The 55,727-nt window shown below is 70.3% G+C and carries 55 protein-coding genes (2 of these 55 cut by a window edge); 31 read left to right on the top strand and 24 right to left on the bottom strand.

Features of this window, described 5'->3' with window-relative positions:
* From ccoO to hemN, 8 genes are all read left to right on the top strand, one after another.
* Nucleotides 1-660 carry the 3' portion of a cytochrome-c oxidase, cbb3-type subunit II gene (ccoO, locus tag ABS78_RS00555; RefSeq protein WP_293373804.1) on the top strand. It extends 78 nt beyond the left edge of the window, so 660 of the gene's 738 nt are visible here — the last part of the coding sequence; its start codon lies beyond the left edge, outside the window; its stop codon occupies nt 658-660.
* The gene (locus tag ABS78_RS00550; RefSeq protein WP_293373802.1) at nt 657-824 is read left to right on the top strand and encodes a cbb3-type cytochrome c oxidase subunit 3; all 168 of its coding nucleotides are present in this window, start codon (nt 657-659) and stop codon (nt 822-824) included. The genes ccoO and ABS78_RS00550 overlap by 4 nt, the downstream gene beginning before the upstream one ends.
* Complete coding sequence (gene ccoP, locus ABS78_RS00545) at nt 817-1,761, top strand: cytochrome-c oxidase, cbb3-type subunit III (RefSeq protein ID WP_293373800.1); 945 nt, start codon at nt 817-819, stop codon at nt 1,759-1,761. Before ABS78_RS00550 ends, ccoP begins: the two co-directional genes overlap by 8 nt.
* Nucleotides 1,758-3,254 carry a cytochrome c oxidase accessory protein CcoG gene (ccoG, locus tag ABS78_RS00540; protein WP_293373798.1) on the top strand — a complete coding sequence of 499 codons (1,497 nt, stop codon included), beginning with the start codon at nt 1,758-1,760 and terminating at the stop codon, nt 3,252-3,254. The genes ccoP and ccoG overlap by 4 nt, the downstream gene beginning before the upstream one ends.
* Nucleotides 3,251-3,742 (top strand): FixH family protein, encoded by a 492-nt coding sequence (locus ABS78_RS00535; RefSeq protein WP_293373796.1) that lies wholly within the window; start codon nt 3,251-3,253, stop codon nt 3,740-3,742. The genes ccoG and ABS78_RS00535 overlap by 4 nt, the downstream gene beginning before the upstream one ends.
* Nucleotides 3,733-5,910: a heavy metal translocating P-type ATPase gene (locus ABS78_RS00530; protein ID WP_293373794.1), complete on the top strand. Its 2,178-nt coding sequence runs from the start codon at nt 3,733-3,735 to the stop codon at nt 5,908-5,910. Before ABS78_RS00535 ends, ABS78_RS00530 begins: the two co-directional genes overlap by 10 nt.
* A complete protein-coding gene (gene ccoS / locus ABS78_RS00525) occupies nt 5,898-6,056 on the top strand; it encodes a cbb3-type cytochrome oxidase assembly protein CcoS (RefSeq protein ID WP_293373792.1) in 159 nt (52 codons plus the stop codon). Before ABS78_RS00530 ends, ccoS begins: the two co-directional genes overlap by 13 nt.
* Nucleotides 6,057-6,124: 68 nt before the next feature.
* Nucleotides 6,125-7,510 carry an oxygen-independent coproporphyrinogen III oxidase gene (gene hemN / locus ABS78_RS00520; protein WP_293373790.1) on the top strand — a complete coding sequence of 462 codons (1,386 nt, stop codon included), beginning with the start codon at nt 6,125-6,127 and terminating at the stop codon, nt 7,508-7,510.
* A 266-nt stretch (nt 7,511-7,776) separates the two neighbouring features.
* Here hemN and ABS78_RS00515 read toward each other — a convergent pair whose 3' ends face one another.
* The 13 genes from ABS78_RS00515 to ABS78_RS00455 all read right to left on the bottom strand — a co-directional run bounded on the left by ABS78_RS00515 (nt 7,777) and on the right by ABS78_RS00455 (nt 19,662).
* Entirely contained in the window at nt 7,777-8,211 is a 435-nt protein-coding gene (locus ABS78_RS00515; protein ID WP_293373788.1) for a response regulator, read from the bottom strand.
* Between the two features lie 32 nt (nt 8,212-8,243).
* The gene (gene fixJ / locus ABS78_RS00510) at nt 8,244-8,852 is read right to left on the bottom strand and encodes a response regulator FixJ (RefSeq protein WP_293373786.1); all 609 of its coding nucleotides are present in this window, start codon (nt 8,850-8,852) and stop codon (nt 8,244-8,246) included.
* A complete protein-coding gene (locus ABS78_RS00505; protein WP_293373784.1) occupies nt 8,845-10,290 on the bottom strand; it encodes a PAS domain-containing sensor histidine kinase in 1,446 nt (481 codons plus the stop codon). Before ABS78_RS00505 ends, fixJ begins: the two co-directional genes overlap by 8 nt.
* Before the next feature lie 128 nt (nt 10,291-10,418).
* On the bottom strand, nt 10,419-11,267 hold the full coding sequence (locus ABS78_RS00500) for a universal stress protein (protein WP_293373782.1): 849 nt from the start codon (nt 11,265-11,267) through the stop codon (nt 10,419-10,421).
* A 21-nt stretch (nt 11,268-11,288) separates the two neighbouring features.
* Entirely contained in the window at nt 11,289-11,648 is a 360-nt protein-coding gene (locus ABS78_RS00495) for a c-type cytochrome (RefSeq protein WP_293373780.1), read from the bottom strand.
* A gap of 17 nt (nt 11,649-11,665) precedes the next feature.
* Complete coding sequence (locus ABS78_RS00490; RefSeq protein WP_293373778.1) at nt 11,666-12,535, bottom strand: universal stress protein; 870 nt, start codon at nt 12,533-12,535, stop codon at nt 11,666-11,668.
* A 70-nt stretch (nt 12,536-12,605) separates the two neighbouring features.
* Nucleotides 12,606-13,259, bottom strand: coding sequence for a helix-turn-helix domain-containing protein (locus ABS78_RS00485; protein WP_293373776.1), 654 nt, complete (start codon nt 13,257-13,259; stop codon nt 12,606-12,608).
* A 139-nt stretch (nt 13,260-13,398) separates the two neighbouring features.
* Complete coding sequence (locus tag ABS78_RS00480; protein WP_293373774.1) at nt 13,399-14,616, bottom strand: MFS transporter; 1,218 nt, start codon at nt 14,614-14,616, stop codon at nt 13,399-13,401.
* A gap of 109 nt (nt 14,617-14,725) precedes the next feature.
* Entirely contained in the window at nt 14,726-16,264 is a 1,539-nt protein-coding gene (locus tag ABS78_RS00475) for an ABC transporter substrate-binding protein (protein ID WP_293373772.1), read from the bottom strand.
* Nucleotides 16,264-17,139: an ATP-binding cassette domain-containing protein gene (locus ABS78_RS00470; RefSeq protein WP_293373770.1), complete on the bottom strand. Its 876-nt coding sequence runs from the start codon at nt 17,137-17,139 to the stop codon at nt 16,264-16,266. The genes ABS78_RS00475 and ABS78_RS00470 overlap by 1 nt, the downstream gene beginning before the upstream one ends.
* Nucleotides 17,136-17,939, bottom strand: a complete 804-nt coding sequence (locus tag ABS78_RS00465) for an ABC transporter ATP-binding protein (RefSeq protein WP_293373768.1) — start codon at nt 17,937-17,939, stop codon at nt 17,136-17,138. The genes ABS78_RS00470 and ABS78_RS00465 overlap by 4 nt, the downstream gene beginning before the upstream one ends.
* Entirely contained in the window at nt 17,936-18,745 is an 810-nt protein-coding gene (locus ABS78_RS00460; protein ID WP_293373766.1) for an ABC transporter permease, read from the bottom strand. Before ABS78_RS00460 ends, ABS78_RS00465 begins: the two co-directional genes overlap by 4 nt.
* The gene (locus ABS78_RS00455) at nt 18,742-19,662 is read right to left on the bottom strand and encodes an ABC transporter permease (RefSeq protein ID WP_293373764.1); all 921 of its coding nucleotides are present in this window, start codon (nt 19,660-19,662) and stop codon (nt 18,742-18,744) included. Before ABS78_RS00455 ends, ABS78_RS00460 begins: the two co-directional genes overlap by 4 nt.
* A 211-nt stretch (nt 19,663-19,873) precedes the next feature.
* Here ABS78_RS00455 and ABS78_RS00450 point away from each other — a divergent pair, with 211 nt between their 5' ends.
* Entirely contained in the window at nt 19,874-21,136 is a 1,263-nt protein-coding gene (locus tag ABS78_RS00450) for a Xaa-Pro peptidase family protein (RefSeq protein WP_293373762.1), read from the top strand.
* A gap of 12 nt (nt 21,137-21,148) precedes the next feature.
* Here ABS78_RS00450 and ABS78_RS00445 read toward each other — a convergent pair whose 3' ends face one another.
* Nucleotides 21,149-22,090 (bottom strand): hydroxymethylglutaryl-CoA lyase, encoded by a 942-nt coding sequence (locus ABS78_RS00445; RefSeq protein WP_293373760.1) that lies wholly within the window; start codon nt 22,088-22,090, stop codon nt 21,149-21,151.
* 87 nt (nt 22,091-22,177) lie between these two features.
* On the opposite strand from ABS78_RS00445, the gene ABS78_RS00440 reads away from it, so the two are divergent.
* From ABS78_RS00440 to ABS78_RS00405, 8 genes are all read left to right on the top strand, one after another.
* Nucleotides 22,178-23,320, top strand: a complete 1,143-nt coding sequence (locus tag ABS78_RS00440) for a CaiB/BaiF CoA-transferase family protein (RefSeq protein WP_293373758.1) — start codon at nt 22,178-22,180, stop codon at nt 23,318-23,320.
* Nucleotides 23,317-24,738: a 3-isopropylmalate dehydratase large subunit gene (locus ABS78_RS00435; protein WP_293373756.1), complete on the top strand. Its 1,422-nt coding sequence runs from the start codon at nt 23,317-23,319 to the stop codon at nt 24,736-24,738. The genes ABS78_RS00440 and ABS78_RS00435 overlap by 4 nt, the downstream gene beginning before the upstream one ends.
* A complete protein-coding gene (gene leuD, locus ABS78_RS00430; RefSeq protein ID WP_293373754.1) occupies nt 24,738-25,394 on the top strand; it encodes a 3-isopropylmalate dehydratase small subunit in 657 nt (218 codons plus the stop codon). Before ABS78_RS00435 ends, leuD begins: the two co-directional genes overlap by 1 nt.
* Nucleotide 25,395: 1 nt before the next feature.
* Nucleotides 25,396-26,346, top strand: a complete 951-nt coding sequence (locus ABS78_RS00425; RefSeq protein WP_293373752.1) for a polysaccharide deacetylase family protein — start codon at nt 25,396-25,398, stop codon at nt 26,344-26,346.
* Complete coding sequence (locus ABS78_RS00420; RefSeq protein ID WP_293373750.1) at nt 26,347-27,258, top strand: polysaccharide deacetylase family protein; 912 nt, start codon at nt 26,347-26,349, stop codon at nt 27,256-27,258.
* A 60-nt stretch (nt 27,259-27,318) separates the two neighbouring features.
* A complete protein-coding gene (locus ABS78_RS00415) occupies nt 27,319-28,113 on the top strand; it encodes a GntR family transcriptional regulator (protein ID WP_293373749.1) in 795 nt (264 codons plus the stop codon).
* 67 nt (nt 28,114-28,180) lie between these two features.
* Nucleotides 28,181-28,885, top strand: coding sequence for an isochorismatase family protein (locus tag ABS78_RS00410; RefSeq protein ID WP_293373747.1), 705 nt, complete (start codon nt 28,181-28,183; stop codon nt 28,883-28,885).
* 5 nt (nt 28,886-28,890) lie between these two features.
* A complete protein-coding gene (locus tag ABS78_RS00405) occupies nt 28,891-30,561 on the top strand; it encodes an FAD-dependent oxidoreductase (RefSeq protein WP_293373745.1) in 1,671 nt (556 codons plus the stop codon).
* Here ABS78_RS00405 and ABS78_RS00400 read toward each other — a convergent pair.
* On the bottom strand, nt 30,558-31,313 hold the full coding sequence (locus ABS78_RS00400) for a hypothetical protein (protein ID WP_293373743.1): 756 nt from the start codon (nt 31,311-31,313) through the stop codon (nt 30,558-30,560). The genes ABS78_RS00405 and ABS78_RS00400 overlap by 4 nt on opposite strands.
* Entirely contained in the window at nt 31,310-33,307 is a 1,998-nt protein-coding gene (locus tag ABS78_RS00395; RefSeq protein ID WP_293373741.1) for a nitrilase-related carbon-nitrogen hydrolase, read from the bottom strand. The genes ABS78_RS00400 and ABS78_RS00395 overlap by 4 nt, the downstream gene beginning before the upstream one ends.
* Before the next feature lie 107 nt (nt 33,308-33,414).
* Here ABS78_RS00395 and ABS78_RS00390 point away from each other — a divergent pair, with 107 nt between their 5' ends.
* Nucleotides 33,415-34,104: an SDR family oxidoreductase gene (locus tag ABS78_RS00390; RefSeq protein ID WP_293373739.1), complete on the top strand. Its 690-nt coding sequence runs from the start codon at nt 33,415-33,417 to the stop codon at nt 34,102-34,104.
* A 6-nt stretch (nt 34,105-34,110) separates the two neighbouring features.
* Here the strand turns inward: ABS78_RS00390 and ABS78_RS00385 are convergent, their stop codons facing one another.
* Both ABS78_RS00385 and ABS78_RS00380 read right to left on the bottom strand, forming a co-directional pair.
* Entirely contained in the window at nt 34,111-34,896 is a 786-nt protein-coding gene (locus ABS78_RS00385) for an alpha/beta fold hydrolase (protein WP_293373737.1), read from the bottom strand.
* Between the two features lie 112 nt (nt 34,897-35,008).
* On the bottom strand, nt 35,009-36,136 hold the full coding sequence (locus ABS78_RS00380) for a class I SAM-dependent methyltransferase (protein ID WP_293373735.1): 1,128 nt from the start codon (nt 36,134-36,136) through the stop codon (nt 35,009-35,011).
* A gap of 141 nt (nt 36,137-36,277) precedes the next feature.
* Here ABS78_RS00380 and ABS78_RS00375 point away from each other — a divergent pair, with 141 nt between their 5' ends.
* Together ABS78_RS00375 and ABS78_RS00370 are read left to right on the top strand one after the other, a co-directional pair.
* Nucleotides 36,278-36,559, top strand: coding sequence for a hypothetical protein (locus tag ABS78_RS00375; RefSeq protein ID WP_293373733.1), 282 nt, complete (start codon nt 36,278-36,280; stop codon nt 36,557-36,559).
* Nucleotides 36,560-36,598: 39 nt separating this feature from the next.
* Nucleotides 36,599-37,411: a GntR family transcriptional regulator gene (locus ABS78_RS00370; protein WP_293373731.1), complete on the top strand. Its 813-nt coding sequence runs from the start codon at nt 36,599-36,601 to the stop codon at nt 37,409-37,411.
* 47 nt (nt 37,412-37,458) lie between these two features.
* Here the strand turns inward: ABS78_RS00370 and ABS78_RS00365 are convergent, their stop codons facing one another.
* Entirely contained in the window at nt 37,459-38,169 is a 711-nt protein-coding gene (locus ABS78_RS00365) for a PEPxxWA-CTERM sorting domain-containing protein (RefSeq protein ID WP_293373729.1), read from the bottom strand.
* Between the two features lie 439 nt (nt 38,170-38,608).
* Between ABS78_RS00365 and ABS78_RS00360 the strand changes: the two genes are divergently transcribed.
* The gene (locus ABS78_RS00360; RefSeq protein WP_293373727.1) at nt 38,609-40,105 is read left to right on the top strand and encodes a CoA-acylating methylmalonate-semialdehyde dehydrogenase; all 1,497 of its coding nucleotides are present in this window, start codon (nt 38,609-38,611) and stop codon (nt 40,103-40,105) included.
* A gap of 56 nt (nt 40,106-40,161) precedes the next feature.
* Here the strand turns inward: ABS78_RS00360 and ABS78_RS00355 are convergent, their stop codons facing one another.
* The 3 genes from ABS78_RS00355 to ABS78_RS00345 form a co-directional block, all read right to left on the bottom strand.
* A complete protein-coding gene (locus ABS78_RS00355) occupies nt 40,162-41,412 on the bottom strand; it encodes a cytochrome P450 (protein WP_293373725.1) in 1,251 nt (416 codons plus the stop codon).
* A gap of 76 nt (nt 41,413-41,488) precedes the next feature.
* Nucleotides 41,489-42,427 (bottom strand): alpha/beta hydrolase, encoded by a 939-nt coding sequence (locus ABS78_RS00350; protein WP_293373723.1) that lies wholly within the window; start codon nt 42,425-42,427, stop codon nt 41,489-41,491.
* On the bottom strand, nt 42,424-44,037 hold the full coding sequence (locus tag ABS78_RS00345; RefSeq protein ID WP_293373721.1) for an NAD(P)/FAD-dependent oxidoreductase: 1,614 nt from the start codon (nt 44,035-44,037) through the stop codon (nt 42,424-42,426). Before ABS78_RS00345 ends, ABS78_RS00350 begins: the two co-directional genes overlap by 4 nt.
* A gap of 110 nt (nt 44,038-44,147) precedes the next feature.
* Between ABS78_RS00345 and ABS78_RS00340 the strand changes: the two genes are divergently transcribed.
* From ABS78_RS00340 to ABS78_RS00295, 10 genes are all read left to right on the top strand, one after another.
* Nucleotides 44,148-44,936, top strand: coding sequence for an SDR family oxidoreductase (locus ABS78_RS00340; RefSeq protein WP_293374031.1), 789 nt, complete (start codon nt 44,148-44,150; stop codon nt 44,934-44,936).
* Between the two features lie 90 nt (nt 44,937-45,026).
* Entirely contained in the window at nt 45,027-45,659 is a 633-nt protein-coding gene (locus tag ABS78_RS00335; protein ID WP_293373719.1) for a TetR/AcrR family transcriptional regulator, read from the top strand.
* A 221-nt stretch (nt 45,660-45,880) separates the two neighbouring features.
* Nucleotides 45,881-46,402, top strand: a complete 522-nt coding sequence (locus tag ABS78_RS00330; RefSeq protein ID WP_293373717.1) for a VOC family protein — start codon at nt 45,881-45,883, stop codon at nt 46,400-46,402.
* Nucleotides 46,403-46,465: 63 nt separating this feature from the next.
* Nucleotides 46,466-48,793: a TonB-dependent receptor gene (locus ABS78_RS00325; RefSeq protein WP_293373715.1), complete on the top strand. Its 2,328-nt coding sequence runs from the start codon at nt 46,466-46,468 to the stop codon at nt 48,791-48,793.
* A 63-nt stretch (nt 48,794-48,856) separates the two neighbouring features.
* Nucleotides 48,857-49,876: an amidohydrolase family protein gene (locus tag ABS78_RS00320; protein WP_293373713.1), complete on the top strand. Its 1,020-nt coding sequence runs from the start codon at nt 48,857-48,859 to the stop codon at nt 49,874-49,876.
* A gap of 125 nt (nt 49,877-50,001) precedes the next feature.
* Complete coding sequence (locus tag ABS78_RS00315) at nt 50,002-51,189, top strand: LLM class flavin-dependent oxidoreductase (protein ID WP_293373711.1); 1,188 nt, start codon at nt 50,002-50,004, stop codon at nt 51,187-51,189.
* A gap of 151 nt (nt 51,190-51,340) precedes the next feature.
* On the top strand, nt 51,341-51,847 hold the full coding sequence (locus ABS78_RS00310; RefSeq protein ID WP_363082378.1) for a MaoC family dehydratase N-terminal domain-containing protein: 507 nt from the start codon (nt 51,341-51,343) through the stop codon (nt 51,845-51,847).
* A 3-nt stretch (nt 51,848-51,850) separates the two neighbouring features.
* Entirely contained in the window at nt 51,851-52,273 is a 423-nt protein-coding gene (locus ABS78_RS00305; RefSeq protein ID WP_293373707.1) for a MaoC/PaaZ C-terminal domain-containing protein, read from the top strand.
* A gap of 31 nt (nt 52,274-52,304) precedes the next feature.
* The gene (locus tag ABS78_RS00300; RefSeq protein WP_293373705.1) at nt 52,305-53,843 is read left to right on the top strand and encodes an acyl-CoA synthetase; all 1,539 of its coding nucleotides are present in this window, start codon (nt 52,305-52,307) and stop codon (nt 53,841-53,843) included.
* Between the two features lie 22 nt (nt 53,844-53,865).
* Entirely contained in the window at nt 53,866-54,612 is a 747-nt protein-coding gene (locus tag ABS78_RS00295; protein ID WP_293373703.1) for a glucose 1-dehydrogenase, read from the top strand.
* A gap of 19 nt (nt 54,613-54,631) precedes the next feature.
* Here ABS78_RS00295 and ABS78_RS00290 read toward each other — a convergent pair whose 3' ends face one another.
* Both ABS78_RS00290 and ABS78_RS00285 read right to left on the bottom strand, forming a co-directional pair.
* On the bottom strand, nt 54,632-55,333 hold the full coding sequence (locus ABS78_RS00290; protein WP_293373701.1) for an EF-hand domain-containing protein: 702 nt from the start codon (nt 55,331-55,333) through the stop codon (nt 54,632-54,634).
* Nucleotides 55,334-55,456: 123 nt separating this feature from the next.
* A protein-coding gene (locus ABS78_RS00285) for a LysR family transcriptional regulator (RefSeq protein WP_293373699.1) crosses the window boundary here: on the bottom strand, nt 55,457-55,727 show its end. 638 nt of this gene lie beyond the right edge of the window; the window shows 271 of its 909 coding nt (coding positions 639-909); its start codon lies beyond the right edge, outside the window; it ends in the stop codon at nt 55,457-55,459.

Below are 55,727 nucleotides of genomic sequence, written 5' to 3'. Positions count from 1 at the left end.
GGCCTGGTCGAGATCGCCCCGCTCTTCTACCTGGAGAGCACGATCGAGCGGGTGAAGGGCGTGCGCCCCTATACGCCCCTGGAGCAGGCGGGCCGCGACATCTACGTCCGTGAGGGCTGCTACGTCTGCCACTCGCAGATGGTCCGCCCGCTGCGCGACGAGGTCGAGCGCTACGGGCATTACAGCCTGGCGGCCGAGAGCATGTACGACCACCCGTTCCAGTGGGGGTCGAAGCGGACCGGGCCGGATCTGGCGCGGGTCGGTGGGAAGTACTCCGACAACTGGCACGTCGACCACCTGAAGAACCCGCGGGCGGTGGTGCCGGAATCCAACATGCCGCCCTACGCCTTCCTGGCGAAGACCGAGCTGGACTACCGCGCGATCGACAAGCACCTGAAGGCGCTCAAGGCCGTCGGCGTTCCCTACACCCAGGATCAGATCGACAACGCCAGGGCCGACCTGGAGACCCAGGTCGATCAATTCGCGGGCGAGAAGTCGGGCCTCAAGCAGCGCTACGGCGCCAAGGTCGCCCAGCGCGACTTCGACGGCGATCCCTCGAAGATCACCGAGATGGACGCCCTGGTGGCCTATCTCCAGGTGCTGGGGACCATGGTCGATTTCCGCACCTACAAGGCGGAAGACCCGGAGAACCTGCGATGAGCGGCCTCGACTACGAGGCCGTGGCGGCCTTCGCCCAGCAGGGCGGGACCCTCTACTTCGGCCTGATCTTCCTGGGCGGCCTGATCTACGCGCTCCGGCCGCGCCACAAGGCGGATTTCGACCGCCTCGCCAAGCTTCCCCTCGAGGACGACGACCATGTCTGAGCGCGAACGCGACGACCACTCCGGCACGGAGACGACCGGCCACGAGTGGGACGGCATCAAGGAGCTGGACACCCCGCTGCCGCGCTGGTGGCTGTGGGTCTGGTACGGGTCGATGGTCTGGGCCGCCGTCTACTGGGTCCTCATGCCCGCCTGGCCGGGAATCACGGGCTACACCAAGGGCCTGCTGGGACATTCCGACCGCGCCCAGGTGGCCCGGGAGCTGGACGGCCTCGCCGATTTGCGGCGGGCTGGTGAGGGCCGGCTGAAGACGGCCTCGCTCCAGCAGATCGAGGCCGATCCCGAACTCCAGGCCTACGCCATGCAGGTGGGCCAATCGGTGTTCGGCGACAACTGCGCGACCTGCCACGGCGCCGGCGGGGCGGGGGCCAAGGGCTATCCCAGCCTGCGCGACGACGTGTGGCTGTGGGGCGGCAAGCTGGACGCCATCGCCCACACCATCCGCGTGGGCGTGCGCTCGGGGCATGCCGGGGCGCTGGGCGAGGCGGTGATGCCCGCCTTCGGGCGCGACCAGATGCTGACCGGCGCCCAGGTGGCGGACCTGACCGAATATGTGATGGCCCTGTCGGGCCGCAGGGCCGACGCCGCCGCGGTCGCCCGGGCGCGGCAGACCTACGCCGACCAGTGCGCCGCCTGCCATGGCGCGGGCGGCGGGGGCGATGCGGCGCGGGGCGTTCCCGACCTGACCGATGCCGAGTGGCTGTACGGCTCGACCCGAACCGACATCCACGACCAGATCTGGAACGGCCGCAACGGCGTGATGCCCTCGTGGGAGGTCCGCTTCTCGCCCGAGACCATCAAGGCGCTGGCCGTCTACGTCCACGCGAACGCGGGCGGAGAGCCCGAGCCGGTCGTCTCGGCTCCCGCGCCGGCGGCGCCGGCCGGGGAGGGCGCGGACGCCCGCGCCGCCGGCCGGTGACCACCGTCATCGACACCGTGAAGCGCGACGCCGCCCGTCGCGCGGACGGTCCGGTCTCGGCCGCCGGCCGCGTGCGCGAGAAGGCCCGCGACAAGGGCAGCCTCTACAAGCCCCGCGTCCCGATCTATCCCAAGCTGGTCCACGGCCACTGGCGGCGGATCAAGTGGATCCTCCTGATCCTGATGCTGGGCGTCTACTATGTGACCCCGTGGATCCGCTGGGACCGGCCGGGCGCGTTGCCCGACCAGGCGGTGCTGGTCGACTTCTTCGGCCGGCGCTTCTATTTCTTCGGCATCCAGCTGTGGCCGCAAGAGGTGCACTTCATCACCGGCCTGCTGGTGATCGGGGCGCTGGCGCTGTTCCTCGTCACCGCTCTCTTCGGCCGTCTGTGGTGCGGCTATGCCTGTCCGCAGACCGTCTGGACCGACCTCTACATCTACATCGAGCGCTTCTTCGAAGGCGATCGCAATGCGCGCATGCGCCTGGCCGCCGCGCCGTGGTCGTTCGACAAGCTGTGGCGCAAGGGCGGCAAGCACGCGGTGTGGCTGGCCGTGGCCTTCGGCACGGGCGGGGCCTGGATCTTCTACTTCCGGGATGCGCCGACGCTGTTCGTGGAGTTCTGGAGCGGCCGCGCGCCCATCCAGTCCTACATCTCGTGCGCCCTGCTGACGGCCACCACCTATGTCTTCGCCGGCCATATGCGCGAGCAGGTCTGCACCTACATGTGCCCCTGGCCGCGGATCCAGGGCGCCATGCTGGACGAGCATTCGCTCCAGGTGACCTACCGGTTCGACCGCGGCGAGCCCCGCGGCCCGCACAAGAAGACCCAGGGCTGGGAGGGGCGCGGCGACTGCATCGACTGCCAGGCCTGTGTGGTCGCCTGTCCGATGGGCATCGATATCCGCGACGGCGCTCAGCTCGAGTGCATCAACTGCGCGCTCTGCATCGACGCCTGCGACGAGATCATGGACCGGGTCGGCCGGCCCCGCTCGCTCATCGCCTACGACACCGACGCCGCCGTCGCCGCGCGCAGCCAGGGCCAGCGGCCGGTCTACAAGCCCATCCGCAGCCGCACCCTCTACTACGGTCTGGCCCTGGTCGCCGTGTCGGCGCTGGTGGTCTATGGCCTGGCCACGCGCCCGGCGCTGGAGGCGCACGCGCTCCGCGACCGCAACCCGACGTTCGTCCGCCTGCACGACGGCTCGGTGCGCAACGGCTACACGCTGAAGATCGCCAACCGCACCTTCGAGCCGCAGGCGGTGGCGATCTCTCTCGAGGGCGTGCCGGGCGCCAGCCTGCGCATCCCCGGAGGCGAGACCGGTCAGGTGCTGCACGCCGTCGCGCCGCCCAACGAGGTGCGGGCCGTCCGTGTGTTCGTCACCGGCGCGCCGGGTCAGGCCGACCAGCCTGCGGCGCGTTTCGTCGTCCGCGGCGCCGGCGAGGCGGTGATCGCGAAGACGACGTTCCTGACCGGCGCGGAGGCGTCCCCATGAGTGTTCATAACCGCGCCGTCCGGCGGCCGTTCGAGATCCGCGGCTGGCACGTGCTGGCGTTGGTGACGGGGTTCTTCGGCGTCGTCATCGCCGTGGACGTCGCCTTCCTGGTGCTGGCCTATCGGACCTTTCCGGGCCAGGTGTCGGTCACGCCCTACGAGGACGGCCTGCTCTACAACCGCCGGATCGCCGACCTGGAGGCGCAGGAACGCCTGGGCTGGCGCGCGGCGGCCGAGGCGGCGCCCGGCGAAGTGGCCCTCGTCGTCGTGGATCGCGATGGCCGCCCCCTGGCGGGTTTGACGGTGGCCGGCCGGCTCGAACGCCCGGCCACCGCGGCCGGGGCGGTCGACCTCGTCTTCACCGAAGCCGAGCCGGGCCGCTACGTCGCTCCGGTCGGACGGCTGAGCGGCGCGTGGGATCTGACCGCCGCCGCCCAGGGCCCCTCGGGCGGACGGCTTTCGGCCGAGCGGAGGCTGACATGGCCGTGACCTGGGAGAGCGACGCGCCCGACCTTTCGGCGTTCCTGCGCCGGCAGGCCGACGGGCGGGCGGGCCTCGACCTGCTGGTGCCCGACGCCCGCTGCGCCGGCTGCCTGTCGAAGATCGAGCGCGAGGTCGCCGCCGTTCCGGGCGTGGCCTCGGCGCGCCTGAACCTGACGCAGAAGCGGCTGGCGGTGGAGTTTGCGGGGCCGCGCGGCGATCCGGCCGCCGTGGTGCGGACGCTGGGCCGCCTGGGCTATCCGGCGACGCCCTATGATCCGGGGCAGGCGCGCGACGCCCACGACCGCGAGGGCCGCGAGCTGATCCTGGCCATGGCTGTCGCCGCCTTCGGCGTCATGAACACCATGATGTTCTCGGTGCCGGTCTGGGCCGGGCTGTTCGGCCAGGAACTGGGGCCGGCCTCGCGCACCCTGATGATGTGGTTCTCGGGCCTGGTGGGCGCGCCCTGCGCCCTTTACGCCGGCATGCCCTTCTTCCGCTCGGCCTGGAGGTCGCTCAAGGCGCGGCGGGCGAACATGGACGTGCCGATCTCGATCGGCGTGCTGCTGACCCTGGGCGTCAGCTTCTCCGAGACGGTGCTTCAAGGCCGCGACGCCTATTTCGACGCCGCCGTCTCGCTCCTATTCCTGCTGCTCATCGGCCGCTGGCTGGAGCATCGCCTCCGCGCCCGCGCGTCCAGCGCCGCCGCCGACCTCCTGGCGCTCCAGTCGCCGACCGCCACCGTGATCCTGGGCGACGAGAGCCTGACGGCCCGGCCCCTGGCCGACGTGCAGCCCGGCGACCGGCTGCTGGTCCGGCCGGGCGAGCGCATCCCGGTCGACAGCCGCATCGTCGCGGGCGCGTCCGAACTCGACAACAGCCTGCTCACCGGCGAGACGACGCCCGCCGCCGTCGCCATCGGGGGCGAATGCCGGGCCGGCGCGCTGAACCTGTCCGGCGCGCTGACCGTGGTCGCCATGGCGCGCTCCGAAGATTCGGCCGTGGCCGCCATCGCCCGCCTGGTCGAGGCCGGCGCCCAGTCCAAGTCGCGCTATGTCCGCCTCGCCGACAAGGCCGCCGCCGTCTATGTGCCCGTGGTCCACAGCCTGGCGCTCCTCACCTTCGCGGGCGGCTGGATGGTGGGCCTGGGCCCCCGCGAGGCGCTGATCCGGGCCGCGGCGCTGCTGATCGTCACCTGTCCCTGCGCTCTGGGCCTGGCCGTGCCGGCCGTGCAGATCACCGCCTCGGCGCGCCTGTTCCGACGGGGCGTGCTGGTGAAGTCGGGCGCGGCGCTGGAGCGTCTGGCCGAGGCCGACACCGTGGTCTTCGACAAGACGGGCGTGCTCACGATGGGCCGCCCCCGCCTGATCGACGCCGCGCCGCAGGTCGTGCGGATGGCCGCGCCGCTGGCGCGGGCCTCGCGCCATCCGCTGGCGCGCGCGCTGGCCGAGGCGGCGGGCGAGGGGCCGATGGCGAGCGATGTGGCCGAGGTGGCCGGCCAGGGTGTCGAGGGCATGATCGACGGCCGCCGCGCCCGCCTGGGCCGCGCGGCCTTCCTGGGCGTCGAGAGCCACGGCCAGGAGACCGAACTGTGGTTCGGATTCGACGGCGACACCCGCGTCCGCCTCCGTTTCGCCGACAGCCTGCGTCCGGACGCCGCCGACGCCGTGGCGGCGCTCAGGGCGCGCGGGCTGGCCGTGCAGGTGCTGTCGGGCGATCTGGAGGGCCCCGTGGCGCGGATCGCCGAGGCTGTCGGCGTCGGTGACTGGCGCGCGGCCTGCTCGCCGCAGGACAAGGCGGCCGCCGTCGACGCGCTGGCCGCGCAGGGCCGCAAGGTGCTGATGGTGGGCGACGGCCTGAACGACGCCGGCGCGCTGGCCAAGGCGCACGCCGCCATGGCGCCCGGAACCGCGCTGGAGGCCAGCCAGAACGCCGCCGACCTGGTCTTTTCGGGCGATCGGCTGGGCGCGGTGGTCGACGCCGTCGACATCGCCCGCAACGCCCGCACCCGCGCCCTCGAGAACTTCGGCCTGGCCACGGTCTACAATCTCCTGGCCGCGCCGGCGGCGATGCTGGGATTCGTCAATCCGTTCGTGGCCGCCATCGCCATGTCGGTGTCGTCGCTGGTGGTGACGCTGAACGCCCTCCGCACCGGAGCCCGTCCATGGACATCCTGATGTTCCTCGCTCCCTTCTCGCTGGGCCTGGGCCTGATGGCCGTGGGCGCATTCTGGTGGACGATGAAGGCCGACCAGTACGACGATCCCGCCGGGGACGCCGCGCGCATCCTGGCGGAAGATCCGGACGACCGGCCGGCCGCCTGAGAGCGGTTCATCGGGGGGCCGTTGATCTGGATCAGGGCGCGAGGTCGCGGTCCGGGCGATAGGTCGGCATGAGCATCGATCCGATCGTCACCGCCCGCGCCCGCCGCCAGGCCGACCTGGTCGCCCGCTACGACGGTCGCGCGCCGCGCTATACGAGCTATCCCACCGCCGTGCAGTTCGGCCCGCATGTGGACGAGGCCGTCTATCGCGGCTGGCTGGCCGGGCTGGCGGCGGACAGGCCGGTCTCGCTCTACGTCCATGTGCCCTTCTGCGCGCGCCTGTGCTGGTACTGCGGCTGCAACACGCGCGCGGTGAACCGGTACGAGCCGGTGGCGGACTACCTGAGCCTCCTGCTGCGCGAGGCGACCCTGCTGCGCGAGGCGCTGCCGCGCCGGCTGGCGGTGAGCCACATCCACCTGGGCGGCGGGTCGCCGAACATGCTGACCCCTGAGGATCTGGACAGCCTCTTCGCGGGTCTCGCGGGCGCCTTCGACATCCCGCCCGACGTCCAACTGGCCGCCGAGCTGGATCCTGCCCACCTTACCCGTGACTGGGTCGAGGCCGCCGCCTTCCACGGTCTGAACCGCGCGAGCCTGGGCGTGCAGAACCTGGACCCAGCGGTCCAGCAGGCCATCAATCGGCAGGAGACGTTCGAGCAGGTGGCCGACGCCGTCGGCTGGCTGCGCGACGCTGGCGTCGGGTCGGTCAACATTGACCTCATGTACGGGCTGCCGCACCAGACCGTGGCCAACACCCTGTCGACCCTGGAGGCGATCGTCGGCCTCGCGCCCGAGCGCATCGCCCTGTTCGGCTACGCCCACGTGCCGTGGATGAAGGCGCACCAGCAGCTGATCGACGAGGCCGCCCTGCCGGGCCCGGTGGCGCGGCTCGACCAGGCCGAACAGGCGGCCGTCCTGCTGGCCGCGGCGGGTTATGTCCGCGTGGGCCTGGACCACTTCGCCCGTGCGGACGACCCGATGGCCCAGGCGCTGGAGGCCGGCGCGCTTCGCCGCAACTTCCAGGGCTACACCACCGACGACGCCGAGGTGCTGCTGGGCCTGGGCGCCTCGGCGATCGGACGGCTGCCGCAGGGCTTCGTCCAGAACGCGGCGCAGGAGGTGACTTGGCGGGCCGCGGTGGCCGCCGGGCGGCTCCCCGTGGCGCGCGGCGCGGAGCTGACGGCGGACGACCGGTTCCGGGGCGAGATCATCGAACGGCTGATGTGCGACCTGTCGGTCGATCTGGAGGCGGTCTGCCGGAAGCATCGGCGCGTGCTGGCCGACCTGGCCGGAGACATCGAGGCCCTGGCTCCGTTCCTGGCCGATGGCCTGGTCCGCCTTGAGGGCGCCCGGCTGCGCGTGGTGGGCGATGGCCGCCTGGTCGTCCGCTCGGTCTGCGCCGCCTTCGACACCTATTTCGCGCCCGAGGCCGGTCGGCATTCGCGCGCACTGTAGAGCTTTTGATCGGGATCAAGGCGGACGCCCTGTGCGGGGGCCATTCTCCACGACGAAAGGAGACCGATCCATGATCACCCCGTTCCTGAGCCTGGTCCTCGCTGGCTACGCCGCCTTCATCGGCGTGGTGCTGTACGTCTGGATCAAGGACCGGCTGGGCGACTCCCGGGCGTAGCCGCCGCGGGTTTCCGTCCGGCGAGGGGATGGTCTCCGCCGTGCCCCCCCCTGTAAGCGCCGTTCAGCTTCGGCTGGGCGGCGCTCTTTCTTTAGGTCGCGCGTGCGGCGATGGCGTCGCGTATGGCCGGCGCCAGCAGGTCGCCCGTCAGGGGCTTCTCCAGGATCGGGACGGCCGCTTCGGCGGCGGCGGCGCGGAAGGCCGCCTTGGGATGGCTGGTGATGAGGATCGCGGGCACGCCCGCGCGCCGGTCGCGGAACAGGCGCAGGGTTTCCAGGCCCGAGGCGCCCGGCAGACGCTCGTCGATGACCAGGCAGTCGACCGCGGCGTCCGGCGCCGTCAGCAGCAGGGCCTCGCCGGACTCGAAGGTCTCGACGCGGAATCCTTCGAGGTCGAGGGTGAAAGCCAGCGCCCGCCGCACGGCGTCGTCGTCGTCGACGACGAAGACGATGGGCGGGTCCGGAACGGGCGCAAGCATGGGGCCAGGATGCGGCGGCGGTCCGGCGCGCGCCTTGATATGCCGCAACATTTCCAGGCCGCAGCCCTGACGCCTGCGCCCTAGAATCCGGCCAGGAGGGCGATGCGGACCAGTTCCGAGAGGCCGTTCGCGTGGGTCTTGCTCATCACGTTCGCCCGGTAGACTTCGACCGTGCGGGGGCTGATGCCCAGTTCGTGAGCGATCACCTTGTTCATCTTGCCGGCGATGACGCCGCGCAACACGTCCTTCTCGCGGGGCGACAGGCTGGCCAGCATCTGCTCGAAGCGCTGCCGCTCCTGATCCTGCACCCCGGTCTTCTCCTGCTCGGCGATCGCGGTGCGGATCGAGCGGATCAGGGTCTCGTCCTCGAACGGCTTCTCGATGAAGTCGATCACGCCCGCGCGCATGGCCTCGACCGCCAGCGGCACGTCGCCGTGGCCGGTGATGACGATGACGGGCAGGGCCACGCCGCGCTCCTTCAGCCGACGTACGAGGTCCAGGCCGCTCATCTCGGGCATGCGGACGTCGGTGACGATGCAGCCGTGGGTCAGGGACTCGGCCACCTCCAGGAACTCGGGCGCCGAGCCATACGCCCTGGCGGGCAGGTCGTTCATCTCCAGGACGAAGCCCAGCGACACCCGCACGGCCTCGTCGTCGTCGATCAGATGCACGACCGGCTCACTACTCATCGTCCGTCAGCTCCTCCTCGCGCACGCCGCGGAGGGTGAAGCGAAAGACCGCCCCGCCCGCGGGATTGGGTTCGGCCCAGATCCGTCCCCCGTGCGCCTCGATGATGGTCCTGGAGATGGACAGCCCGATCCCCATGCCATGCGCCTTGGTGGTCATGAAAGGCTGGAAGAGCTGCCCCGCCGCTTCGTCGCTGATTCCGTGGCCGGTGTCCGAGACCCAGACCTCCACCAGGTCGTCGGCCGCGGGCTTCGCGCCCACGACCAGATCCTTGCGCTCGGCGCCGTCCATCGCCTCCACCGCGTTGCGGATCAGGTTGAGCGCCACCTGCTGGATCTGCACCTTGTCGGCCAGCACGAGGTTCACGCCGGGGTCCATCTCGAAGCGCAGGCGGACGTTGCGCTCGCGGGCGCCCACCATCGCCAGGGCGCCGGCCTCTTCGAGCAGGGTCGGCAGGTTCTCGATCCTCCGCTCGGCCTCGCCCTTGGCCACGAAGTCGCGCAGGCGACGGATGATGTGGCCGGCGCGCAGGGCCTGGTCGGCCCCCTGGGAGATCATGTCCTCCAGCCGCGCCACGTCGGTGGGCTGGCGCTTCAGCAGGACCAGGCAGCCCTTCATGAAGTTGGTGGCCGCGGTCAGGGGCTGGTTCAGCTCGTGCGCCAGCGCCGAGGCCATCTCGCCCAGGGCGGTCAGCCGCGAGACGTGGACCAGTTCGCCCTGGAGATCCTGCAATCGCCGCTCGGCCGCCTGGCGCTCGCTGAGATCGCGGACGAAGCCCGTGAAATAGCGCCGCTCGCCCGAGTGCATCTCGCCGACCGCCAGCTCCATGGGAAACGTGGTGCCGTCCTTGCGCTCGCCCACCACCACGCGGCCGATGCCGATGATCCGCCGCTCGCCCGTCTGGAGGTAGCGGCCCAGATAGGCGTCGTGCGCCGAGCGGTAGGGTTCGGGCATCAGTTGGCTGACGTTCCGGCCGATGGCCTCGTCGGCCGACCAGCCGAACTGGCGCTCGGCGGCGGTGCTGAACGACTGCATGATCCCGTGCTCGTCGATGACGATCATGGCGTCGGGCACGGTGTCGAGGATCGACTGGAGATGCGCCTCGCGCGCGGCGAGGTCCTCGACGGCCGCCGCCGCCGCGCGCGCATAGCGGTTCATGGCCTGGCCGGCGAAGCCGCAGGCCAGGCCGATGGCGATGAACAGCACCATCGAGATCACGCTCTGGGGATCTCCAGCGATGGCGGAGCCCAGGGTCAGCAGATAGAAGGCGAGGGCGAGGGCCGTGGCGAGCAGCGCGGGGCCCACGCCGCCGAACGCGCCCGCGGCCAGCACCGCCGGGATGAAGAGCAGGAAGTCGGGCCGGCCGTCATAGGCGCCGTCGAGGAACATCCGGACAGCCGCGCAGGCGCCGCCGGCCGCAATGGCGACACCGTAGCCCACGGCCCGGCCCGGAAATGCGCGCCCCCCGCGAAGTGTCGACTCCGCATCCACATCGTCACCCCTACGGCCGACGGGCGCCGGTGACAAGCCGGGGGCGATCTCCGCCGTGGTGCGACGCGCCGCGCCGCTCAGTGGGACATCAGGACCGGGCAAGGCGGGGCTTCCAGCACGGCCGCCGTGGCGCCGCCGAGGACGAACTGGCGCAGCCGCGCATGGCCGAAGCCCCCCATCACGAGCAGGTCCGGCGCGGCGTCCGCGACGAAGTCGCCCAGGCGCCGGCCGATCGTCCGACCTTCGCCGCCGCGCTCGTCGACGACGGCCTCGATCCCGTGGCGCGCCAGGTGGCGGACCAGCGGCGCGGCCCCCCCCGCGACCACCTCGGTCTTCTCGCCCAGGGCGGCGAAGATCGAGACCCGGTCGGCGCGCGCCAGCGCCGGGAGGGCGTCGGCTGTCGCCCGTGCGGCCCGGGCGCTTCCATCCCAGGCGACGGCGACGTGCCGGAAGCCGTCGGCTGGCGCGACCTCGGCCGCCTCGGGATAGACCAGGATCGGCCGCCCCGACCCGAACAGCAGGGCTTCGGCCAGGCTCCGGTCGGCGGCGACCTCGGGGCCGATCGGGGTGAGCGCCAGATCACGGGTGCGGGCGACCCGGCAGATGGCTTCGGCCTCGTCGTACAGCGCCACGGACAGCGTCTCGGTGCGCAGGGCGACGCCCGACTCCTCGGCCGCGATCGCGGCGCAGGTCGCCTCCAGGCTGGCCGTCGCGGCGCTGCGCGCCGTCTCCAGGCTGGCGATCCGGTCGAAATCCATGAGCGCGCGGGCGAGGGGATTGCCCACCTGGGGGATGTCGATCCGCGGGACCAGCAGCGTCAGGTCGCCGCCGAACCGTCGCGCCAGGGCCACGCCGCTGCGCAGCGCCCTATCGGGGGTGGCGTCGGGATAGGTGAGGGCGGTGAGAAGGATGTCGCGGAAAGGCATGTCGAAGGTCTCCGCGCCGGCTCACTCCCGGCGCATGGTCTGAAGATAGGCGATCAGGTCCTCGGCCTCGGAGACCGTGAAGCTGACCGGGGGCATGCGGTCGAAACCGTGCTCGGCGACCTCGGTGAAGCGCTTCTGGAGGGAGACCGCGTTGTAGCGCCGCGCCAGATCCCGGAAGGACGGCCCGTCCTGCGCCCCGCCATCGTCGAGGCCGACGGTGTGACATCCGGCGCAGCGGCGCGCCGCGAAGGCGGCCCCCCGTTCGGCGGCGGGGTCCAGTCCCGCCACGGCTGGCGCCGCCGGCGTGGTGGCGCAGGCCCCCACGCCGAGAAGGGGAAGGCCGAGGGCGAACAGGCCCAGGATGATCGCCGGTCTTCGCATGGGACCTCGCCGTCGGTTCAGTGGCTCATCAGGATGAACCGGCCGGGCCGATGAATGAAGTCGTCGGTGACCCCGCCGAAGACCCATTCCCGCAGCCGGCTGTGACCGAAGGCCCCGCACACCAGGAGGTCGGCCCCGGCGTCGTCGGCCACCCGCTGGATCTCCTCGCTGACCGCGGCGCTGTCCAGGCGCGAGACCTGGCCACGGGCCGGAACGCCGTGGCGGCGCAGGCTTGCGGCGACGTCGGCGACCTCGGCCTCGGCCGCCTCGGCCGAGTCCGGCTTGCAGACGGCCAGGACGATCACGTCGGTCGCAGCCGACAGAAACGGAAGCGCATCGTGCAGCGCGCGGCGGCACTCGCGCGTATTCTTCCAGGCGACGACGACAGCGTCGCCCCGCAGTCTGCGCCGGCCTTCGGGGACGATCAGGACGGGGCGGCCCGCCGTCATCACCACGTCGGCGGGATCGGCCGAGCGGGCCCGGCCGCCGGTCTGGCGGCCGCTGGCGACGATGAGGTCGGCCGCACGGGCGTGACACGCCAGGGCCTCGTGCGGATAGGCCTGCTCTGTGCGCCACTCGACGTCCGCGCCGGCGGCGTCGCGGCGGAAGGCGGCTTCGGCGGTCTTCAGGTCCTTGAGGATCTGGTCCTGGATCAGGGCCACCCATTCGCCAGCCGCATAGCCCGAGAACGGATCGGGCGTGGGAAACGGGTCGAACGTCTCGGCGCCCAGGCCGATGAGGCGGGCGTCGAGATCGCGGGCGAGCTGGGCCGCAGCCGCGACGCGGGCGGATGCGCCGGCGCCGGGTTCGGCGTGGACCATGATCGTCGCATATGCGGGCGTCCGGGCGGCGGCCTGGGCGGCGGGTCTGTCCTCGGTCTTCTGCATGGGAAGGCTCCACGTCTCGGGGGGACGGCCGGCGCTCATGCCTGCGGCCGCTCAGGCGGAATTCGGACGTTCAGGCGGCCAGCGCTTCGAGCGCGGTCCACTTGCGGATCTGGAAGCGGCGGGTCGAGGGGAACTCCACGATCGACTCGCCCTGGAGCTGGGTCAGCATCCGCGACACGGTCTCGATCGTGAGGCCCAGGTAGTCGGCCATGTCCTGGCGGCTCATGGGCAGTTCCACCTGGCCGTCGGCCTGGCGCTCGGCCATCGCCATCAGGAAGCAGGCCACCCGCTCGCGGGCGCTCTTGCGGCCCAGCATGACGACATGGTCCTGAAGGCGCTCCATCTCCTGGCGGGTGGCTTCGAGGATGGCGCGGTCGAGTTCGGCGTCGCCCGCGAAGGCGCGCACTGCGCTGCGGCGCACGAGCTGGACCTCGCAGTCGGTCAGGGCCTCGGCGGCGAAGCGGTGGTCGGGGCCGGGCTCCAGCCCGAACAGGTCGCCGGGATAGTAGAAGTCGCCCACCTGACGGCGCCCGTCGACGGTGAGGCGGCTGGTGCGGACCACGCCGCGGACCACGCGGTACAGAAGCTCGGCCTCCTGGTCCTGGGCGTAGATCTCCTCGTCGCGGGCGAAGGCCTGCCGGCCGCCATGCCGCTCGAAGGCCTGGGTCAGCGCCGTCGCGGGGCGGGCCGTACGGGGGTCGCTCATCGGGTATGCCAGGGTCATCGCCAGCTCCAGGGTCGATGACGAAGAGGTACGGCCCGGGCGGTCGTGCGGAAATTTGGGAGCGCCCCCTAAGTAGCGGTACGGAGGTGGCCTGAGGCGATCTGGGGGCGCCTGGCGCGGCCACCGGTATCCCTGGTGTTCAGGCCTCGGTCGTCGGGGTTCCAGCCCAGACGGGTCTCCATGCGAGCGAGCCGAAGAGCGCGGCGCCCAGGGCGAACAGCGCGGCCGCGCCCCAGAGGGCGATCTGGTATCCGCCGCTTATGTCGTAGATCGCCCCGACCAGCGGCGCGCCGACGCCGTTGCCGAGGCTGAACATGGCGAACAGCCAGCCATAGATCGCGCCGTATGCGCCCATCCCGAAATGCCGGGCGGCGAAGAAGGAGAGGAAGTCGATCTCGGCGCCCGCCGCCAGCCCGAGCAGGACGACGGCCACGACGATCGCGGGGCGGCTGTCCCCGCACACGGCGAGGATCGCCATCGCCGCCACGGGCGCGAGAAGCGTCAGCCCGGCGACCAGGGGCGGGGAGAACCTGTCCAGCAGGCCGCCGACGATCACGCGGCTCAGGAACACAGAGATTCCCATCACCCCCGCCAGTTTCGCCGCCTCGACGGGGGCCAGCCCCCGGTCGGTGAGCAGGGGCACGAGGTGGATGATCGCGCCGCTCTGGGCGGTGATGAGCACGAGGATGGCCAGGGCGATGGTCCAGAACGCTCCGGTGCGCAGCGCCTGCGCCAGGGTCAGGCCGGGAAGCGCCCGGCTGTGCGACACGCGTTGCGGCTCCGGACCCGGGCGCAGCAACAGCGTCACCAGCGGAAGGGCGACCAGCACGGCGAAGGCGGAGATTCCGAGATAGCCGCTGCGCCAGCCGTGGTTGACGATCAGCCACTGGACGACGGGCACGCCCACGACGCCTGCCGAGGCGCTGCCCAGCAGAGTCAGGCCGAGCGCCAGGCCCCGGCCGCGGACGAACCGACTGCTCACGGCGCGTGTCCAGCTCACCGGCGAGGTGGCGCACCCCAGCACCGCCACGGCGAGACAGGCGGCGTAGAAGGTGGCGAGCTGCGGCCCGGCGCGGGAGACCAGCACGAAGGCGATCGCGATCCCGATCAGCGACGGCGCGGCGACCCTGCGCACCCCGAAGCGGTCGATCAGCCAGCCCACAAGGGGCGCGGTCGCCACCGTGCCCAGGGTGATGAAGCTCATGCCCAGGGTGATCTCGCCGCGGGTCCAGCCGAAGGCTTCCGACAGCGGCTTCACGAAAAGGCCGAAGGTGTAGAACGCCAGTCCCGTCAGGCCGGCGCAGGCGCCCGCGGCGGAGGCCAGGATGGTGGGCCAGCCCGACCGGAATTCGCCCATGTCGATCCCCGTTCGAGTCACCTGCGCCGCGCGGGTTCGCCTGAAACCATCGGGCATGGCTTCTTGGGGTGGCGATCGCGGAATCCGTCGTTGCGCCGGCCGCGGTCGATCACGGCGCGTCGCCCGTCCGCCAGGTCATGACTTCGTAGCGGGGCACGCGCTGGCGCATGCGGAAGTTCCGGATATCCGGATTGTAGGCCACCACGTCGCGATGCTCGACGATGAACACGCTGGGCGCGGCCTCGCGATAGGCGCGGGCCAAGTCCTGGAAGGCCTTCAGACGCTGGCCGTCGTCCATGATCTGCTTGGCCTCGTCGAGCCGGGCGGTGATCTCGCGGTCGCAGAAGAAGGGGTTCGCGCGATTGCACGAGAAGTCCTCCATGGGGCGGGTCACGTCGTAGTACTGATAGGTGTTCCAGGAGATCGAGAAAGCGTCGCCGGTCCAGGTGTTGGTCGTGTACCGGCGCATGTGCTCGGGGAAGGTGAGCACCTTGAGCGTGGTGGGCACGCCGATCTGGCGCCAGTACTCCGCCACCTGCTCGGCGATCATGTCGTCGCCGGGAGAGGTGTCCTTGAGCACGTTCAGGACCAGCGGGAACCCGTTCGGATACCCGGCCTCGGCCAGCAGCCTGCGGGCCTTTGCGGGATCGTAGGGGTAGGGCGGGATCGTCGGATCGTATCCGAAGGCTTCGCGCGACGCCGGCTGGCCCGAGGGCGTCGGCGCGTCCAGCAGCGAGCGCGAGATCGTCGCCTTGTCGAGGGCGTAGTTGAGGGCCTGGCGTACGCGCACGTCCTGCACCGGCGACTTCGGGTCGCCGCCCGCCACGCGGAAGGTGAAGCCCTTCACCTGGCCGGACGGCGTCGTCAGGATATGGATCCCGTTGCGCTTGAGGCGGGGGGTCTCCTCCAGGTCGACGAAGGCGATGTCCACGTCGCGGGAGAGCAGGGCCTGAGCCCGGGCCGAGCCGTTCGGCAGTTCGACGAAGGTGACCCGTTCGATGGTGGAGCCGCGCCAGCTCTTCGGGTTGCGGCTCATGGTCAGTCGACGTCGCGCCGGATCCCAGTTCGTCACCATGAAGGCGCCCGTGCCGATGGGGCGCTGGGCGAACGCGTCGGGCCCCAGCCGCTTCCAGGCGTCGGGCTCCACCATGTAGACGGCCGACATCCGCTTGGGGAGGATCGGGTCGGGCGCGGTGGTCTCGATATCGACCTGATGGGGTCCGATGGCCTTGGCGCCCTTGAGTCCGCGCAGCTCGCTGCCCATCAGCGTGCGGCGGCCGGCGGGGGACTTGAGCCAGTCGATCACGGCCACCACGCTGCCGCTGTCGAAGGGCTTGCCGTCGCTGTAGACGACGCCCTCGCGCAGGGTGAAGCGCCACACGGTCGGCGAGATCAGCTCCCAGCTCGTGGCCAGAGCCGGCTGCAGGGTGGCCTGTTCGTCGAACTGGGTCAGGCCGTCGAAGATCCCCGACCACAGGAGGCTGCCGGGCCGGCCGTTGCCGCGGAACGGATTGCCGAGGCTGGGCGGCAGGGCGTTGAGCGCGATCCGCAGCTCGTCGGTCTTCGGCGCGGGCCGGGGCGCACAGCCGACGCCGGAGAGGAGAAGGGCGCCGGCGAACAGGCCGGCCAGGAGCTTGCGGGCGAACATCAGGCGACGGACTCCGGGCGGGCCAGCAGCCGGGCGACCGCCATATCGGCCTTCTCCGACTCGCCGCTCGCGAGCGCATCCAGGAGGTCGGGGTCTCCCAGCGCCGCCTTGGGGTCGAGCGCTGCGGCCAGCAGCAGACGGGTGTAGGGCGAGCGGGGCGCCGCCATGATCTCGCGCGTCGGACCGTGCTCGACGATCTCGCCGTCGCGGATCACGCACACCGTATCGGCGAGCTGAGCCACCATCCGCATGTCGTGGGAGATGAACAGGATCGCGATCCCGAGCCGGTCGCGGATGTCGTGGAACAGCGTGGCCATGCGCGCCTGGGCCGTCAGGTCCAGGGCCGACAGGGCCTCGTCGGCGATCAGCAGCCGCGGCGACATGGCGAGCGCGCGCGCGATGGCCACGCGCTGCTTCTGGCCGCCGGACAGCGCCCGCGGGCGGCGCTCCAGCAAGGCCAGGTCCAGGCGGACCAGGGCCATAAGCTCCTCGATCCGCGCGCGTCGCGCTGCGGCGTCGCCGAAGCCGGTGACGATCAGGGGTTCGTCCAGGATGGCGCCGATGGTGTGATTGGGGTTCAGGCTGGCGTCGGGGTCCTGAAAGACCATCTGCACGGCGCGCCGCGCCACCGACGCGGCGCGGCCGCGAGCCCCGCCCAAGGGCGCGCCGTCCAGCAGGATGCGGCCGGCGGCGGGTTGCAGGATGCCGGCGACGCCCCGCGCCAGGCTGGACTTGCCGCAGCCGGATTCGCCGACGACGGCGAGGATCTCACCGCGCTGGATCTGGAAGCTGGCGGCCTTGACGGCGCGATGCGCGCCGCGACCCTTGCCGTAGACGATGTCGAGGTCCTGTACGTCCAGCAGGGCGGAGGTCATAGGGCGGCCATCAGGCTGCGGCGCGAGGGCGCACTGGCGATCAGTTCCCGTGTGAAGGGATGCTCGGGCTCGGTGAGAAGCCGGTCCGTCGGTCCCTGTTCCAGCAGCCGCCCGTCCTTCATGACGGCGATGCGGTGGCAGATCGCGGCGGCGACGCTGAGATCGTGGGTGATGAGCAGGCAGCCGCGGTCCGCGGCCTCACGCTTCAGCAGCGCCAGGATCTGGAGCTGAACGGTGGGATCGAGCGCGGTGGTGGGCTCGTCGGCGATCAGCAGGGCCGGGCGGTTGATCAGCGCCAGCGCGATCATCGCCCGCTGGCGCTGCCCGCCCGAAAGCATGTGCGGGTAGCAGTCCACCGAGGCGTTCTCGCCGGGCAGACGCATCTGGCGCAGCGACTGGATGGCGCGGTCTCGCGCGTCGCTCTCGGTCGTCCGCTGATGCCGCTGGGCCGACTCGATCAGCATCGAGCCGATCGTGCGGACCGGGTTGAACGACGACAGGGGGTCCTGGAACACCACGCCGACGTCGCGTCCGCGGGTGGGGCGCCGGTCGGCGTCGGACAGGGCGTCGATCCGGCGACCGGCCAGATGGATCTCGCCGCCGGCGACGCGGACGCGCGGCGGCAGCAGCCCGGCGATGGCGAAGGCCGACAGCGTCTTGCCCGAGCCGCTTTCGCCGACCACGCCCAGGATCTCGCCCCGTGCGATCGACAGGCTCAGGCCCTGAACCAGCGCGCGGGGCCCACCCGGCTCGGCGACCTCGATGGTCAGGTCGCGGACGTCGAGGACCGGTTCGCTCATTGCGTGCGCTCGCGCAGGTGCTGGCCGAACAGTTGCGCCGTGATGATCAGGATCACGATGGCCCCGGCCGGGGCGATCAGGAGCCAGGGCGCGTCGTACATGTAGGTCCGGCTCTCGCTGAGCATCGCCCCCCAGGTGGCCGCGCCCAGCGGCGCGCCGATGCCCAGGAACGAGAGCGCGCTTTCGGCGATGATCATGTCCGCGAAATGGAAGACCAGCAGCACGGATAGGGACGGGATCAGGCTGGGCAGCACATGGCGCAGGTACAGGCGGATCCGGGACATGCCCATCATCTCGGCCGCCAGAACGTACTCGCGCTGGAAGATGGCGCGGCCTTCGGCGTAGGAGACCCGGGCGAACACCGGCCAGGTGATCAGGCCGAGAGTCAGGACGACCGACCAGATTCCGTCGCTTCCCAGGATGGCGATGACGGTCACCGCCAGGACGAAGGCGGGGAACGCCTGGGTGAACGTCGTGATCTGCCGCAGCACGGTGCTCAGCCAGGACTCGCGGCGGGCGGCCACCAGGCCCAGCGTCACGCCGATCGCGAAGGCGATGGCCGTCGACAGGGTGGCGATGCTGACCGACCAGCGCAGGCCGGCCAGAAGGCGGGCGACCACATCGCGGCCGAACTCGTCGGAGCCCAGGAGGTAGCCGTGGCTGAGCGGCGCGCTCAACCGGTTGTCCTGGAGCATGGCGTGCGGATCGAGCCGGGCCTCGATGAGGCCGCCGAACAGGATGACGACGAGGCAGAAGCTCGCCACCACCGCCATCAGGAGCGTGGTCCAGTGCGGGCGCGCGATCATGTGGAGCGGGCCATGCTGCGGCGGCGCGGGTCGAACAGGACCTGCACGGCCTCGGTCGCCGCGTTGCTGAGGAACACGCTGATGACGATCACCAGGGCGATGGCCTGAACGACGGGGAAATCCAGGTTGAGCGTCGACTGGACCAGGAGCCAGCCGATGCCGGGCCAGGCGAAGATGGATTCGATGATCACCAGCCCGGTGAGCATGAAGGCGATCTCGGCGCCGATCAGCGCGACCGCGCCAAGCAGCGCGTTGGGCAGGACGTGACGCCAGAGGATCTCGCCGTCGGTGGCGCCTATGGAACGGGCGGTGCGCACGAAGTTGGAGCCCAGGGCGGCGCGGGTGTTGGCCTCGACCACGCGGATCAGCTTGGGAGCCAGGAACGAGACCACCGAGACGACGGGCAGCACCCAGGTCTCCGGGCCGCCGTAGCCCACCGAGGGAAACCACTCGAGACCGACGGCGAAGATGTTGACCAGCAACAGCGCGAAGACGAAGCCCGGAAAGCCCTGCATGACCGTGAGCACCCCGCGCACGACGCTGGATAAGCGGCTGCGGCTCTGCCCCAGCCAGGCGCCGATCGGCACCGAGACGAGAACGTTCGTCGCGACGGCCGCCGCGGCGAGGCCCAGCGTGGCCGGATAGGCCATCAGAACCTTGTGGAGCGCCGGCTGGCCGTCCTGTAGCGAAACCCCCAGGTCCAGGTGCAGGACCTTCCAGAGGTAGATCAGGTATTGCTCGATCAGGCTCTTGTCGAAGCCATAGGCGGCCCGGATCTCGGCGAGCTGCGCGGGCGTCGCGCTTTCGCCGGCCAGCATCACGGCGGGGTCGCCCGTCAGCCGGACCAGGAAGAAGAGCACGGTCGTCGTCGCCAGGGCGACGAACGCGAGGTCGCGAAGGCCCCTCAGCAACCGCATCTGACTATCCGACAAGTTCGTGCCCCGCGTGTGCCCGTTGTTCGGACTGGATGTATCATTCAAAATGCATCTTCTGCCGTCAAGCGCGTCCAGCCGGAGGATGTGCGCTCCATCGGGAGATGTTTTTGTTTGCATACGCCGCGGGCGCCTGCGAGCGTCGGCCAACCAAATTGGCATTAATATGAATACATCTTGGGGGTGATGGGAAGCGATGCTGCTCAACAAGGCGCGCGCCTACGAGGTGATGGACCGTCATGGGTTGGACGCCCTGATCGCGGTCAGTCCGATCAACGTGCAGTACCTCAGCGACTACATCGGCCCCCTGATGCGCATGGGGCGGACCTTCTACAACTATGCGCTCTTGCCGCGTCGCGAGGATGCGCCGGCGGCGCTGGTCGTCAATGGCGTCGAGTACCATCGGCTCATCCGCAATCCGGCTGACACCTGGATGCCCAACATCCGCGGCTATCTGCACCCGATCTACAAGGATCGCCGGGATTTCGACCCCGATGTCGAGGACGCCGAGGCGATCGAGGAGGTCATGCGCTGGCCGATCCGCCACGAGACCCTTTCGGAAAGCGACGAGGCCTATCTGGCCAAGGTCGAGGGGTTGCGGGGCGGCCACGCGGCGAATGCGCTCTATGCGCTGAAGCAGGCGCTGCGGGACGCCGGGCTGGAGCGTGCGGTCATCGGGAGCGACGATCCCCGCGTCGGCCCCTGGCTGGAGCAGGTGGGGCTGCCGGGCGTCGAGGTCCGCGATGCGCTGAACGTCTTCCGCGAGATCCGCATGGTGAAGTCGCCCGCCGAGCTGGACCGGTTGCGCGCCGTGGCGCGGCTGAACGAGGCCGCGCTGGAGACCGCCCTGGCGACCCTGCGGCCCGGCATGCCGACGGCCGAGTTGCAGACGACATACAATGTCGAGATCGCCCGGGGCGGCGGCCGCGCCGTCTATCTGGCGACCGGGCATGGCGGGCCGAACCTGCCGCCCGGCGTGGTGGTCGAGGGGCATTCGATCACCTTCGACGCCCTGTGCGAGCTGCGGGGGTACCACGGAGACCTGGGCCGTGTGGCGATCTGCGGCGAGCCAAGCCCCGAGCTTCAGGCCCGGATGCGCGCCGTGCAGATCGGCTGCGAGGTGGCGTACGGCATGATCAAGCCGGGCGTGACGGGCGCGGCCGTGACCACGGCGCTGATCGAGGCGATCCACAAGGCGGGCTTTCCGGGCTACCTGTTCGCGACGCCGCATTCCGTGGGGCTGGAGCACTCGGACCATCCGCTCCCGATTGGCCCGACGCTGCCGGGCGGGCAGGGCGAGTTCGTGTTCCTGGAGGACATGGTCTTCACGATCGACATGCCGTACCGCGAACTGGGCTGGGGCGCGCTCCACGTCGAGGATCAGGTCCGGGTGACGGCGACCGGCGTCGAACCGTTGACGAGCTGCGATGTCTCGCTGCGCGTGCGGCCCGGAGCCTAGAAGGCCGGGAGCCTAGGCCGCGCGGGCGGGCGCGAAGCCCAGCGGCAGGCCCGCGTCGGGGACGAAGCCGTACATGGGCTCGTCCGGGAGGACGTCGGTGACGATCTTGCGGACCGCCAGCAGCTTGTCGAGATCGACGCCGGTGCGCAGGCCCATCGCTTCCAGCATGAAGGCCAGGTCCTCGGTGACGATGTTGCCGCTGGCGCCGGGGGCGAACGGACAGCCGCCGATGCCGCCCAGGGACGAGTCGATGGTGTCCAGGCCGGCGTTGAGCGCCGCCACGACGTTGGCCAGGCCCAGGCCTCGCGTGTTGTGCAGGTGGATGCCCGTCAGCTTGTCGTCGCCCACCACGCCCCGGATCAGCTTCACCAGCCGGCCGACCTCGGCCGGGTTGGCGTAGCCCGTGGTGTCGGAGAGCCCGACCTCGTCGCAACCGGCCGCCATAAGCCCTTCGGCCATCCGGGTCAGGGTTTCGTCGGGGATCGGGCCCTCCAGAGTGCAGCCGAACGCGGTGGAAAGGCTGCCCTCGAACTTCGGACGCTGGTCTGCGGGCTGGGCGGCGACGAGGTCGGCGATCGCCTTGGCCTCGGCCAGCACCTGGGCGTGCGTGCGCCGCAGGTTCTTGAGGCTGTGGGTCTCGCTGACCGATAGCGGCAGGGTGAGCTTGTGCGCCCCGGCCTTCACGGCGGCTTCGGCGCCGCGCAGGTTCGGGACGAGAACGGCGACGGTCAGGCCCGGGATCGTCCGGGCGAAGGCCACGACCTCGGCCGTGTCGGCCAGTTGCGGCAGAAGGCTGGCGGGAACGAACGACCCCACCTCGATCTCGCGGACGCCGGCGGCGGCCTCAGCGGCGATCCACGCCTTCTTGGCCTCCAGCGGCATGATCGCGGAGATGCTCTGCAGGCCGTCGCGGGGGCCAACCTCGCTGATCAGGACGTCGATGCCGGCGTTCATGGTCGCTCCGCCTAAAAGATCATTTGATATAATGTTAGATCAAATATTAGGATGTCGCCAGCCCTGAAGCGCGGAGTTTCCGAACCCATGACTGACACCCTGCCGCTCCACGGGCTGAAGGTGGTCGAGTTCACCCACATGGTCATGGGGCCGTCGGCCGGCCTGATCCTGGCCGACCTGGGCGCCGAGGTCACGCGCGTCGAGCCGCCGGGCGGGGACCAGACGCGCCGCCTGCTGGGCTCGGGCGCGGGCTACTTCCCGATGTACAACCGCAACAAGCGCAGCATCTGCCTGGACCTCAAGGCGCCCGACGACCTGGCGGCGGCCAAGGCGCTGGTGGCGGCGTCGGACGTCCTCATCGAGAACTTCCGGACCGGGACGATGGACAAGCTGGGCTTGGGCTATGCGGCGCTGAAGGCGGTCAATCCGAGGCTGATCTACTGCTCGGCCAAGGGCTTCCTGTCCGGCCCCTATGAATCGCGGACCGCCCTCGACGAGGTGGCCCAGATGATGGGGGGGCTCGCCTACATGACGGGCCCGCCGGGGCGGCCTCTGCGCGCGGGCAGCTCGGTGATCGACGTCACCGGCGGGATGTTCGGCGTGATCGGCATCCTTGCCGCGGTGGAGCAGCGCCATCGCACGGGCGAGGGGCAGCAGGTGAACTGCTCGCTGTTCGAGACCACCGCCTTCCTCGTCGGCCAGCACATGGCGCAGATGGCGGTGACGGGCGTGGCGGCCCAGCCGATGCCGGCCCGCATCTCGGCCTGGGCGATCTACGACATCTTCGAGACGGCCGACGGCGCCAGCGTGTTCGTGGGCGTGGTGAGCGACGCCCAGTGGAAGGCGTTCTGCAAGGGCTTCGGCCTGGCCCTGGGCGACGACGCCAGCCTGGACCTGAACAACGCCCGCGTCCTCGCCCGCGACCGGATCCTGCCCGAGGTGAGGGCGCTGTTCAAAAGCTTCGCCAAGGACGAGCTGATGGCGAAGCTGGAAGTGGTGGGCCTGCCCTTCGCGCCGGTCTCGCGGCCGGAGGACCTGTTCGACGATCCGCACCTGCGATCAGGCGGGCTGGTCCCGGTGACCCTGGCCGACGGCCGCGAAACCTTCCTGCCGGGCCTGCCGTTGGAGATGGGCGGCCAGCGTCTGGGCGTCACCCGCGACCCGCCGGCGCCGGGCGCCGACACCGAGGCCGTGATGGCCGAACTGGGCCTGCGAGGCCCCGTCGCATGAGCGGTCCGCAGACGCTGTTCGACAGGATCTGGCGCACGCATCTCGTCCGGGCGCTTCCCGAGGACGTCGGCCTCGTCCTGATCGATCGCGTGCTGCTGCACGAGCGCACGGGCGGCGTGGCGCTGAAGAGTCTCCAGGCCGCCGGTCGCCCGGTGATGGCGCCCGCCCAGACCTTCTGCACCATGGACCACGTGGTCGACACCTTCCCCGGCCGTACGGACAAGACCGTGATGCCGACGGGGACGTCGTTCATCACCCAGACCCGCGACGCCGCGCGCGAAGCGGGCATCACGCTGTTCGACATCGGGGATGAAGGGCAGGGGATCGTCCACGTCATCTCGCCCGAGCACGCCCTGGTGCTGCCGGGCGCGACCCTGGTCTGTCCGGACAGCCACACCTGCACCCAGGGGGCGATGGGGGCGCTCGCCTGGGGGATCGGCTCCACCGAGGCCGAGCATGCGCTGGCCACCGGGACCTTGCGGATCGCCAGGCCGCGCACGATGCGGATCACGGTCGCCAACCGGCTCGCCCCCGGCGTGACGGCCAAGGACCTGGCGCTGGCGGTGGTGGCGAAGATCTCGGCGTCCGGCGCGCGCGATCACGTCGTCGAATACGCCGGCGAGGGTGTCGAGGCCCTGTCGGTCGAGGAGCGTCTCACCCTCTGCAACATGGCGACCGAGATCGCGGCGTTCACGGCGATCGTCGCGCCGGACGACAAGGTGTTCGAATACCTCGAGGGTCGGGCCTACGCGCCCAAGGGCGAGGCCTGGGACCTGGCGCTGGCCGAGTGGCGCGGGCTGCGCTCGGACCCGGACGCCGTGTTCGACAGGGAGGTGACCATCGACGCGGCCGAGATCTCCCCGATGGTCACCTGGGGCGTCAGTCCGCAGCAGGGGGCGCCCATCGGCTCGGCGGTCCCGGACTACGACGCGGTGGCGGACCGCGACAGCCGCGAGGCCTATGACCGGGCGCTGGGCTACATGGACCTGACGCCGGGCCAGCCGCTGGAGGGGCTGCCGATCGGCGCGGCGTTCATCGGCTCGTGCACGAACAGCCGGATCAGCGACCTGCGCCGGGCCGCGGCGCTGCTAAAGGGGCGACGCGTGGCGGCGGGCGTCAAGGCGATCTGCGTGCCGGGCTCGACGCGGGTGAAGCATCAGGCCGAGGCCGAGGGACTGGACCGCGTCTTCCTGGACGCGGGGTTCGAGTGGCGGGAGTCGGGTTGCTCCATGTGCTTCTTCGCCGGCGGCGAGAGCTTCGGCGAGCGCCAGCGGGTGGTGTCGTCCACCAACCGCAACTTCGAGAGCCGCCAGGGGCCGCAGACCCGCTCGCATCTGGCCTCGCCCGAGACGGTGGCGGCCTCGGCGATCCGCGGCGCCATCGCCGACCCCCGCAAGCTTGCTCCGGAGCCGGTCTGATGGAACCCTTCAGCCGCCTGACCTCGGTGGCCGCTCCGCTGGTGCGGGCGAACGTCGACACCGATGCGATCATCCCGTCGCGCGAAATCCGGAGCGTCTCCAAGACCGGCCTGGCCGACGGCCTGTTCGCCGGGTGGCGCTATACCGAGATCGGCGGACGGACGCCCGACCCGGCCTTCGTGCTGAACGATCCGGCCTATGCGGGCGCGCAGATCCTGCTGGGCGGTGAGAACTTCGGCTGCGGCTCCAGCCGCGAGCATGCCGCCTGGGCGCTGGCGGAGTACGGCTTCCGGGCGATCGTCGCGCCCAGCTTCAACCCGATCTTCTTCAACAACTGCGTCCGCAACGGCATCGTGCCGGTCGTCCTGGCGGCCGAGCGGGTCGCCGTCCTGGCCGCTGCGGTCGCCGAGGACCCGCAGGGCCGGCGGGTGACGGTGAGCCTGGAGGACATGCGGATCGCCGGGCCGGACGGCGAGCCGACGCCGTTCGAGCTGGGCGACGAACAACGCGAAATGCTGCGTCATGGCCTGGACGCCATCGACCTGACCCTCCGCTGGCGCGACGAGATCGCCGCCTTCCGCCAGGCCGACCGCAGCCGCCGACCCTGGATCTATCTGACCGCCCCGAGCCCCACGTCCCGCAGCGAGGTCGCATAAGATGCACGCCGAGCCGAACCTCTACGACTACTGGCCCTATCGCGACCGGCCGAAGGTGGTCTGGCCGGGCGGCAAGAAGCTGGCGTTCTGGATCGCGCCGAACATCGAGTTCTACGAATTCAATCCGCCGAAGAACCCGCTGCGGCCCGGCTGGCCCAGGCCCGCGCCGGACGTGGTCGGCTATTCCCAGCGCGACTGGGGCAACCGCGTCGGCCACTGGCGGCTGATGGAGCTGATGGACAAGTACGGGATGCGGGGTTCGATCTCGCTCTCGACGGCGCTGATCGACCACCATCCCGAGATCATCGAGGCCTGCGTCGCCCGGAACTGGGAGTTCTTCTCCCACGGCATCTACAACACCCGCTATTCCTACGAGATGGACGAGGCGCAGGAGCGCGCCATGATCGAGGACTCGATCCGGACCATCCAGGCCGCCACCGGCCAACGGATCCGCGGGTATCTCGCGCCGGCCCTGACCCATACCGAGCGCACCTTCGAACTGCTGGGCGAGTACGACTTCTGGTACAGCTGCGACCTGTTCCAGGACGACCAGCCTCAGCCGCTGAAGACCCGGCAGGGCAAGGTCGTTTCGATGCCGTATTCGCTGGAGGTGAACGACGTCATCACCTACGGCGCGCTGGCGATGGACCCCTGGCGCTACGCCGACATCCTCAAGCGACACTTCGATCAGCTCCTGGAGGAGGGCGCGACGAGCGGCACGGTGATGTGCATTCCGCTGCACGCCTATCTGGTCGGCCAGTCGCACCGCATCCGTCCGTTCGAGGCGGCGCTGAAGCACATCGCCGATCATGCCGACGACGTCTGGATCGCCACGGCCGCCGAGATCGCCGGCCACTACCGGGAGGCCCACTGGGACGGGACCCTTGGCGACATCCGCCGGCGGGGTCTCGAGCGGCCGGGCTTCGGTTTCGCGGCGGAAGAGGAGGCCTGAATGGCGCTGCCCCCCGACTATCTCGAGTACCCGCTGCGCCGGTACGGCATGGACCAGGACCGCTATGCCTGGCGGCCGGCGGGCGCGCGCGAGCCGCTGGCCTGGGCCGACGGGCGACGGGTCGCGGCGATGATCGTCGTGCCGATCGAGTTCCACATGCTCAATCCGACCGGGAAGCCGTTCAAGTCGCCCGGCGCGATGGTCACGCCCTATCCCGACCTGCGCCACTTCACGACCCGGGACTATGGCCTTCGCGTCGGCGCCTTCCGCCTGCTGGACGCCTTGAAGGCGCGGGGTCTGAAAGCGACCTTTCCGGTCAACGCGGTGCTCCTGGATCGCGTCCGGCCCCTGGTCGACGCGATCCTGGCCGATGGTCACGAGATCGCGGCCTACGGATGGGACACGGACCATATCCATTGGAGCGGGATGGAAGTCGCCGACGAGCGCGCCGTGGTGGCCAGGGTGCGCGCGGCGTTCGACGCCGCCGGCCTGAAGCCGCGCACCTGGATGAGCCCGGCGCGCCAGCAGTCCTTCGCAACCCTGGACCTGATCGCCGAGGCCGGCTTCGACATCTGCCTGGACTGGGAGCAGGACACGGTGCCGGTGGCCATCCGAACCGACAGCGGCGCGATGACCGCCGTTCCCCTGTCCAACGAACTCGACGATCGCACGCTGCTCTCGGACCGCCGCCAGGACGAGCGGGTCTGGGCCGCGCAGATCGGCGAGGCCGTCGCGTGCCTGAAGGACGAGGGCGAACGTTGCGGCGGCCAGGTCCTCGGCTTCACGCTCACGCCCTATGTGGCGGGGCAGCCGTTCCGCATGTGGGCGGTGCGCGAGATTCTGGCCGGCCTGGCGGACGACGCGTCCGTCTGGGCGGGGACCGCGGCCGAGATCGTGGACGCCGCGGCGTGACAGTCCGCCTGTGGGCGTGCAGTTAAGGCGCAGCGGGCGGATGGCCCGCCGGGGACATTGATGGCGTCGAGCATACCGGGTGCGACGGCGGGGCTGGGGCCGCATCTGATCGATGGGGCGGCGCCGACCCCGCTCTATCATCAGATCTTCCTGATCCTGAAGGAGCGGATCCGGCGGGGTGACTTCGCGCCGGGTGCCGTGCTGCCGGGCGAGGAAGACCTGGCGAAGCTGTTCGCGGTGTCGCGGATCACCGCCAAGCGGGCGCTGAACGACCTGGCCGCCGAACAGCTCGTGACCCGGAGGCGCGGACGCGGGACGGTAGTGGCGGGCGTGGTGTCGGAGGGCCTGGTCACCGGCTCGTTCGACACGCTGGTCCAACTGCTGGAGCGCATCGGCGCCGACACCGAGGTCGAACTTCTCGATGTGGCCGAGGAGACGGCGAACGGCGAGGTCGCCCGTCTGTTGCAGCTCGATCCGAACGCCCCCGTACGGCGCGTGAACCGGCTGCGGCGGCTGGACGGCGAACCCTTCTCGTACCTCGTGACCTACCTGCCGCAATCGGTGGCGCGGAAGATCACCCGGCGCGATCTGGCCACCAAGCCGATGCTGCGGCTGCTGCGCGCCGCGGGCGCCGAACCGGCCGAGGCCGAGCAATGGATCACCGCCACCGGCGCCGAGCCGCAGATCGCGGGCGCGCTGGGCCTGACGGTCGGGGCGCCGCTCTTGCGGGTGGTCCGGGTGGTGCGGGACGCGAGCGCCACGCCCATCCAGCTCATCTACGCCCAGTATCACCCCGAGCGCTTCGCCTATCACATCCAGACGCCCGCGACGCCGCACGAGGACGAGAACGGATAGCTTGCATGGCTGCGCCATAAAGGCATAATCAATATATCAAACAAGCTTGGTCGGAGAGAGCTGCGCCATGGCGGAAGACGAGCTGAAGTTCGAGCCCACCATGGTCCGCGAGGACAAGACCGCGCGGCAGCTCTACGAGGCGGTGAAGGCCAATCCGGCCCGTGCGCGGTTCGGCTTCGGCGAGAAGCTGGCCGTTGTGAACATCGACTTCCAGCAGGCCTACACCCGGCCCGACCTGTTCCCGAAGTCGGCCTATGTCACCGACCCGCGCCAGATCGAACACACCAACACCATATCGGCCCTGGCGCGCGCCGCCGGCATGCCGGTGATCTGGACCCGGGTGGCCTACAAGGCCGACGGGGGTGACGCGGGCGTCTGGGGCACGCGCACCGACACGCCCGACAGCCTCCAGAACATCAAGTACGACAGCGAGCGTCACAAGTTCGACCCGCGGGTGCGGATCGACGAGGCGAAGGACCTCGTCTTCACCAAGCGGATGCCCAGCGCGTTCTTCGAGAGCCCGCTGCAGAGCTACCTGGTCTGGCACAAGGTCGACACCGTGGTGCTGACCGGCGGCTCGACCTCGGGCTGCGTCCGCGCCACGGGCGTGGAATCCCTGTCGCGCGGCTATCGGACGATCGTCCCGGAAGAGTGTGTGGCCGACAAGCACGAGAGCTACCACTACGCCAACCTGACCGACCTCCAGCTCAAGTACGCCGACGTCGTCGAGGCGCAGGAGGTCATGGACTGGCTCAAGGCCCGAGCGCTGTAGCCGCCATGACCCGGAAAGCCGCTCCCGAAGCGCCCGTCCTCATCGTCGGCGGTGGCCCCGTCGGCCTTACCCTGGCCATCGATCTGGCCCACCGCGGCGTGCGCAGCATCGTGGTGGAAGAGCGCATCGGCGCGATGCAGCACCCCAAGGCGACCCTTCTGGGCGCGCGCTCGATGGAGCTGTACCGGCGCTGGGGACTGGATCAGGCGATCTACGACGCGGCGATTCCGGCGGACAATCCGTACTTCATCATCTTCACCACGCGACTGGCGGGCCAGGAAGTCCACCGGGTGCAGTCGCCCTCGATCCGCGAACTTATGACCCGCGACCCGGTCGCCACGGCCCGCTTCGCCGAGATGCAGTGGTCGCCTTACGGCAAGACCCAGATCGGGCAGCAGGCGCTGGAGCCGGTGCTGCTGGCCCACGCCCTGTCGCGGCCCGAGATCGACCTGCGGCGCGGCTGGCGCGCCACCGGCTTCACCCAGGACGCGGACGGCGTCGTCGGCCACGTCCAGCATGTCGAGACCGGTGAGACCCAGGACATCGCGTCCCTCTACCTCGCCGACTGCGAGGGCGGGGTCGGCCCGATCCGCCGCCAGCTCGGCATCCGCCGCAACGGCCGCGGCAAGATGCGGGCGAACGTGAGCCTGTTCTTCCGCAGCCCGGGCTTCCTGGAGGCCCACGGCCGGGGACTCGCCAATCTCTATTTCGTGTTCACGCCGGACTGCTTCGGGGTTTTCACGGCCATCGACGGCAAGGATCTCTGGAACTTCCAGTACTACTTCCTGGACGCGTCCAAGCAGACGGACGAGGTGGACGCCGAGGCGATCCTCTTCCGCGCCATGGGCAAGCCCTTCGACTTCGAACTCATCAACGTCAACCACTGGCACCACCATCAGTCGGTGGCCCGGAAGTGGCGCGAGGGGCGGGTGTTCCTGCTGGGCGACGCTGCCCACCTGTTCGCGCCCACCGGCGGCGTGGGCATGAATACCGGTATCGGCGACGCCTGCGATCTCGCCTGGAAGCTCCAGGCGACGCTGGAGGGCTGGGGCGGCCCGCGCCTGCTGGAGAGCTACGAGCGCGAGCGCAAGCCGATCGCCATCCGCAACAGCATCATTTCGGCCACCAACTCCGACAAGATCGACATGGTGATGGACGAGACGCCGGCCAACATCGATCAGCCCGGCGAGGCCGCGGACCGCGAGCGCGCCGAGCTGAAGCGCAAGATCCAGTGGCTTTCGCGGCAGTTCAGCAGCGCCGGCACGCACCTGGGCTATCGCTACGTGGGCTCGGACATCGTGGTCGGCGACGGCACGCCCGAGCCGTGCGACGACACCGCGCGCCTGACGCCCACCACCTGGCCGGGCTCGCGCGCGCCCCATGCCTGGCTGGCCGACGGCCGCACCATGCTGGACCTCGTGGGCGACGACTTCGTGCTGCTGGTCCTGAGCGACGACGAAGGCGACGACGGCAACGGGGGCGAACTTGCGCCGCTGACCGACGCCATGGCCGCGGCGGGCGCGCCGCTGCGGATCGAGCGTGTCGGCGATCCGGCCGTCCAGGCCCTCTACGAACGGCGTCTGGTCCTGGTGCGTCCGGACGGGCACGTCGTGTGGCGCGGCGACCGGCCGCCTGAGGACGCCGCGGCCGTCGTCCGGACCATCACCGGAAACTAGCGGAGGGCCTCCGCGAGACGGTCACGCCAGCCGACGACGCCCAGTCCGTCGTCCAGCAGATCGTCGCGGCCCATGCGCGACATCATCTTCGCCGCCAGGCAGAAGTTCGAGGAGATCACCGGAACGCCCGAGGCGTGACCGGCGGCGACGACCGGCAGGCTGGGCATGCCTGTGCCGCTGAGCAGCACCGCATCGGCGCCCTTCACGTCCAGCCCGGCGAGGGCCTCCGCAGCCTGGCCCCAGGCCAGGTCGTAGATGCCGCGCGTGTCGGCGGTGGCGGTCTCGATCCGGTGCTTGGCCAGAACGGTGAGGCCCTGGCCCTCGAAGTAGGTCTGGCCGGCGGCGACGAGGGCGGCGGGATAGGGGGCGATCACGACGATCCTGCGCGCGTTCAGCCGGTCGAGGGCCCACAGGATCGCTTCGGCCGCCGTCACCACGGGATAGCCGCGCCGGGCCTCGCACGCCGCCACGATCTCGCGTTCGCGCTCGTGACCGACCAGATAGGTCGAGCCCGTGCAGGCGAAGCCGAAGACGGCGGGCTTGAGGACGTCGAAGTCGCCCAGGGTGTCGTCCAGGTCCTCGATGTACCGGCGCAGCCGTTCCAGCGGATCTTCGGCCGTGCTGGTCAGGCGCACGACGTTCGACGACATGCCGCGCGGCGGCATGATCGCGAACTCGTCCTCGACCGTGGGATTGGCCTGGGGCGTGCCGACGCCCAGGCGTCCGAGGCCGGCGTAGCGGGTCTGGCTCATCGTGCGGTCTCCGTGGTCCCGTACATCGAGCCCATGTTCTGTTCGGCGACGGGGGCGCCCTCCGGCCGGGTGAAGACGCCGGTCTCGAAGTAGCGGCGGATCACCTGGCGAGTGACCTCCAGCCCCTGCCTGGCCTCGCGCATCGGGGTCTTCAGCCAGACGTCGATGGGATAGCCGGCCTTCGCCGCCGCCGCGTAGGCCGCGGCGTAGGCCGAGGGCTCGTCCCAGGCCAGCAGGTTGCGGCGGGCGTCGGCGCGGGCGTGGCGCAGCGAGCCCAGGTCGATCGGCCCCATCAGCGGCAGGTGCCCCGGCCCGTCGGCCGCAGCCTCCAGCCGTCCGTCGAAGCGGACGATCTTGGAGTGGCCGCGCTTGGCGGGGGAGGGCGCCGTGTCGCTCGGGTCCATGTATTGCCCGCCCGTGCCGCAGCTGACCACATAGGCCAGGTTCTCGAACGCCCGGGTGCGCCGGCCGATGTCCCAGCCGTGGCGACGTGCGTTGTGCGGTTCGGACGTCGGATGGATCAGCACCTCGGCCCCGCGCCGCGCCAGTTCGCGCGCCGTCTCCGGGAAGTTCATGTCGAAGCAGACCAGCGTGCCCAGCTTGCCGATCTTCGTGTCGGCCACCGGGAACAGGGCGTCGTAGCCGTCGCGGGCCACATAGTCGGAATAGATGTTCCCCGGCGTGGTCAGCGAGAGCAGGCCGGTGTCGGCGCCGTGGATCTTGCGGTAGCGGTGGATGAGCCGGCCTTCGTCGTCGATGATGAAGGCGGTGTTGAAGTAGCGGTCGGGCCAGGTCGGATCGACCTCGTAGACCATGCCCGAGACGAACACCGAGCTTTCGCGGGCGAAGGCCTGGAGCTTGGCGATCTCGGGACCGTCCATGCGCACGCTGACCTGCATCCAGTAGTCGAGCGGCTTGCCGGTGACGACGCCCTGCATGAAGAACTCGGGGAACACCACCAGCTTCACCGACGGAGACCGCGCCATGCCGCGGACCAGCGCGATGGCCCGCTCGACGTTGTGGTCCAGCACGGCGTCGCGCTGGCCGAGGTCGTGGACCGACATCAGGTCCATCTGGCCCAGGACCACGTCGTAGCGGTCGAGGCGGCCTTCGACCCCCGGTTTGACACGGGCCTCGACCCGGCGGGCGCCCTCGGCCCGCCACGCGTCGCGGCTCTGGACGGCGGCGTGGTCCGCGGCCGGGGCCTGGGCGTAGCCGCCCGCATAGAGGCCGGTCCGCACCACGACGGGGAAGTTCGCGTAGGTCTCGCTGCGACGCCGGCGCACGGCCTGGATATCGGGATCCAGGCTGATCATCGTCTCGTCGCCCCGGGCGGCCACGACGGTCAGCCCGATGGTGTCGTAGGCGGCCGCGGCGGCGGGCAGGCGCTCGACGCCCAGTTCGGGGTGCTCGATCCGCGTGGGCGAGGCGCACAGCACCAGGGCCAGGTTCTCGTAGGCGCGGGCCGCGCGGGCCGTCTGGCGCGCCTGGAAGAACGCGTCGCCACGCTCGAAGGCGGGGTTGAGGATCACCTCGCCGCCGGCCTGCGCGGTCATCCGGGCAAGGTGCGGCGAGAGGATGTCCTCGCCGACCAGCAGACCGATCTTTCCGAACGGGGTTTCCGCGATGGGGAAGTCGCGCCGGCGGCCGAGATCGGCGTCGTTGGCCGAATAGCCGGCGACGAGATCCGGCAGGGTCTTGCCGACCGCGAGCAGGCGCGCCCCGTCGGGGCCGATCAGGAAGCCTTCCGTGCGTGCGGTCCCGGCGCGGTCCACGCCGGCGGCGCCGGCGAGATAGACTCCATTGCGTGCGGCGATGTCCGACAGCGCAGCCAACGTGGCCTCGGCGTCGACGCCGGCCTCGGGCTGGGCGATCGGCAACAGGATGAGTCTGGGCGCGGCGGGGTCGTCGGTGAGCGCGGCCAGCGCTGAGAGGCGGTCGATGTCGACGGCGGCGGCCGATGCGCGCCAAGGCTCCTGAACGAGGAAGATCATCCTGAACGCTCCCACTGTCGCGGTGGTGCGCCGGCCCGAACGTCAGGCTGCGCGACACAGCAAGAAGACTGTATATGGATACAACGTAGCCATCCAAGGAGAATCCCGTGCCGACCGTCCTGATAACCGGCGCCAGCCGCGGAATTGGCCTGGAGATGACCCGGGCGTTCCTGACCAGGGGCCATTCGGTGGTCGCCACCTGCCGCGACCCGGACGGCGTCCCGGCGCTGCGGGCGCTGGGCCGCGAGGGCGCGCTCGAAGTCCTCGCGATGGACGTCGCCGATCCCGCCGCCGTGGACGCCTGCGCCGCCGCGCTGGCCGGGCGGCCGATCGACATCCTGGTCAACAACGCCGGCGTCGCCCACCGCGACACGCGCTTCGGCGCGCTGGACTACGACGCCTGGCGACGCGTCATGGACGTGAACCTGCTGGCGCCGGTGAAGGTGCTCGAGGCCTTCCTTCCCCACCTGCTGGCGGGCGAGGGGCGCAAGGCGGTGAGCATCTCCAGCAGCCTGGGTTCGATCGGCCGGGCCGGCGGCGACAACTACTTCTACCGGACCAGCAAGGCGGCCCTGAACATGGCGATGCGGGCGATCGGACACGACCTGGCCGCCCGGGGCGTCATGGTGGCGGTGGTCAGTCCGGGCTTCGTGGATACGGATTTCACGCGCGGTTCGAACGCGCCGAAAATCTCGGCGCGGGAGAGCGGCGAGGGACTGGCGGCCTACATCGAGCGGATGACGGCGGAGGACAGTCGCCGCTTCCTGCGCTTCAACGGCGACGAACTGCCCTGGTGAGGCGGCTCACGCGGTGACGAAGGCGGCGACCGGTCCGGCCCAGGCGGCGGGCCGGTCGAAGATCACCTCGGTGCTGCCGTCCAACTCGACGTAGGACCATTGCGGCCGCATCTGCGTCAGACGGCGGCCGTGGCTGAAGATCGGATCGTCCCGGCTGGTCAGCACGAGGGTCGGGCAGCGGATGGCGGGAACCGCCGCGCCGAAATCGTACCGGTAGGCGGCCGTGTGGCCGTACCACTCCAGATCGCCGTTCAGGTAGTAGGTGAGCACCGCCATCTGGCGGGCTTCGTCGCTCATCTGCTCGCCCGGCAACGTCTTCAGGTAGGCCCAGCGGTCGGTGAGGTGCGAGCCGTCCGGCTTGAGGCTGTGATCGCCGTGCTTGCGCAACAGGCGCTGCTGGCGCTCGGCGGCATCGTATGCGGGCGCTCCGTGGAGCACGAGGCGCGAGACCGACGCCGGATGTCGGGACGCCATCGCGCCGGCGATCAGCGCCCCCGTGTGATGTCCCGCCACCGCCGGCGCCGTCAGCCCCATCGCCCCGATCGCCTCGACGACGGCGTCCGCGTAGTCCTCGATGGAAGGCGGTTCCGGCGGGGTGCTCGACAGGCCATAGCCGGGGGTGTCGATGCTGATCGCCTCGATGCCCGACGCGGCCAGTTGCGGCGCGGCTCTGGAGAACTGCACCGACGACCAGGGCGTCTGGTGGATCAGGATCAGCGGCCGGCCCGCACCCAGGCGGCGGTAGTGAATCTGGCCGAAGCGGCAGTCGGCGTATCCGCGGCGTTCGGTCATGGTCGTTCCGGGAGAGGTCCTGGCCTGGGCGGCGCCGACGGTTGGCGTCGTGGCGCAGGCAAGCGCTGTCGCGACGGCGGCGCGGCGGGTGAGCATGGGGATGGGCCGGGGGTCAGGCGGCGCGCTTGTCGCCGACGACCAGATACCAGAACCGGGGGCCGTCCAGCATGGGGATGGTCAGTTCGCGGCTCTCGTCCGGGCCGAAGCCGGCTTCGCGCATCCGCGCCGGCACGTCGGCGTAGACGAAGTCGTCCCAGAAGGGCTCGTCGTTGTTCCGGGTCTGCCAGCTGAACATCGCCTGTTCGAAGGGCGAGAAGTCGCGGCCGCGAACCGGGACGTCCTGATGGACCACCACGCCGCCCGGCTTCAGGACGCGGCGGGCCTCCGCGAAGATCTTGCCGAGCATGCCCTTGGACACTTCGTGCATGAGGTTGTGGGACACCACCAGATCGAAGCTCTCGTCCTCGAACGTCAGCGCGCCGGCGTCCATCTGGTGGAAATGCACGCGCACGCCCAGGTGCTCGGCCCGGAAGTGAGCGTAGCGCAGCATGGCGGGGCCCACATCCACCGCATGGACTTCCGCCTCGGGGAAATGCGCGGCGTAGGCCACCGACGCGCCGCCCGCCGAACATCCGAGATCCAGGATCCGCTTGGGCCGGAGGTCGGGATACTCCCGGGCCAGCCAGGCGATCACGGCGCCGGCCTTGCTGTCGCGGCTGCCGATCCCGGTGCCCGCGGAGAAGGCGTTGCCGCCGCTCTCGTACAGGGCCCCCGCCATGATGTCCTGATCGTCCGCCAGGCGCATGTAGCCGCCCGGTTGGCCGTGGATGTTGGCGGCGAAAGCGTCCGCAGGGGCGCGGAAGGCCGGATCGAGGCTCAGCGAACCGCCGGCCGGCGCGTTGCCGACCATCTCCGCGGCGGCCTGCATGCGGGGCATGTCGCGGCGGATCGTGCCTTCGACGGTGTTCCACATCAGGTCCTGGGCGGTGCGGGTCAGGCTGCCCCAGGCCTGGTAGAAGGGATCGGTGGTCATCGCCGTGGCGATCTCTTCGCGAGTCTCGGCCGCCTTGCCGTTTGCGGCCTCGTAGGCGGCGGCCGCGCGACCGTCGAAGGCGCGCTTCATGCCCGAGGAGTAGCCCGTGAGCCGTCGTTTGAGCTCTACGATATAGCGGAGGCGCGCGGCCTCTTCGCTCGTCGCCTGCGCCAGCATCTCGTGGGTGGTGGAGCGGTCGATCACCATCGCAACAATCCTCAAGCCCGCCTTACATGTCTTAAAGAAAGTACTTCTTGGGGCGTGAGAGGCAAGCTATTGCTGCGCCTCATCCCCGGAAATCCGCGGTGGGCTGCGATTGGGCGCCGGGGCGACATGGAGGCCTTGCCCTTGGACACGAACGGCTCCCCGGCGCGACCGACCTTCTTCCAGGATCCCGGCGTCGACTGGTGCTGGGCCACCATCGTGGCGCTCAGCGCAGAGGTCGTGGCGCTGCGCGAGCGATCCGAAACCCTCGAGCGTCTGCTCGAACGCAAGGGCGTACTACTTGCGGGTGAGATCGATTCGTATGAGATGGATGCGACTGAGGCGGAAGCTCGCAGGGGGCGACGTGACGCGTTCACCGGCCGCGTCTTCTACATCCTCGATCGAGAGTTCGACGCGCTCGGATAGGGCGGCCAGCCCGGCCGCCGCGCAACAGGTGGGGCACCTTTGACAGACGCCTTGGCGGAACGGGGGCCGGTGCGGGGCCGGCGGCGGATAGGTTCCGAAGTCAACACAAGCCTGCCCGTCTATCACCAGCTCTACATCATCCTGCGGCAGCAGATTAAGGACGGCGCGTTCGCGGTGGACACGCCCATGCCGACCGAGATGGGGCTTTGCAGCCGGTTCAAGGTGTCGCGAGTCAGCGTCCGCCGCGCGCTGGAAATGCTGGAGCGCGAGGGGCTGATCATCCGCAAGCACGGTGTCGGCACCTATGTGGCGCCCGACCCGGCCGACAGCGGCAAGCGTATCGCCGGCCTGATGGACAATCTCATCACGCTGGGGCTGGAGACCAAGGCGCGCCTGCTCAAATTCGAGGTGGACGCGCCCCTGCCCAGTTTCGCCAGCAGCGCGCTGGGGGTCGAGCCGGACGCGGCGGGCGTGCAGATACAGAGGCTGCGGCTCTATCAGAACAAGCCGTTGTCACTGACCGATATCTACCTTCCCGCGCGCCTGGCCGGCTTGCTCTCGCCCGAAAAGATCGACGGCCGCCCGATCATGCAGGTGCTGGAGGCCGGCGGCCTGAAGCCCCTCAGCGCCGAACAGAGCCTCAGCGCCGTGACGGCGGACGACCATGCCGCGTCGCTGCTGGAGGTGCCGATCGGTGCGCCCTTGATCCGCCTGCGCCGTCGCGTCCTGGATCGCGACGGTTCGGCCTTCGAGTTCCAGCAGGGCCTCTACAATCCCGACCAGTACGAATACCACATGCTGCTGACCCGGGATAACAGCAGCACGCGCCCGCAATGGCGGCACATCGGCTAGGCGTTCGGTCCCAGCGGCGGCTCGCGCTCCCGGCGCTGCACCGCCCGTCAGCAGAGCACGGCGCGGCGGCGGCGCAGCATCGCGCCTGCGCTGCCCAAGCCCAGGATCATCAGCGCCCAGGTCCCCGGCTCGGGAATCGCGCCCACCGGGCCGCCGCCGTTGTCGTCCCCATCGCCTCCGTTCGGATCCCCCGAACCCTGCGGCGTCTCGAGCACGCCGCCGAACCGCGACCAGCCGACGTTCTTGTAGCCCAGGCCCACCCCGCCGTTGCGACGGTTCTCGAAACTGGCGCTGGCGGTGTCGAGGTTCGCCAGCGTCACCGCCGTCGGGAGAGTCGAGCCGATATCGCCGTCGTTGTCCTTCAGCAGGAAGTAGACGCCGCTGGTGTAGGTGGCGCCCGTCACGACCGTTCGGGTGAGGCTGACCATGAGCTGGCTCTCGGCCGTGAACGACAGCGTGGGCGTCCAGAGCGAAAAGTCATCGAAGGTTCCGACGCGGCCCGAGACCAGCGTGAGCCCGTAGTTCGGAGCCGACGCGTCCGTGTCGTAGGTGAAGTGGAAGGCGTAGTCGTTGGTGTGGGACGCCGCGTTGAAGGCGTTCTGCCAGTCGTGATAGACGTTGGGTCCGAAGTCCTGGGTGTTCTTCGATGCGCCGCCGAAGTCCTCGAACTTGAGGTCCACCACCGCGGCCGCGGCGGGCTGGACCCAGATCGCGGCGGCGAGCGCCGCGGCGGTGATCGTGAAACGCTTGGCGTACATGCTGGCATCCTCCGACTAGTGGGCGCGAGAGACCATCCTCCGCGGGGCGCGCCACCCACTGATCAAGGGGGGTGCGGTCCAGGTTTCCCCCGTGAGGAGAACGCGTCGCCGCCCACTTCTCGTGAGGGGCGAAATCCGGTCGCGAGCCTTCGCTCAGCAGCGGCGTGATCCCCGTCGCGACCGCCCCCGGCGACACCCTCCGGCGACACGACGAGGGGGCTCCGGGAACGCCACGATCTGGCGACCGAAGGCGCGATGTTCTTGCGCGGCCGTGCGCGCGGTGGGAGACGTGGGCGTCGATGCAGCCGCCCATGGGGGCGTCTCGAACCGGACCGATCGGTCGGAATCCGGTCGGGCCAGGGTCCTGATCGACGGTCATGTTCGCGGGTGGCCCGGCGCCGTCCGCAATCTTCTCTACAGCGGCGGATCTGAGCAAGAGATGCGAGAAATCACCCACTACATCGGCGGCGCGGCGTTCGCGGGCGCCTCCGGTCGCTACGGCGACGTCTTCGACCCGAACACGGGCGACGTTCAGGCGCGGGTCCAGCTGGCGACGGCGTCGGAGGTGGACCGGGCGGTGCAGTCGGCGCTGCGGGCGCAGGCGGACTGGGCGGCGGTGAACCCGCAGCGGCGGGCGCGGGTGATGTTCGAATTCAAGCGCCTGGTCGAGGCGCGGATGGACGAGCTGGCCGAGCGGCTGTCCAGCGAGCACGGCAAGGTGATCGCGGACTCCAGGGGCGACATCCAGCGCGGCCTGGAGGTGATCGAGTTCGCCTGCGGCGCGCCCCACGTGCTGAAGGGCGAGTACACAGAGGGGGCGGGGCCGGGGATCGACGTCTATTCGATGCGCCAGCCGCTGGGCGTCTGCGCGGGGATCACGCCGTTCAACTTCCCGGCGATGATCCCGATGTGGATGTTCGGCGTGGCGATCGCGGTGGGCAACACGTTCGTGCTCAAGCCCAGCGAGAAGGACCCCAGTGTGCCGGTGCGGCTGGCCGAGCTGATGATGGAGGCCGGCGCGCCCGAGGGGGTGCTGAACGTGATCCACGGCGACAAGGCGGCGGTGGACGCGATCCTGGACCACCCGGACATCAAGGCGGTGAGCTTCGTCGGCAGCTCGGACATCGCCCACTACGTCTACAGCCGCGGCACGGCGGCGGGAAAGCGCGTCCAGGCCATGGGCGGGGCCAAGAACCACGGGATCATCCTGCCCGACGCCGACCTGGAGCAGGCGACGAAGGACATCATCGGCGCGGCCTACGGCTCGGCCGGCGAGCGCTGCATGGCCTTGCCCGTGGTGGTTCCGGTGGGCCGGAAGACGGCCGATGAGGTGCGCGAGCGGGTGCTGGCGGAACTGGAGACCCTGAAGGTGGGGATCTCCACCGATCCGGCGGCGCAATACGGGCCGGTGGTCAGCCGGGCGCACAGAGACAAGATCGCCGGCTACATCCAGACCGGCGTCGACGAGGGCGCCGAACTGGTCGTGGACGGCCGCGGCTTCCAACTCCAGGGCTACGAGAAGGGCTTCTTCATCGGCCCCAGCCTGTTCGACGGCGTTACCACGGCCATGACGACCTATCGGGAGGAGATCTTCGGACCGGTCCTTCAGATCGTCCGCGCCGAGACTTTCGAGGAGGCTCTCGAACTGCCCTCGGCTCACCAGTACGGCAACGGCGTCGCCATCTTCACCCGCAACGGCCGCGCCGCCCGCGAGTTCGCCTCCCGCGTCCAGGTGGGTATGGTCGGCATCAACGTGCCGATCCCGGTGCCGGTGGCCTATCACACCTTCGGCGGCTGGAAGCGCTCGGCTTTCGGCGACGCCAACCAGCACGGCATGGAAGGCGTCCGCTTCTACACCAAGGTCAAGACCGTCACCGCCAGGTGGCCCGACGGCGACGCCCACGACTCCGCCTTCGTCATCCCCACCATGAAATAGGCGATTTTTCGGGGCGGGCTCCCTGCCGGGCTGCCGGTCTCCGGCGGCTCACCGCATCAGGCCGGGACGGCCTGTACGATCAGTTCGCGGTAGCGGTCGTGGCGGCGGGGATCCTTCACCGGCGCGGTGGTGACCAGTGTCAGGCCCGGCCATCGATCTGCGATGGCCTCGATGGCCAACCGCGCCTCGAACCGCGCCAGGGCCGCGCCGATGCAGAAGTGCGGCCCGACGCCGAAGGACAGCACGGGCGCGGCCATTTCCCGCCGGATGTCGAAACGTTCGGGATCGGTAAAGACCTCGGGGTCGCGGTTGGCGGCGCCCAGCCCGACGCGGACGGTGTCGCCGGCCTTCAGGGTCTTGCCGCGGAGTTCGACATCCACCGTGCAGCGGCGGTTGGTGGAGGTGGATTGGGTCGGATGGTGGAAGCGTAGGATTTCCTCGATCGCGGGCGCGATCAGCGCGCGGTCGGAGATGAGCGCCCGCCACTGTTCCGCGTGCGACAGCAGCAGGTAGAGCCCGCTGGAGATCATCCGTTCGGTCGTGGTGCCCGCCGCCGTGTAGATCGTGCTGATCGCCGACGACAGCTCGGCGTCGCTCAGCGCGCCGCGCTCGTCCTCGGCGGCGATGAGAGCGCTGATGAGGTCGTCCCGCGGGTCGGCCCGGCGCGTGGCGATCAGGTCGCGGACGTAGCGTCCCACCCAGCGACCGGCCTCCAGCGCCTCGGTCCACTCGGCCTCCGAGCGTTTGGGCGCCATGAGCCGGCCGGTCAGTTCGAAGGCGGCGCGAAAGGCCTCGCGATCCTCCGCGGGGATGCCGATGATCTCGCTGGCCACGATGATCGGCACATGGAAGGCGAAGTCGCCGATGAGGTCGAAACGCCCCTTCGCGCCGGCCGTGTCGAGCAGGCCGTGGATCACCTCCAGGATGCGGCCGCGGCGCGCCTCGACGCTTCGCCGCGAGAAGGCCGAAACCACCAGAGCCCGGATGCGCGTGTGGTCGGGCGCATCCATCTGGTTGAACGACTGGGCGAGCGTCCGGCTCAGGCCCTTCTCTGTCTTCGACGCCTCGCCGCCGCCCTGACGGGCCAGGGGATTGTCGCCGCCCCAGCCCGCCGCGGCGCTGGAGAAGCGTATGGGATCCTTCAGCACCATGGCGCAGTCGTCGTAGCGCGTCAGGTACCAGAACCCGTGCCGGGACCAGTGGACGGGGTCGCCGCGGCGGAGCCGGATCAGTGTCTCGGCCGGATCGTTCTCGAAGTCGTAGTCGTAGAGGTCCGGCGCCAGGGCGCCGCTGTCGGCGATGGTCATGGCCCGGTCTCCTCCTCACCCGTTGGCCCGATTTCGACAGCAGGCGGGTCGGAAGTAAAGCCGTGGCCCAGGGATGCTACGGCGTCGCGTCCCGAGTCCAGCCGGGCGTCCCCCACAGGAAGCCGGCGATCCGCGCGATCGCCTCGTCGGCCTGGGGCAGGGCGCCGGCGAACATCTGCCAGACGTGGATCATGTCCGGCCACACCTCCAGTTCAACCCGGACGCCGGCGTCCCGCGCCCGCTGCGCCAGGGCGATGGCGTCGTCCAGCAGAACCTCGTCGTCGCCCACCTGGATCAGCAGCGGCGGCAGGCCCGTCAGGTCGGCGCCGGCCGGGGAGGCCAGCGGCGAGCCGGGGTCCTGGCCTGAGAGGTACTGTCCGGCCATCTCCAGCAGGATGCGGCGGGTCAGCATGGGATCTCGGGCGGCGCGGGTGGCGTACGAGGCGCCCGTACAGGCCATGTCGGCCCAGGGGCTCATCGCCACCGCGGCGGCGGGCGTCGGCAGGCCCGCGTCTCGGATCGCCAGCAGGGTCGCCACCACAAGGCCCCCGCCGGCCGACTCCCCGGCGATGGCGATGCGCGGGGCGGGGACGCCGCTGTCCAGCAGGCCGGCGTAGGCCGCCAGCGCATCCTCCACGGCGGCGGGGAACGGATGGGCGGGCGCCAGGCGGTAGTCGAGGCTGACCACCCGCGCCCGCGTGGCCCGCGCCAGGGCGGTGGTGAAGCCGCGGCTTCCCGCGGGGTCGCCCATGACGTAGCCGCCGCCGTGCAGGTGCAGGACGTGCGCGGCGCGGCCGCCGGTCTCGACCTCGATCGTCTCGACCTCGATCGCCTCGGCCGAAACGCCGCCCAGCGTGATGGGTGTGATCCGCAGCCCGGGCGGCGGGGGCGGCTGGCTGGCCGCGAACGCCGCCGCTTGCGCGCGCCGGTGCTCGATCGAGGCGTCGGGGCCGCCCAGCAGCGTGGTCAGCATCGCGCGGATCGCGTCGATGGGCCGGGCGGCCGGATCGTTCATTCGTTCGGCCCCGCGCCGAGGCGGAAGCCCTCGTAGCCACGCTCGGCCACCTGCCGGCAGCGTTCCCGATAGGCGGCGAACCCGCCGACGTAGACGCCGAAGCGGCGCGGCTTGCCCGGAATGTTGGCGCCGAAGTACCAGGACCTCGCCTTGGGATAGAGCGTGTGCGCGACGACCGCGTCCGACTCCGCCGACCAGGCCGCCTCGGCCGCTTCGGTGGCCTCCAGGGTGGCGACGCCGTGGGCGCGCATGTGTTCCAGGCAGTCGGCCATCCAGTCGACATGCTGCTCCACCGCCGTCGGCATGTTGGCGAGCACCGAGGGGCTGAGGGGCCCCGTCACCGTGAACAGGTTGGGGAAGCCCGCGACGCCGAGGCCCAGGTAGGTCCTGGGACCCTCGGCCCAGCGGTCGGCCAGGCGCACGCCGCCACGCCCGCGCACGTCCAGGGCCAGCAGGGCGCCGGTGATGGCGTCGAAGCCCGTGGCCACCACCAGGTCGTCCAGTTCGTGCTCGGCCGAGGCCGTGCGCAGGACCTGGCCCGAGACGTCGAGAATCGGGGCGCTGCGCACGTCGGCGAGGGTGACGTTCGGTCGGTTGAACGTCGCATAGTAGTCGTCGTCCAGGGGCGGCCGCTTGACGCCGATGGGATGGTCGTCCGGCGTCAGAAGCCGCGCCGTTTCCGGATCCTGCACCGTCCGTTCGATGTGGGCGCGGACGAAGGCCTGCGCCGTCGCGTTGGCCGCTTCGTCGGTGAAGAGATCGGTGAAGGCGCTGAAGAACCGCATCCCGCCCTGGGCCCAGAGCGCCTGGTAGGCGGCCTCGCGCGCCGCCTCGCTGACGTCGAGGGCCGCGTGTTCGGGCGGGTCGAAAGGCACGGCGCCGCCCGAGGCCAGGCAGCGGGCGCGGATCTCGCCGTAGTTCGCCTTCACCCAGGCGTCGAAATCGGGATCGGTCGGCCGGTTCCAGGCCGGCAGCACCCAGTTGGCGGTGCGCTGGAAGACGGTGAGGTGGGCCGCCTGCTCCGCGATGCGGGGAATGGCCTGGACCGCCGACGCGCCGGTGCCGATGACGCCGACGCGCCGGCCCGTGAAGTCCACCGGCTCGTGCGGCCACTGCGCCGTGTGGAGCAGCCGGCCGCCGAAGTCGCGCAGGCCCGGGATGTCGGGCCAGTTCACCTGCGACAGGCAGCCCATGGCGGAGACGAGCGCCCGCGCGGTCGTCTCGAAGCCGTCGGCCGTCCGCAGCCGCCAGACGCTCGCCGCCTCGTCGAAATGCGCGGCGGTGACCCGGCTCGAGAACCGGTAGCGTCGGCGCAGGTCGAACCGGTCGGCCACATGACCCAGGTACCGGAGGATCTCGGGCTGCTCCGAGTAGCGGAGGCTCCAGGTCCAGTCCTGCTGCAACGCCTCGTCGAAGGCGTAGCTGTAGTAGTAGCTCTCGCAGTCGCAGCGCGCGCCCGGATAGCGATTCCAGTACCAGACACCGCCCACGTCCGCCGCCTGTTCGAGGCCCAGGACGTCGAAGCCGAGCTCCCCGAAGCGGTGGACCGCATAGAGGCCGCCGAAGCCGGCCCCGATGACGACGACGTCGTGCTGCGGCTGGGCGTCCATGATCCGGCTCCGGAATGGCGTTGCATAACAATCGTTACGTAGACGCTATCGGCATCGCGGGGTGCGTGTAAAGATAACGATCGTTATGATCGGAGGGCGTCGTGGGGCGGATGGCGGGCAAGGTGGCGCTGGTCACCGGAGCGGCGAGCGGCATCGGGCGCGCCTGCGCCCTGGTCCTGGCGCGGGAAGGGGCGAGGGTCTTCGCCGCGGATGTGGACGACGACGGCCTGGCCGGGACATGCGCCCTCGCAGGCGGGGAGCCCGCGATGGCCGCGATCCGCCTCGATGTGACGTCCGAGGCCGCCTGGGCCGAGGCCGTGGGCGAGGTTGAGCGTCGCGCCGGGGTTCTGCACGCCCTGGTGAACAACGCCGGCCTCTGCATCGCCGCGCCCCTGCTCGAGACGACCACAGAGGTCTGGCGGCGGCAACAGGCGGTGAACCTGGACGGCGTCTTCTTCGGAACGCGGGCGGCGCTGCCGCTGCTGGCCCAGGCCGGCGGCGCGGCGATCGTCAACGTCTCGTCGGTGGCGGGCCTCACCGGGGTCCCCGGCCTCTCGGCGTACTGCGCCACCAAGGGCGGGGTGCGTCTCTTCACCAAGGCGGTGGCGCTGGAGTGCGCGGCGGCGCGCATCGGGGTGAGGGTCAACTCGGTGCATCCCGGCGCGATCGAGACGCCGATCTGGGCGAAGATGCAGAGTGACGGCCGACTGGATCCCGGATCGAATTCGGTCGAGGACCTGATGGCGGGAACCCGAGAGGCGGCGGCCCATGCGACGCCATTGGGATTCCCGGGCGCGCCCGAGGATATCGCCGAGGGCGTGCTCTACCTGTGCTCGGACTCCGCGCGTTTCGTCACCGGCGCCGAACTGGTCATCGACGGAGGCGTCTTCGCCGCCTGAGACATAACGCTTGAAACATGACGGGCGTGTCGCCGTCCGCGCCCCTGTGGTAACGCGCAAATCTTGGAAAGTGCGGGGGAGGAGCGCAGCATGGCCCGGCAGGCCGACCACGACCAGAGGCGACGGCAGTTCGCCGCCGCGGCGCTGGCGGTCATCGCCCGCGAGGGCCTGGAAGGCCTCACCATGCGCGATGTGGCCAAGGAGGCGGGCTTCACCACCGGCGCCCTGACCCACTACTTCAAGTCCAAGGACGAGGTGCTGATCGCCGTTTCGGAGCAGGGGGCCGAGATCGTCCGCCCGATGATGGACGAGGCGGCCACCGGCATGTCGGCGCGGGCGGCGCTGCGCGACCTGCTCTACACCATCCTGCCGACCAGCACGGCGATGAAGGCGCAGTGGCGCTGCTGGCTGGCGTTCTGGGAGCGCGGCGTCCACAGCCCGCAGGTCCAGCGCGTGATGCGCGAACGCTATGTCGAATACATGGGCCGCGTCTCCATCGTGATCCGCCGGGCCCAGGACCAGGGCGAGGCGCCCCGCGACATCGACGTGGAGCACGTCGCGCGCGAGATCATCGCCCTCATCGACGGCCTCAGCGTCCAGGTGCTGCTGGGCGTCGGCAAGTTCACCAGCACGACCCAGCGGCAGTTCGTGGACTCCCTGCTGGACGCCCGCCTGGGTCCCGTTCCGGAACCGGCGCGGAAGGCTTCGCGCGTCGCAGGCTGACAAAATTGCGTAACAATTGTTACGCCACGAAGGCGCCAGTCCCGTCGTGCCTGGCGGCGGCGAGATCGGTTGACGCATCGAACTGAAATTCCAGAACGACCGTTATACTATTCCTTTGCGAAATCTACAGAACCAGCGTTATGCTTTCTCCATAAGATGAGCGTCGGACGGCCGCGCGTTGTGTGTGGTGCGCCGGGGCCGCGATACGGGGAGAAACGGGCGTGTCGGAACCGGCGTGGGCGCTGTCGCGCCTCTATCACACCGTCGTCAACTGCCGGGACCTGGACGAGTCGGTGGCCTTCTACCGGCTGCTGGGGTTCGAGGTCCTGAACGATCGCCGCGACGTGGTGTGGCCCGACTTCGTGGGCGGCATCTTCGGCCTGGCGAAGGCGCGGGGACGCGGGGTGCTGATGGTCCTGCCCTCGGACCCGGACGGCCCGATGATGGACCTGATCCAGTGGATCGAGCCGCAGGCGGTCTTCCCCGACCCGGCCGCGCGTCCGCGCGAAGTGCCGCGGATCATCGCGTTCCGGACGCGAAACGTGCATGCGGCCTACGAGTCGCTCACGAAGGCGGGCGTCGTGTTCACTCAACCGGTGCACACGCCGGACGCGTCCCTCGGTCTCGTAGGGACGGCGTGCTGCTACGACCCCAACGGCAACATCATCGAGATGATCGAACTTCAGCCCGGCGTGCGCCACTCGCGCGCCAACGAGGCCCTGGGCGGCGACAAGGCCCGCTGACGGACCAGGCGACGGGAACGCCTCGGCGCGGTCGGAACAACAACAAAAGGGAGGGATCGGAAGATGGCCAGGATGATCGGACGCCCGGCGCGCCTTCTGGGCGGCGCAGCGCTGGTCGCGCTCATGGCGGGCGCGGCGCAAGCTCAGGCCCAGACCCAGGCTCAGACCCAGGCGCAGCCTCAGGCCGCCGACAGCACCGTGAGCGAGGTGGTCGTGACCGCCCAGTTCCGGGAGGAGAACGTCCAGCGGGTGCCCATCCCCATCACCGCCGTCGGCGGCGAGGATCTGGAACGGCAGGGGGTGATCGGCTTCAAGGAACTGGGCGCGCGGGTGCCGTCGCTGCGGTTCGGCGCGGGCGTGACGGGCGGCGAGAACGTCATCACCATGCGCGGCCTGGGCAGCCAGAACACCACCCCCGGCGGGGATTCGCCGGTGGCCTACAACATCGACGGCGTCTACGTGCAGCGCACCACGTCGATCGACCCCGAATTCTACGACATCGCCCGGGTCGAGGTGCTGCGGGGACCGCAGGGCACGCTCTACGGCCGCAACTCGGTGGGCGGCTCGATCAACGTCATCGCCAACAAGCCGAGCGCCGACTTCGCCGCGGGCGTCGACGCGATGGTGGGCAACTACGACGCCCGCACGTTCCGCGGTTTCGTGAACCTGCCGCTGGTGACGGACGGCGACCTTCAGATCGCCGCGCGCCTCACCGCCGTGTCGGCCGAACACGATCCCTACACGAAGAACCTCTCGGCCAAGCCCACCGCGACCGACAACCTCGACCGGCTGGACTACCAGATGATCCGCGGCCAGCTCGCCATCGACTTCAATCCGCAGGCGCGCCTGCTGCTGGCCGCGCACCGCACCTGGAGCGAAGGCGTCGCGGCCACGGCGACGGCCTGGTGGCAGACGCCCGCCCGCTACATGACCCCGCCGCTGGGTATCCCCCTCGGCTCGGCCTGCGACTTCAGCACCGCGGCGAAGTTCGATCCGCGTCGGGTCTGCCACGACTATCCCGATGTCGGCAGCAACGACACCCAGCTCTATTCCGCGACGCTGGACCTCGAACTGCCGTTCGCGAACTTCACCTCGGTGACGGCGCACGGGAAGAGCCACGTCGACCAGATCAGCGACGGCGACGGGTCGGACCTGCCGATCTCGATCGGTTCGGCCTGGCGGCTGGAGGCCAAGCAGTTCTCGCAGGAGGTGCGCTTCGCCTCGAACGGCGACGGCGCGCTGACCTGGGTGGTGGGCGGCATCTATTTCCGGGGCCGCAACTTCCAGGACTTCGCCTACAGCGACCTCGGCTACAACAACTTCGGTCCGACGGTCCCGTTCGACCAGTTCAACTTCCTGAGCTCCGGGACCAGCAAGACCCGGGCGCTCGCCGCCTTCGGTCAGTTCGACTACGACTTCGGCAAGTCGGGCGCCGGCGTGCCGCTGATCCTGACGGTCGGCCTCCGCTACACCAACGACCGGAAGTCGGGCTTCAACGCCCTCGACTACCAGCTTCCGCTCGCCTGCGGCGGAAGCTGCGGGGTCATCTCGGGCCCGTTCAGCAACACCTGGAACCGGGTCACCGGCAAGGTGGGGCTGAGCTATCAGGTCAACGACGGCACAATGGTGTTCGCCTCGATCGCCCGCGGATACCTGGCCGGCGGGAACATCACCGGCCTCGGCAACATCTACGATCCCGAGACCCTGACCTCGTTCGATGCGGGCGTGAAGTCGCGCTTCCTCGACGACCGCGTGCAGCTCAACGTCGCGGCGTACCATCAGCGGATCAAGAACCTTCAGGTGTTCATCCAGAGCGCCACGCAGTCCGGCATCAACAACGTGGACGGCGTGACCGACGTGACCGGTCTGGAGGTCGAATTCACCGCTGTGCCGATCGACAATCTGCGCCTCAACGCCACCGGGACGCTCACCGACGCCAAGTACGGCCGCTACATCACCACGGCCGCACGCTTCGGCGGGCCGGGCCCTGGCTGCGATCCGGTCACCCGGCTCTGCGACTTCAAGGGCAACAATCTCAACCAGACGCCGCCCTACACGCTGAACCTCGGAGCCGAGTACCGGTTCCAGACCGGGTTCGGCACGATCACCCCGCGCGTCGACGCCTACTTCTCGGGTCGCGTGGACTTCCTCGCCGACAACTATTTCACCTCGCGGCAGAAGGCCTACCACACGACCAACGCCCGGGTGACGTGGGAGAGCCTGGACCGCAGATACCGGGCCGAGGCGTTCGTCGCCAACATCGAGAACGACGACATCATCTCGAACGACGGCCTGCAATCCATCTCGCTGGGGCAGCAGGTCCTGCAACCCGACAACTTCGTCTACTACCCGCCCCGGACCTACGGCGTCCGGATCGGCGTCAGCTTCTGAGGAGGAGGGCGGGCGCCTCAGAGGCGCCCGTCCGCGCGTTCGCCGATGTCCCTCGAATGGCCCGTGCGCGCCGATTGGCTGGCCCAGGCGCAGGAAGCGCCCCTGGAGCCCGACCTGCCGATCGTCGACGCCCACCACCACCTGTGGAAGCTTCCGCACGACACCTACCTGCTGGACGAATTCCTGGCCGACGCCGATCCGCAGCGGGGCGGGCACAACATCGTGGCCAGCGTGTTCGCCGAATGTGCGGCCATGTACCGTCCGGACGGCCCGGCCGAGCTGCGCTCGATCGGCGAGGTGGAGTTCGCCAATGGCGTGGGCGCCCAGGCGGCCAGTGGCGTCTTCGGACCGGTGAAGGCCTGCGCGGCCATGTTCGGCTCGGCCGACCTGATGCTGGGCGACCGCGTGGGCGCGATCCTGGACCTGCACATGGCCCGTGCGCCCGAGCGCTACCGCGGCGTGCGCCCCATCGTCTGCGCCGACCCGCACGGCGCGCTCGATCCCTGGCCCAGCGCGCCGGCCGACATGATGGAGAGCGCGGCGTTCCGCGCCGGCGCGCGCGAGCTCCAGCTTCGTGGCCTCTCGCTCGATATCTGGGTCTTCCATCACCAGCTTGAGCAGGTGGCGAAACTGGCCGCCGCCGCGCCCGACCTCACGATCGTCCTCGACCATATCGGCACGCCCCTGGGCATGGGCTGGTACGAGGGCCGCCGCGACGAGGTGTTCGCCGCCTGGCGGGCCGGGTTGGCGGCGGTGGCGGAACGGCCGAACGTGCGGCTCAAGCTGGGCGGCCTGAACATGCACTTCAACGGCTTCGGCTGGCATGAGCGGGCCAGGCCCCCGACGTCGGACGAACTGGTGGCGGCCAACGGTCCTTACTACGCGGCGGCCATCGACCTGTTCGGACCCGCCCGCTGCATGTTCGAAAGCAACTTCCCGATGGACAAGCGCGCCTGCGGCTACGGCGTGCTCTGGAACGCGCACAAGAAGATGACCGCGGGCTTCAGCGCCGACGAGCGGCGGCTGATGTTCCACGACGTGGCGGTCGGGACCTATCGCATCGAAGGGCTGACGTCCGCGTAGAGCGCATATCGATCGTTATGTGAATTTATCCGGAAAATTCCGCGCTTCGATCTTGTCCTGGTTGACTCTCTTCGATGCGGATCGATACATAACAACTGTTATAAAATGATGTGAAGGGGCATGGCGTGAAGTTCGACATCTTCTGCGAGATTCAGCGTGCGTTTCCCTGGCATGGGCAGGACGAGGCCAGCCTGTTCCGGGAGATCCTCGACCAGGCCCGGGCCGCCGACGCCGCCGGTTTCACGGCGTGGTGGCAGGTGGAGCATCACGGCTCGCCCGAGTTCAGCTATTCCGCCGCGCCCGAACTGGTGCTGACGGCCATCGCCATGGCCACCCAACGGCTGCGCGTGGGCCACGCCGGCGTGCTGGCGCCGTTCAACATCAACTCGCCCCTTCGCGTGGCCGAACGCGGCGCCACGCTGGATGTCCTGTCCGGCGGCCGGTTCGAGATGGGGCTGGCCAAGTCGGGCGGCAAGGAATGGGAGACCTTCGGCGTCGATCCCGAAAAGGCCCGCGACCAGGTGCGCGACGCCATGCACATCATCCCGCGCGTCTGGACCGAGCCCGAGTTCTCGTGGGACGGCGGCGACTACCGGGTGCCGCCGCGCGAGATCGTGCCCAAGCCGGTGCAGAGGCCGCATCCGCCGCTCTGGCAGACCTGCGGCTCGCCCGAGAGCTTCTACATGGCCGGCGAGATGGGCGTGGGCGCGCTGGGCACCACGCTGCTCAGCCCCGTGAAGTTCCTGGGCGAGATGCTGCGCGAGCATGATCGCGGGCTTTCGGCGTGCCAGGCGCCGGCCGGCCGCTTCATCAATCGCCAGAAGGGCTGCTTCACCTTCGTCCATGTGGCCGAAACGCGGGCCGAAGCCATCGCCAACGGCGCCGCCTGGTCGGCGCTCTGGTACGTCAACGCCGCGCCGCGCGTGTTCAAGGTGCCGCGCCGGGTCTGGTACGACATGATCAAGGCCGGCCTGCATCCCAACTCGGCCCGCGACACCGCGGCCCTGGCGCAGCTCGATCCGGACGAGACGGTCATCCACGACGACGACCCGCCCGTCGTCGTGCTGCTCAAGCGCATGGCCCAGGGTCAGGAGATCGGCTTCGAAGAGGCCCACGAGGTGCTCGAACCTCTGGACTGCGTCGTTATCGGGGATCCTGAGCACTGCGCCGAAAAGCTGCGTGGCTACGAGGCGATCGGGGCCGACCGCATGATGTGCATGATGCAGTTCGGATCGATCCCGCCCGCCGCGGTGCTGAAGAGCATCGAACTGACCGGTCGCGTCCTGGCGCCGGCCTTCGCCCGCGCCGCCTGATCGTCTCCCTGGCGTTCTTTCGCGGCGGGGTGACGGCGCCCGGTTGACTGACGTTGCGCCTACCCTTTCTGATGACCGCCGCGGCGTCCTGAGAGGCCGCCAAGAACGCAGTGGCGTGAAAGCCGGGACGCGAAAGCCAGGAAGGGAGCCCATGTCGGCCAAGAAGTTTCCCGTGGAGGCGGGGCATATCCTCATGTTCGCCAGGTCGATCGGCGACGAGAACCCTGTCTACACCGACGAAGAGAAGGCCAAGGCGACCGAGGCCGGCGGAATCATCGCCCCGCCCACCTTCGTCCAGGCTTCGGCCCAGTTCGATCCCGACTATTTCCTGCGCCCCAAGGTGGGCCAGCCGTGGTTCGGCTCGGGCAAGAACCCGACCGGCGTCGTGCGCGCGCCCGGCGGCGGCGGCGGGGGTGGTGGCCTCCATGCCGAGCAGCATTACGAATACCACCGTCCCCTGCGCGCGGGAGACGTGCTGACCGCCGAGACCAAGCCCGGCAAGACCTGGGAGAAGGAAGGCAAGCGCTCGGGCAAGCTGATCTTCTCCGAGAGCGTCACCGAGTACCGCAACCAGGACGGCGAGCTGGTGGTCACCGCCCGCGGCGTGGGCGTGCGCACCGAGCGCCCCGTGGAACAGCCCGCGAAGAAGGAGGCCTAAGGCATGGCGCTTTCCGCAAGCAAGCTGAAGGTGGGCGACGAGCACACCGCGCGCCTGGTCGAGGACCTGAAGCGCACCCAGATCGTCCAGTACGCGGGCGCCTCGGGCGACTACAACCCGCTGCATACTGACGAGATCTTCACCACCCAGGTGGCCGGCTATCCCAGCGTGTTCGCCCACGGGATGCTGACCATGGGCATGACCGGCAAGATGCTGACCGACTGGGTGGGCGACGCGCGCCTCACCAAGTACGGCGTGCGCTTCACCAGCCAGGTCTGGCCCGGCGACACCCTGGAGGCCAAGGCCACGGTGAAGGCGCTCACCGAGCGTGACGGCGTGAAGCTGGTCGAAGTGGACGTGGCCACCACCAACCAGGACGGCGTGGTGGTGCTGAGCGGCTACGCCGAAGCCCGCGTCGACCCCTGAGGGTCGTCGCGCCGCGATCCAGGGGCGGCCCATGCATCCGTACGTCCACGCCGGGTCGACGCCCGACAAGCCGGCCTTCGTCATGGCCGGGACCGGTCAGGTCGTCACCTACCGCGAGCTGAACGACCGATCGAACCAGGGCGCGCAGCTCTTCCGCGCCCTGGGCCTCGGCGTCGGCGACGGCGTGGCGATCATGATGGAGAACCACCCCATCTACTACGAGGTGCTGTGGGCGGCCCAGCGGGCCGGCCTCCGCTACACGGCGATCTCGTCCCGCCTCACCGCGGGCGAGGTGGCCTACATTCTCGAGGACTCGGGGGCCAAGGCGTTCGTGACGTCGCGGGCGATGGCGGATGTCGCCATCGAGGCCGCCCGGGCCGTGGAGGGACTGGCCCTGTTCATGGCCGACGCCCCGGTCGCGCCCTTCGCCGGCTTCGAGGCCGAGCGGGCGCGCCACCCGGCCGAGCCTGTACCCGACGAGACGCCGGGCGCGGCCATGCTCTACTCCTCGGGCACCACCGGCCGCCCCAAGGGCGTGAAGCGCGCGCTGAGCGGGGGTGCGCTGATCGAGGGTGAGGCCCTGACGGCCTGGGCCCGCGAGGGCTACGGGATGGACGCCGACACCGTCTATCTCTCGCCGGCGCCGCTCTATCACGCCGCGCCCCTGGGCTGGTCGATGAACGTCCAGCGGCTGGGCGGCACGGTGATCCTGATGGAGAAGTTCGACGCCGAGGACTGCCTGAGGCTGATCGAGCGCCACGGCGTCACCCACGTCCAGTTCGTGCCGACCCACTTCGTGCGCATGCTGAAACTGCCGGAGGACGTGCGGGCCAGGTACGCCCACGGGTCGCTGAAGGTGGTGTTCCACGCCGCCGCGCCATGCCCGGTCCCGGTGAAGGAGCAGATGATCGCCTGGTGGGGCCCGATCATCCACGAATACTACGCCGGCACCGAAGGGAATGGCCGCACGGTCATCGATTCCCATGAATGGCTCGCCCACAGGGGTTCGGTCGGCCGGGCGACGGCGCCGGTGGAGGTGAAGATCTGCGGCGAGGAGGGCGAGGTGCTGCCGCCGCGCGCCGAGGGTCTGGTCTATTTCGCGGGCGGCGGCCGGTTCGAGTACCACAACGCCCCCGAGAAGACGGCCGAGAGCACCCATCCCGAGGGTTGGACCACCCTGGGCGACGTGGGCTGGGTGGACGAGGAGGGCTACCTCTACCTCACCGACCGCAAGAGCTTCATGATCATCTCGGGCGGGGTGAACATCTATCCGCAGGAGATCGAGAACCTGCTGATCACCCATCCGAAGGTCGCCGATGCGGCGGTGGTGGGCGCCCCCGATCCCGAAATGGGAGAGCAGGTGGTCGCGGTGATCCAGCCGATGGAGGGGATCGAGCCCGGCGACGATCTTGCGGCCGAGCTGACGGCCTTCTGCCGGGCGAACCTGTCGGCGGTGAAGCTGCCCCGGCGCATCGACTTCATGGCCGAGTTGCCGCGGCATCCGACCGGCAAGCTCTACAAGCGCCTCATCCGCGACGCCTACTGGGGCAAGGCCCCGGCCGGCGCCTGACCCGCCAGCGCCTGGAGTTCGCATGACGCCCAACGAACTGTTCGACCTGTCGGGCAAGTTGGCCCTGGTCACCGGCGGCAGTCGGGGCCTGGGACTGGAAATGGTGCGCGCCTTCGCCGCGGCGGGCGCCGACGTCGTCGTGGCCAGCCGCAAGCTGGAGGCCTGCGAGGCCGTGGCCGAAGAGGTGCGGGCCCTGGGTCGCCGGGCCCTGGCGGTGGCGGTCCACGCGGGCCGCTGGGACGACATCGACCGGCTGATCGATGTGGTTTACGCCGAGTTCGGGCGCATCGACATTCTGGTGAACAACGCCGGCATGTCGCCGGCCGTGCCCAGCCATGAAGTCACCGAACAGCTTTTCGACAGCGTGCTGAACCTGAACTTCAAGGGACCATTCCGGCTGGCCTCCGTCGTGGGTCGGCGGATGGCCGACGGCGACGGCGGCGTCATCATCAACGTCTCGTCGTCGGGCGCGCTGAACCCGCTCCCGCGCGTGGTGCCCTATTCGGGGGCCAAGGCGGCGCTGAACGCCCTGACCGTCTCGCTGGCGCACGAGTATGGGCCGAAGGTGCGGGTCAACACCCTGTCGGCCGGCCCGTTCCTCACCGATATCGCCAAAGCCTGGACCGAAGAGGCGCGCGAGCATTCCGACAACGCCCTGGGTCGTCCCGGCCGGCCCGAGGAGGTGGTGACGACCGCGCTCTATCTGGCCAGCCCCATGTCGTCCTTCACCACCGGCGCCATCGTCCGCGTGGACGGCGGCCACCAGTAGCGGCGACGACCGGCGGCGGTCATCGACGCCGGGGATCACCCCTGGGGCCGCCCTGGGCTCCCGACATCACCTGGGCCGGGGTCGGGCGGAGATCGGTCGCCAGCACGATCCCGTCGCCGTCCAGGTCCAGGAGCCGGAAACGGCGGTCGGCCGCCGCCAGCCATTCGGCGCGGCTCACGCCCATCGAGAAGTCGGCGTCCGCGCCGCGGATCGGGTGCGGCTCGTTTATCAGGCTGTAGAAGGCCGCGCCCTGCCGACGGCTGCCGGCGTTCCCGCCGCGCGGCGACGGCCGCCGCCCGCTGCCGGGTCCCGCGGCGATGTCCTCGCGCGTGATCTCGGGAACCGTCTCTTCCTCCCACCAGGTCACTTCCGGCATGCCGATCTGGCCGTCGCCGTTGCGGTCCAGCACCGCGAACCAGGCCAGGGCGTCGGCGCGGAATTCGTCGCGCGTCAGGCGGCCGTCGCCGTCCCGGTCGGCCGCGGCGAACCAGGCGGCGCTGGGGTAGGGCTGGCCGGGCGGCGCGCGGAAGGGCTGGCCCGACGGGCTGATGAAGAGCTGTTCGCGGGGCCGCATCGGCCCGTCCCCGCTCGGCCCGTCCCCGCCCGGCCCATCGCCTGGACGGCCGAAGCCGCCCGGTCCGGGACCGCGGGGCGGGCCCGCCATGCAGGCCGCAGTCAACAGCGCCAGCCCGGCGGCGCCGGCGACCCTTCTCCAGCCCATTCCATGCCTCCTGGTTCAGATCCTGGGTGCAGATCCTGAGTTCGAATCCCGGCCGCATCCTGGGCCCTGATCGCGGCGGCGCGGTTTCGAACGTGTCACGATGGGTTCCATAGGCTCCGGCTATCAGCCGGCCAGGGCTGGGGGCGCCTCGCGCATGGCGGCGCGGGAGAGTTCGGCCATCGCCTTGACGAGCGGCGATCGCCAGCGTTCGGCGGTGGTCAACATCCAGCAGGCGTAGGGCACCGCCAGCGTGGAGCGCACCTGCGCCAGGCGCCCGTCGCGAAGATGCGGTTCGAACAGGAACGATGCGCCCATGGCGATGGTGTCGGTGTCGAGCGCCCGCTGGATGATGAGGGCGTAGTCGTCGCTGACGAAGGCGCGCAGGTTCTCGGTC

The sequence above is a fragment of the Phenylobacterium sp. SCN 70-31 genome (assembly GCF_001724605.1).
Lineage (GTDB): Bacteria > Pseudomonadota > Alphaproteobacteria > Caulobacterales > Caulobacteraceae > Phenylobacterium.
The sequence above is the reverse complement of the archived record's forward strand: the minus strand, read 5'-3'. Positions and strand labels throughout refer to the sequence as shown.

Bases quoted from the DNA above. Each gene is read 5' to 3' on its own strand.
- ABS78_RS00490 (WP_293373778.1), bottom strand. From the start codon at position 12,535: ATGCAGAAGACCGAGGACAGACCCGCCGCCCAGGCCGCCGCCCGGACG.
- ABS78_RS00350 (WP_293373723.1), bottom strand. From the start codon at position 42,427: ATGAACGATCCGGCCGCCCGGCCCATCGACGCGATCCGCGCGATGCTG.
- ccoP (WP_293373800.1), top strand. From the start codon at position 817: ATGTCTGAGCGCGAACGCGACGACCACTCCGGCACGGAGACGACCGGC.
- ABS78_RS00420 (WP_293373750.1), top strand. From the start codon at position 26,347: ATGGCGCTGCCCCCCGACTATCTCGAGTACCCGCTGCGCCGGTACGGC.
- hemN (WP_293373790.1), top strand. From the start codon at position 6,125: ATGAGCATCGATCCGATCGTCACCGCCCGCGCCCGCCGCCAGGCCGAC.
- ABS78_RS00325 (WP_293373715.1), top strand. From the start codon at position 46,466: ATGGCCAGGATGATCGGACGCCCGGCGCGCCTTCTGGGCGGCGCAGCG.
- ABS78_RS00435 (WP_293373756.1), top strand. From the start codon at position 23,317: ATGAGCGGTCCGCAGACGCTGTTCGACAGGATCTGGCGCACGCATCTC.
- ABS78_RS00440 (WP_293373758.1), top strand. From the start codon at position 22,178: ATGACTGACACCCTGCCGCTCCACGGGCTGAAGGTGGTCGAGTTCACC.
- ABS78_RS00380 (WP_293373735.1), bottom strand. From the start codon at position 36,136: ATGGTGATCGACCGCTCCACCACCCACGAGATGCTGGCGCAGGCGACG.
- ABS78_RS00475 (WP_293373772.1), bottom strand. From the start codon at position 16,264: ATGTTCGCCCGCAAGCTCCTGGCCGGCCTGTTCGCCGGCGCCCTTCTC.
- ABS78_RS00530 (WP_293373794.1), top strand. From the start codon at position 3,733: ATGGCCGTGACCTGGGAGAGCGACGCGCCCGACCTTTCGGCGTTCCTG.
- ABS78_RS00535 (WP_293373796.1), top strand. From the start codon at position 3,251: ATGAGTGTTCATAACCGCGCCGTCCGGCGGCCGTTCGAGATCCGCGGC.
- ABS78_RS00410 (WP_293373747.1), top strand. From the start codon at position 28,181: ATGGCGGAAGACGAGCTGAAGTTCGAGCCCACCATGGTCCGCGAGGAC.
- ABS78_RS00495 (WP_293373780.1), bottom strand. From the start codon at position 11,648: ATGCGAAGACCGGCGATCATCCTGGGCCTGTTCGCCCTCGGCCTTCCC.
- ABS78_RS00455 (WP_293373764.1), bottom strand. From the start codon at position 19,662: ATGCGGTTGCTGAGGGGCCTTCGCGACCTCGCGTTCGTCGCCCTGGCG.
- ABS78_RS00310 (WP_363082378.1), top strand. From the start codon at position 51,341: ATGTCGGCCAAGAAGTTTCCCGTGGAGGCGGGGCATATCCTCATGTTC.
- ABS78_RS00460 (WP_293373766.1), bottom strand. From the start codon at position 18,745: ATGATCGCGCGCCCGCACTGGACCACGCTCCTGATGGCGGTGGTGGCG.
- ABS78_RS00550 (WP_293373802.1), top strand. From the start codon at position 657: ATGAGCGGCCTCGACTACGAGGCCGTGGCGGCCTTCGCCCAGCAGGGC.
- fixJ (WP_293373786.1), bottom strand. From the start codon at position 8,852: ATGAGTAGTGAGCCGGTCGTGCATCTGATCGACGACGACGAGGCCGTG.
- ABS78_RS00450 (WP_293373762.1), top strand. From the start codon at position 19,874: ATGCTGCTCAACAAGGCGCGCGCCTACGAGGTGATGGACCGTCATGGG.
- ABS78_RS00295 (WP_293373703.1), top strand. From the start codon at position 53,866: ATGACGCCCAACGAACTGTTCGACCTGTCGGGCAAGTTGGCCCTGGTC.
- ABS78_RS00385 (WP_293373737.1), bottom strand. From the start codon at position 34,896: ATGACCGAACGCCGCGGATACGCCGACTGCCGCTTCGGCCAGATTCAC.
- ABS78_RS00365 (WP_293373729.1), bottom strand. From the start codon at position 38,169: ATGTACGCCAAGCGTTTCACGATCACCGCCGCGGCGCTCGCCGCCGCG.
- ccoS (WP_293373792.1), top strand. From the start codon at position 5,898: ATGGACATCCTGATGTTCCTCGCTCCCTTCTCGCTGGGCCTGGGCCTG.
- ABS78_RS00500 (WP_293373782.1), bottom strand. From the start codon at position 11,267: ATGCCTTTCCGCGACATCCTTCTCACCGCCCTCACCTATCCCGACGCC.
- ABS78_RS00335 (WP_293373719.1), top strand. From the start codon at position 45,027: ATGGCCCGGCAGGCCGACCACGACCAGAGGCGACGGCAGTTCGCCGCC.
- ABS78_RS00360 (WP_293373727.1), top strand. From the start codon at position 38,609: ATGCGAGAAATCACCCACTACATCGGCGGCGCGGCGTTCGCGGGCGCC.
- ABS78_RS00465 (WP_293373768.1), bottom strand. From the start codon at position 17,939: ATGAGCGAACCGGTCCTCGACGTCCGCGACCTGACCATCGAGGTCGCC.
- ABS78_RS00355 (WP_293373725.1), bottom strand. From the start codon at position 41,412: ATGACCATCGCCGACAGCGGCGCCCTGGCGCCGGACCTCTACGACTAC.
- ABS78_RS00470 (WP_293373770.1), bottom strand. From the start codon at position 17,139: ATGACCTCCGCCCTGCTGGACGTACAGGACCTCGACATCGTCTACGGC.
- ABS78_RS00300 (WP_293373705.1), top strand. From the start codon at position 52,305: ATGCATCCGTACGTCCACGCCGGGTCGACGCCCGACAAGCCGGCCTTC.
- ABS78_RS00425 (WP_293373752.1), top strand. From the start codon at position 25,396: ATGCACGCCGAGCCGAACCTCTACGACTACTGGCCCTATCGCGACCGG.
- ABS78_RS00445 (WP_293373760.1), bottom strand. From the start codon at position 22,090: ATGAACGCCGGCATCGACGTCCTGATCAGCGAGGTTGGCCCCCGCGAC.
- ABS78_RS00480 (WP_293373774.1), bottom strand. From the start codon at position 14,616: ATGGGCGAATTCCGGTCGGGCTGGCCCACCATCCTGGCCTCCGCCGCG.
- leuD (WP_293373754.1), top strand. From the start codon at position 24,738: ATGGAACCCTTCAGCCGCCTGACCTCGGTGGCCGCTCCGCTGGTGCGG.
- ABS78_RS00345 (WP_293373721.1), bottom strand. From the start codon at position 44,037: ATGGACGCCCAGCCGCAGCACGACGTCGTCGTCATCGGGGCCGGCTTC.
- ABS78_RS00305 (WP_293373707.1), top strand. From the start codon at position 51,851: ATGGCGCTTTCCGCAAGCAAGCTGAAGGTGGGCGACGAGCACACCGCG.
- ABS78_RS00485 (WP_293373776.1), bottom strand. From the start codon at position 13,259: ATGACCCTGGCATACCCGATGAGCGACCCCCGTACGGCCCGCCCCGCG.
- ABS78_RS00340 (WP_293374031.1), top strand. From the start codon at position 44,148: ATGGCGGGCAAGGTGGCGCTGGTCACCGGAGCGGCGAGCGGCATCGGG.
- ABS78_RS00395 (WP_293373741.1), bottom strand. From the start codon at position 33,307: ATGATCTTCCTCGTTCAGGAGCCTTGGCGCGCATCGGCCGCCGCCGTC.
- ABS78_RS00415 (WP_293373749.1), top strand. From the start codon at position 27,319: ATGGCGTCGAGCATACCGGGTGCGACGGCGGGGCTGGGGCCGCATCTG.
- ABS78_RS00290 (WP_293373701.1), bottom strand. From the start codon at position 55,333: ATGGGCTGGAGAAGGGTCGCCGGCGCCGCCGGGCTGGCGCTGTTGACT.
- ABS78_RS00405 (WP_293373745.1), top strand. From the start codon at position 28,891: ATGACCCGGAAAGCCGCTCCCGAAGCGCCCGTCCTCATCGTCGGCGGT.
- ABS78_RS00400 (WP_293373743.1), bottom strand. From the start codon at position 31,313: ATGAGCCAGACCCGCTACGCCGGCCTCGGACGCCTGGGCGTCGGCACG.